This is a genomic window from Sulfitobacter sp. W027 (genome assembly GCF_025143985.1).
Classification (GTDB): Bacteria; Pseudomonadota; Alphaproteobacteria; order Rhodobacterales; family Rhodobacteraceae; genus Sulfitobacter.
Genome location: NZ_CP083564.1, coordinates 2,773,086 through 2,830,756, shown reverse-complemented (window position 1 = coordinate 2,830,756; position 57,671 = coordinate 2,773,086). Strand labels below are relative to the sequence as shown.

General features: G+C 57.9%; 49 protein-coding genes and 1 pseudogene (2 of these 50 cut by a window edge). 33 read left to right on the top strand and 17 right to left on the bottom strand.

The genetic code is table 11. The features are described 5' to 3' along the window. Positions 1 to 4, bottom strand: the start of a protein-coding gene (locus K3759_RS13930; RefSeq protein WP_259982676.1) for a hypothetical protein. The gene continues 404 nt to the left of window position 1, outside the view; only the first 4 of its 408 coding nucleotides appear in the window; the start codon lies at positions 2 to 4; the stop codon falls past the left edge of the window. Next, positions 1 to 1,167, bottom strand: a complete 1,167-nt coding sequence (locus K3759_RS13925; RefSeq protein WP_259982674.1) for a restriction endonuclease subunit S — start codon at positions 1,165 to 1,167, stop codon at positions 1 to 3. Before K3759_RS13925 ends, K3759_RS13930 begins: the two co-directional genes overlap by 4 nt. Continuing rightward, positions 1,164 to 3,182 carry a class I SAM-dependent DNA methyltransferase gene (locus tag K3759_RS13920; RefSeq protein WP_259982672.1) on the bottom strand — a complete coding sequence of 673 codons (2,019 nt, stop codon included), beginning with the start codon at positions 3,180 to 3,182 and terminating at the stop codon, positions 1,164 to 1,166. Before K3759_RS13920 ends, K3759_RS13925 begins: the two co-directional genes overlap by 4 nt. 112 nt (positions 3,183 to 3,294) lie before the next feature. Then, positions 3,295 to 5,016, bottom strand: coding sequence for an N-6 DNA methylase (locus tag K3759_RS13915; protein WP_259982670.1), 1,722 nt, complete (start codon positions 5,014 to 5,016; stop codon positions 3,295 to 3,297). A 20-nt stretch (positions 5,017 to 5,036) separates the two neighbouring features. Next, complete coding sequence (locus K3759_RS13910) at positions 5,037 to 5,312, bottom strand: hypothetical protein (protein ID WP_259982668.1); 276 nt, start codon at positions 5,310 to 5,312, stop codon at positions 5,037 to 5,039. 281 nt (positions 5,313 to 5,593) lie between these two features. Further along, positions 5,594 to 5,875: a hypothetical protein gene (locus K3759_RS13905; RefSeq protein WP_259982667.1), complete on the bottom strand. Its 282-nt coding sequence runs from the start codon at positions 5,873 to 5,875 to the stop codon at positions 5,594 to 5,596. On the opposite strand from K3759_RS13905, the gene K3759_RS13900 reads away from it, so the two are divergent. The 4 genes from K3759_RS13900 to K3759_RS13885 all read left to right on the top strand — a co-directional run bounded on the left by K3759_RS13900 (position 5,874) and on the right by K3759_RS13885 (position 11,833). Then, positions 5,874 to 6,578 carry a hypothetical protein gene (locus K3759_RS13900; protein WP_259982666.1) on the top strand — a complete coding sequence of 235 codons (705 nt, stop codon included), beginning with the start codon at positions 5,874 to 5,876 and terminating at the stop codon, positions 6,576 to 6,578. The genes K3759_RS13905 and K3759_RS13900 overlap by 2 nt on opposite strands. A gap of 104 nt (positions 6,579 to 6,682) precedes the next feature. After that, a complete protein-coding gene (locus K3759_RS13895) occupies positions 6,683 to 8,983 on the top strand; it encodes a DDE-type integrase/transposase/recombinase (protein ID WP_259982665.1) in 2,301 nt (766 codons plus the stop codon). A 19-nt stretch (positions 8,984 to 9,002) separates the two neighbouring features. Then, positions 9,003 to 9,992 (top strand): TniB family NTP-binding protein, encoded by a 990-nt coding sequence (locus tag K3759_RS13890; protein WP_259982664.1) that lies wholly within the window; start codon positions 9,003 to 9,005, stop codon positions 9,990 to 9,992. Between the two features lie 2 nt (positions 9,993 to 9,994). Beyond that, the gene (locus K3759_RS13885; protein WP_259982663.1) at positions 9,995 to 11,833 is read left to right on the top strand and encodes a TniQ family protein; all 1,839 of its coding nucleotides are present in this window, start codon (positions 9,995 to 9,997) and stop codon (positions 11,831 to 11,833) included. Positions 11,834 to 12,689: 856 nt separating this feature from the next. On the opposite strand, the gene K3759_RS13880 is transcribed toward K3759_RS13885, so the two are convergent. Beyond that, the gene (locus K3759_RS13880) at positions 12,690 to 13,379 is read right to left on the bottom strand and encodes a GntR family transcriptional regulator (protein ID WP_259982661.1); all 690 of its coding nucleotides are present in this window, start codon (positions 13,377 to 13,379) and stop codon (positions 12,690 to 12,692) included. 89 nt (positions 13,380 to 13,468) lie between these two features. On the opposite strand from K3759_RS13880, the gene K3759_RS13875 reads away from it, so the two are divergent. From K3759_RS13875 to K3759_RS13855, 5 genes are all read left to right on the top strand, one after another. Continuing rightward, complete coding sequence (locus tag K3759_RS13875; protein WP_311199009.1) at positions 13,469 to 14,542, top strand: TAXI family TRAP transporter solute-binding subunit; 1,074 nt, start codon at positions 13,469 to 13,471, stop codon at positions 14,540 to 14,542. A gap of 75 nt (positions 14,543 to 14,617) precedes the next feature. Next, a complete protein-coding gene (locus K3759_RS13870) occupies positions 14,618 to 15,547 on the top strand; it encodes a D-amino acid aminotransferase (protein WP_259982659.1) in 930 nt (309 codons plus the stop codon). A gap of 116 nt (positions 15,548 to 15,663) precedes the next feature. Next, on the top strand, positions 15,664 to 16,605 hold the full coding sequence (rarD, locus tag K3759_RS13865) for an EamA family transporter RarD (protein WP_259982658.1): 942 nt from the start codon (positions 15,664 to 15,666) through the stop codon (positions 16,603 to 16,605). Between the two features lie 358 nt (positions 16,606 to 16,963). Then, positions 16,964 to 17,854, top strand: coding sequence for a metallophosphoesterase (locus K3759_RS13860; RefSeq protein ID WP_259982656.1), 891 nt, complete (start codon positions 16,964 to 16,966; stop codon positions 17,852 to 17,854). 104 nt (positions 17,855 to 17,958) lie between these two features. Then, the gene (locus K3759_RS13855) at positions 17,959 to 18,519 is read left to right on the top strand and encodes a hypothetical protein (protein WP_259982654.1); all 561 of its coding nucleotides are present in this window, start codon (positions 17,959 to 17,961) and stop codon (positions 18,517 to 18,519) included. 126 nt (positions 18,520 to 18,645) lie between these two features. On the opposite strand, the pseudogene K3759_RS13850 reads toward K3759_RS13855, so the two are convergent. Beyond that, positions 18,646 to 19,071, bottom strand: a pseudogene (locus tag K3759_RS13850) (transposase); the annotation flags it as partial. Positions 19,072 to 19,268: 197 nt separating this feature from the next. On the opposite strand from K3759_RS13850, the gene K3759_RS13845 reads away from it, so the two are divergent. The 9 genes from K3759_RS13845 to K3759_RS13805 all read left to right on the top strand — a co-directional run bounded on the left by K3759_RS13845 (position 19,269) and on the right by K3759_RS13805 (position 26,412). After that, complete coding sequence (locus K3759_RS13845; protein WP_259982652.1) at positions 19,269 to 20,024, top strand: IclR family transcriptional regulator; 756 nt, start codon at positions 19,269 to 19,271, stop codon at positions 20,022 to 20,024. Next, positions 20,021 to 20,557 (top strand): TRAP transporter small permease subunit, encoded by a 537-nt coding sequence (locus K3759_RS13840; protein ID WP_259982651.1) that lies wholly within the window; start codon positions 20,021 to 20,023, stop codon positions 20,555 to 20,557. The genes K3759_RS13845 and K3759_RS13840 overlap by 4 nt, the downstream gene beginning before the upstream one ends. Beyond that, positions 20,554 to 21,843: a TRAP transporter large permease gene (locus K3759_RS13835; protein ID WP_093928067.1), complete on the top strand. Its 1,290-nt coding sequence runs from the start codon at positions 20,554 to 20,556 to the stop codon at positions 21,841 to 21,843. The genes K3759_RS13840 and K3759_RS13835 overlap by 4 nt, the downstream gene beginning before the upstream one ends. A 14-nt stretch (positions 21,844 to 21,857) precedes the next feature. Further along, positions 21,858 to 22,256, top strand: coding sequence for a cupin domain-containing protein (locus K3759_RS13830; RefSeq protein ID WP_259982648.1), 399 nt, complete (start codon positions 21,858 to 21,860; stop codon positions 22,254 to 22,256). A 42-nt stretch (positions 22,257 to 22,298) separates the two neighbouring features. Beyond that, positions 22,299 to 23,333 carry a TRAP transporter substrate-binding protein DctP gene (dctP, locus tag K3759_RS13825; RefSeq protein ID WP_259982646.1) on the top strand — a complete coding sequence of 345 codons (1,035 nt, stop codon included), beginning with the start codon at positions 22,299 to 22,301 and terminating at the stop codon, positions 23,331 to 23,333. Positions 23,334 to 23,422: 89 nt separating this feature from the next. Next, the gene (locus K3759_RS13820; protein ID WP_259982644.1) at positions 23,423 to 24,628 is read left to right on the top strand and encodes a CaiB/BaiF CoA-transferase family protein; all 1,206 of its coding nucleotides are present in this window, start codon (positions 23,423 to 23,425) and stop codon (positions 24,626 to 24,628) included. Position 24,629: 1 nt separating this feature from the next. Continuing rightward, positions 24,630 to 25,094, top strand: coding sequence for a MaoC family dehydratase (locus K3759_RS13815; protein WP_259982642.1), 465 nt, complete (start codon positions 24,630 to 24,632; stop codon positions 25,092 to 25,094). Positions 25,095 to 25,153: 59 nt separating this feature from the next. Continuing rightward, a complete protein-coding gene (locus K3759_RS13810; RefSeq protein ID WP_259982640.1) occupies positions 25,154 to 25,942 on the top strand; it encodes a CoA ester lyase in 789 nt (262 codons plus the stop codon). Beyond that, on the top strand, positions 25,939 to 26,412 hold the full coding sequence (locus K3759_RS13805) for a MaoC family dehydratase N-terminal domain-containing protein (protein WP_259982639.1): 474 nt from the start codon (positions 25,939 to 25,941) through the stop codon (positions 26,410 to 26,412). The genes K3759_RS13810 and K3759_RS13805 overlap by 4 nt, the downstream gene beginning before the upstream one ends. A 705-nt stretch (positions 26,413 to 27,117) precedes the next feature. Here the strand turns inward: K3759_RS13805 and K3759_RS13800 are convergent. Together K3759_RS13800 and K3759_RS13795 are read right to left on the bottom strand one after the other, a co-directional pair. Continuing rightward, on the bottom strand, positions 27,118 to 27,936 hold the full coding sequence (locus K3759_RS13800) for a M55 family metallopeptidase (protein WP_259982637.1): 819 nt from the start codon (positions 27,934 to 27,936) through the stop codon (positions 27,118 to 27,120). After that, positions 27,933 to 28,874 (bottom strand): LysR family transcriptional regulator, encoded by a 942-nt coding sequence (locus tag K3759_RS13795; RefSeq protein WP_259982636.1) that lies wholly within the window; start codon positions 28,872 to 28,874, stop codon positions 27,933 to 27,935. The genes K3759_RS13800 and K3759_RS13795 overlap by 4 nt, the downstream gene beginning before the upstream one ends. 146 nt (positions 28,875 to 29,020) lie before the next feature. Between K3759_RS13795 and K3759_RS13790 the strand changes: the two genes are divergently transcribed. From K3759_RS13790 to K3759_RS13770, 5 genes are all read left to right on the top strand, one after another. Next, entirely contained in the window at positions 29,021 to 30,868 is a 1,848-nt protein-coding gene (locus K3759_RS13790; RefSeq protein WP_259982634.1) for a dipeptide ABC transporter ATP-binding protein, read from the top strand. Between the two features lie 45 nt (positions 30,869 to 30,913). After that, complete coding sequence (locus K3759_RS13785) at positions 30,914 to 32,449, top strand: glutathione ABC transporter substrate-binding protein (RefSeq protein WP_259982633.1); 1,536 nt, start codon at positions 30,914 to 30,916, stop codon at positions 32,447 to 32,449. A gap of 62 nt (positions 32,450 to 32,511) precedes the next feature. Next, complete coding sequence (locus tag K3759_RS13780) at positions 32,512 to 33,432, top strand: ABC transporter permease subunit (RefSeq protein ID WP_209217263.1); 921 nt, start codon at positions 32,512 to 32,514, stop codon at positions 33,430 to 33,432. Positions 33,433 to 33,441: 9 nt separating this feature from the next. Further along, the gene (locus K3759_RS13775; protein ID WP_259982631.1) at positions 33,442 to 34,344 is read left to right on the top strand and encodes an ABC transporter permease subunit; all 903 of its coding nucleotides are present in this window, start codon (positions 33,442 to 33,444) and stop codon (positions 34,342 to 34,344) included. 12 nt (positions 34,345 to 34,356) lie between these two features. After that, entirely contained in the window at positions 34,357 to 35,391 is a 1,035-nt protein-coding gene (locus K3759_RS13770) for a P1 family peptidase (RefSeq protein WP_259982630.1), read from the top strand. A 274-nt stretch (positions 35,392 to 35,665) separates the two neighbouring features. Here the strand turns inward: K3759_RS13770 and K3759_RS13765 are convergent, their stop codons facing one another. The 7 genes from K3759_RS13765 to K3759_RS13735 form a co-directional block, all read right to left on the bottom strand. Beyond that, positions 35,666 to 37,093, bottom strand: a complete 1,428-nt coding sequence (locus tag K3759_RS13765) for an NAD(P)/FAD-dependent oxidoreductase (protein WP_174861228.1) — start codon at positions 37,091 to 37,093, stop codon at positions 35,666 to 35,668. Then, a complete protein-coding gene (locus K3759_RS13760; RefSeq protein ID WP_174861227.1) occupies positions 37,090 to 37,374 on the bottom strand; it encodes a (2Fe-2S)-binding protein in 285 nt (94 codons plus the stop codon). Before K3759_RS13760 ends, K3759_RS13765 begins: the two co-directional genes overlap by 4 nt. A 3-nt stretch (positions 37,375 to 37,377) precedes the next feature. Further along, positions 37,378 to 38,556 carry an FAD-binding oxidoreductase gene (locus tag K3759_RS13755; protein WP_174861226.1) on the bottom strand — a complete coding sequence of 393 codons (1,179 nt, stop codon included), beginning with the start codon at positions 38,554 to 38,556 and terminating at the stop codon, positions 37,378 to 37,380. A 6-nt stretch (positions 38,557 to 38,562) separates the two neighbouring features. Beyond that, a complete protein-coding gene (locus K3759_RS13750) occupies positions 38,563 to 39,495 on the bottom strand; it encodes a dihydrodipicolinate synthase family protein (RefSeq protein WP_259982627.1) in 933 nt (310 codons plus the stop codon). Between the two features lie 34 nt (positions 39,496 to 39,529). Continuing rightward, entirely contained in the window at positions 39,530 to 40,954 is a 1,425-nt protein-coding gene (locus K3759_RS13745) for a Na+/H+ antiporter NhaC family protein (RefSeq protein WP_174861224.1), read from the bottom strand. An 84-nt stretch (positions 40,955 to 41,038) separates the two neighbouring features. Further along, a complete protein-coding gene (locus K3759_RS13740) occupies positions 41,039 to 41,515 on the bottom strand; it encodes a VOC family protein (protein WP_174861223.1) in 477 nt (158 codons plus the stop codon). Positions 41,516 to 41,527: 12 nt separating this feature from the next. Continuing rightward, the gene (locus tag K3759_RS13735; protein ID WP_174861222.1) at positions 41,528 to 41,923 is read right to left on the bottom strand and encodes a RidA family protein; all 396 of its coding nucleotides are present in this window, start codon (positions 41,921 to 41,923) and stop codon (positions 41,528 to 41,530) included. Between the two features lie 228 nt (positions 41,924 to 42,151). Between K3759_RS13735 and K3759_RS13730 the strand changes: the two genes are divergently transcribed. The 10 genes from K3759_RS13730 to K3759_RS13685 form a co-directional block, all read left to right on the top strand. Next, positions 42,152 to 43,072 carry a LysR family transcriptional regulator gene (locus tag K3759_RS13730; protein WP_259982623.1) on the top strand — a complete coding sequence of 307 codons (921 nt, stop codon included), beginning with the start codon at positions 42,152 to 42,154 and terminating at the stop codon, positions 43,070 to 43,072. Positions 43,073 to 43,706: 634 nt separating this feature from the next. Then, a complete protein-coding gene (locus tag K3759_RS13725; RefSeq protein ID WP_259982621.1) occupies positions 43,707 to 45,986 on the top strand; it encodes an AAA family ATPase in 2,280 nt (759 codons plus the stop codon). Between the two features lie 608 nt (positions 45,987 to 46,594). Beyond that, positions 46,595 to 47,239, top strand: a complete 645-nt coding sequence (locus tag K3759_RS13720; protein WP_259982619.1) for an AAA family ATPase — start codon at positions 46,595 to 46,597, stop codon at positions 47,237 to 47,239. A 1,635-nt stretch (positions 47,240 to 48,874) separates the two neighbouring features. Beyond that, a complete protein-coding gene (locus K3759_RS13715; protein ID WP_259982617.1) occupies positions 48,875 to 49,729 on the top strand; it encodes an AraC family transcriptional regulator in 855 nt (284 codons plus the stop codon). A gap of 115 nt (positions 49,730 to 49,844) precedes the next feature. After that, entirely contained in the window at positions 49,845 to 52,826 is a 2,982-nt protein-coding gene (locus K3759_RS13710) for a molybdopterin cofactor-binding domain-containing protein (protein ID WP_259982616.1), read from the top strand. Then, a complete protein-coding gene (locus K3759_RS13705) occupies positions 52,823 to 53,650 on the top strand; it encodes a xanthine dehydrogenase family protein subunit M (protein WP_259982613.1) in 828 nt (275 codons plus the stop codon). Before K3759_RS13710 ends, K3759_RS13705 begins: the two co-directional genes overlap by 4 nt. Beyond that, the gene (locus K3759_RS13700; protein ID WP_259982611.1) at positions 53,638 to 54,144 is read left to right on the top strand and encodes a (2Fe-2S)-binding protein; all 507 of its coding nucleotides are present in this window, start codon (positions 53,638 to 53,640) and stop codon (positions 54,142 to 54,144) included. Before K3759_RS13705 ends, K3759_RS13700 begins: the two co-directional genes overlap by 13 nt. After that, positions 54,137 to 55,666 (top strand): AMP-binding protein, encoded by a 1,530-nt coding sequence (locus K3759_RS13695; RefSeq protein ID WP_259982609.1) that lies wholly within the window; start codon positions 54,137 to 54,139, stop codon positions 55,664 to 55,666. Before K3759_RS13700 ends, K3759_RS13695 begins: the two co-directional genes overlap by 8 nt. 35 nt (positions 55,667 to 55,701) lie before the next feature. Beyond that, on the top strand, positions 55,702 to 56,508 hold the full coding sequence (locus tag K3759_RS13690) for an enoyl-CoA hydratase/isomerase family protein (protein WP_067940522.1): 807 nt from the start codon (positions 55,702 to 55,704) through the stop codon (positions 56,506 to 56,508). 37 nt (positions 56,509 to 56,545) lie between these two features. Continuing rightward, a protein-coding gene (locus tag K3759_RS13685) for a benzoate/H(+) symporter BenE family transporter (RefSeq protein ID WP_259982606.1) crosses the window boundary here: on the top strand, positions 56,546 to 57,671 show its 5' portion. The gene runs 134 nt beyond the window's last position; 1,126 of the gene's 1,260 nt are visible here — the first part of the coding sequence; it begins with the start codon at positions 56,546 to 56,548; its stop codon lies beyond the right edge, outside the window.

Sequence of the window (57,671 nt, the reverse complement as noted above, 5' to 3'; positions counted from 1 at the left end):
TCATGCCTGCATCTCCTCTTCGATCCGGTCGAGCGTGGAGGAAGTAGTGCCCTTAATACTGTAGGTGCCCACGTCGATCTGACCGGTCACGGCGGCGGTGATTAGGGCGGCGCGGTATTCGCGGAGGCGTTCGATTGAAATTCGGACCTTCTCTGTCAGGGTCTCGTTCCGCTTTTGCTCAGCGAAGAACTTTGTTGCAGCTTCATCTTGCACAGCCAAAGCGGGCGCCCATAGGCGATAAGAGCCGAGAGTTTCACGATTAATTTTCGGCATTGCGACACGCATAGATTCCAGCGTGGCCCAGTCGGTAAACTTGGCCGAAAGAAGCTGCATTAGGAGGAACTGTGGTCGAAGGCGGCGATCCGGAAGAACCGGATACATATCGGCACTGCACATACCCTCTACCGGAGAAACGCAGGCCTTCGCTAGGTTGGGGCGGATCTTGCTGTAGAGCACCGTGCCTGCCGGGAACGCGTACTTCCCACTGATTGCGCCTTGCTCTGCAGCACTCTCCATGCCAAGCATGCGTCCCGTTCTGGATTCGATATGGTTTGGAGCGATTAATGGCTTTTCAGCCCAATCCGAATGGGTCGGGTCCACTTGTCCTTCAGTGATGCGGCAAACCCAGCGAAACGGGATCAATTCTTCGTGGACGGGCTCTTCCGGAGTCACAAGGCGTTCCAGCCCTGAAAGAAGATTCTCCCTCAGCACCTCCACCAACCGCTCCTTCTTCGCGATCAGCTCATCAATCCGCGCAGTTTCGCGGTCAAGGAAGACGGCGATCCGTTTCTGGGTGGGGAGGTCGGGAACACGCACTGCTCTGTTGTGAGCTTCGTTCCGTTCCAGACCCGGCACACCGGTGTCTCTCGTATTTCGATCCAATTCGAGTGAAATCAGGAGAAAGTACGAAAACCGTAAATCGCCAGCGCATGTCCTCTGGTCCACGTAATATGCGGTGTCTATGCAAAACCCTGGGCTATTGGCCCAGACGACTTTTCCATGCGAACCTTTTCTCCCTACGATGATTGCAGGGCTGAGCGTATTTGCCCGCGAATGATTTCCGACAATACCATTCGAACCATATACAGGCACTTCGCCGGCTTTCCTTGCTTCGACGCTCAACGCATCACCATAAGTCATCCGCAGATGATGCTTCAGCCGCATCATGCCACCACCTCTTTCAGCAGCCCGGCGATCTCAGCCTCCAGCGCCTTCAACTCGCCGTCGATTTCCGTCAACGGCCGCGGCGGGGCGTATTGGTAGAAATACCGGTTGAAGTTGATCTCGTAGCCCACACGACCGACTTCACCATCGGACGCATCTCGACGCGAGGTATCAACCCAGGCGTCCGGCACAAAAGGCTCAACCTCGCGGGCGAAATAGACCTGCCAATCCTCCAGAAGAGGCACCAGCTCGTGATCACGCAGCTTCGGATCAGGCTCAGGATTGCCATTCTTATCGAAACAAATCTCAGCATCTTCATGGGTATCACCGAGAATATCGATGATCCCTTTCTTCAATGGGGCCGAGATGCTCTTGCCAAAAGGCCTGAGCGCTTTGTTGATAACCGGAAGGAATTCAGCCCGATCCATCCAAACGTGTCCTGCCAGAGCGCGTTTCAGCCCGTCAAGAAGCATGGGGCCAGCCTCTTTCAACTCAGCAAAGCGCCGATGTTCGGAAATGAGCTGCAGCTTTTCTTCCGTCAGTTCAAAGCGCAAACGCAACGGGCGCTCCACCCGGATCTCACGGTAGCCGAAATCGGTGGTTTCAAAGGTCTTCGACACATCGCCAAAGCCCGCTTCGCCGTTCAAGAATTCGCCATAGATGCGCACCGTTTCCGCCCGCGCATCATCACTGATTGCACGGCGCTTGGAGCCGAGCGATTTGCGCATAGACTGCCAGAAACGCTCTCCCGAGGCGTCGATTAGCTGCACCTTGCCACGACGTGCCTCGGGTTTGCGGTTCGACAGCAGCCAGATGTAGGTCTGGATACCGGTATTGTAGAAAATGTCAGTCGGCAGGGCGATGATTGCCTCAACCAGGTCGTTCTCCATCAGCCAGCGGCGGATCTCGCTCTCGCCTGAGCCTGCACCGCCGGTAAAGAGAGGCGAGCCATTCATGACGATCCCCATGCGCGATCCCTTTTCGTCGTCGCGCATTTTGGAAATCATATGTTGGACGAACAGGAGCTGCCCATCGGAAATTCGCGGGAGGCCCGCACCGAAACGCCCGTCGTAGCCGAGATCCTCGGCCTCTTCTTTGATTGGAGCTGCGTATTTTTTCCAGTCCACGCCGTATGGCGGATTGGAAAGCATGTAGTGGAAGGTCTCGCCGCGGTGAGCGTCTTGCGTCAGAGTGTTGCCAAAAGCGATGCGCGAGGCGTCGTGACCTTTCACGAGCATGTCAGACTTGCAGATCGCGAAGGATTCTCCGTTCAGTTCCTGGCCAAACAGGTCGACATTGAGCGCGGGGTTCATCGCCTTCATGGATTCTTCCGCCACCGACAGCATGCCACCGGTGCCGCAGGCCGGATCGTAGACGCGGCGGATGATGCCCTTCCCGGACAGAGCCTCTTCGTCATTGGCGAGCAGGAGATCGACCAGAAGGCGGACCACCTCGCGCGGGGTGAAATGCTCACCCGCGGTTTCATTCGAGATTTCCGAGAAGCGACGGATCAGCTCTTCGAAAAGATAGCCCATTTCGAGGTTGGTAATGGCATCAGGGTGGAAATCAATCTGGCAAAAACGATCAAAGACCATCCAGAGCGATTCCGCTTCGTCGAGCTTCTTGAGGACTTCGGTGAACTCAAACTTCTCGATGAAAATGTCACGGACGTTCGGGCTGAACCCCATCAGGTAGTCGATCAGGTTCTTGCGCAGCTGACCTGTATCCTGCTGCCGAAGCGTAGCAAAGGTGAAGGGGCTGGCATTGTAGACCTGCCCACCTGCATTGGCTGCGTTGCCAAGGACCATGGCGCGCACTTCGTCATCTGTGTCAGCGTCGAGGCCGGCCGCAAGCTCGACCACATCGGATTTGGTGGCTTCGAGAATGCAGTCGAGACGGCGGAGGATCGTGAACGGCAGGACAATCTTAGAATAGTCGGATTGCTTGAAGTCGCCGCGCAGCAATTCTGCGATGGACCAGATAAAAGAAGCGTTGTTGTTGATCGTTTCCGGGCTCAAGGCCGGTCTCCAATTCGGATGGGCAATTCTCGATTTCCCGCAAAGGTAGTCGGCTGAATCGCGGATTGATATAGGTGGGCTTCGGAATTCCTGTGGATGCCCGCACTTTTATTCACTCGGTTGGCCTCAGCTCTCGATGTGGCCAGCAAGCATCTCGATCATCCTCCAGTTGCTTTTGCAGGTCTTCGATCTGGGCGAGGATATCCTGGCGGCGCTGGAAGCCGCGGCGTAGCTCCGTCAAGGTGTCGGGGTCGGGCAGGGGGATCGGCAGAGCCTTGAGGTCTTTCATGCCGATCGACTGTATTACGGCACCGCCGGCAAGTGACTGTATGTGCTCCTGCACTGTCGGGTCAGAGAGGTACTCGTAGAGTGCCAGTGCCGCGATCCCGCCGCGCCGGGCCGCGCGTAAGATCATCATCGACTGCCCCGCAGTCCAGATCGTCTCGGCGTTTTCCGCAGGAATACCCTCGGGCACGAGTGCGACCGAACCAATAGTGCCCTTCACTGCGATGAGAACATCACCAGGGATCAGGCGCTGATTGCGGGCCTTGTTGTATTTGGCAGGGCTCACCCGAACTGCGCGTTTCGGCTTCCCGATGAACCCGTCTGGCCCAATATCCGCCGGCATGGCCTCCAAGAGCGTAAGTTCGCCATCCTCATCGTTGGAAATACTGAGCGGGCGGATGAACTCGACGAGATCCTCGAGCGGAGCAACATCGTGTTTCTCCAACAAAGTATCGATGCGTTCCCGCGCCCCGGTACTCAGGTAACGGTTTGGAGTGAGGACGAGGTTGTTCTCGCGAATTTCCTCGATGGAAACATCACGCGCCAGCGCGCGGTCCTCCACTTTGGCCCCGGAGGCTAGGTCGAGCCACGCGGCCTCAGGTAGAATCTCGAACCTGCCTCGGCGCCCCTTTGACGACACGAGGTCATGCCCAAGATCGACAAAACGCACAGTATCGCGCTTGGCGACAGTCGTTGACAGGGTGACGAGCAGCGTCGGAATTGCCGTCGCCGTGAACATCATGCCCGAAGGCATCCCCATGATAGCTTGAAGCCGATCACTGCGCATAAGGTTGTCGCGCGCCACGGTTTCGCTGCCGACCATACGGAACATGGCGCCGGTAGTCGTCAAGAGGATCACGCGGCCGAGTGTCATCGCGGTTGCGTCTGCAATCGCCAGCGTTTCAGACAGCATCCGGCCGATCTTTCCTCGTTCGAGGCCAAGGGTCGCTAGGGTGCGTTCAGGAATGGTGTCATCATCTTTCACAGTCATGCCGAAGGGAGGGAACATGACTTCGACAGCAGCACTGCTCACTTCACGCCGATCCCAGCCCCAGCCAGTTTCGATCGTCACGGCCCCGCCGAGATCGAGGATCGACAGAATATTCCCTAGGATCCGCGCTTGCTCTGCGTTGGGCGTTACGAAATTGATCTCTGGCGGGCGGTTACTCAAATCTGATGCCATGGTGTAATCAAGGCAGGGCCGCATGGACCATGGGTAGGAGAAGCGAACTGAGGCCGCATCACCGATCATTTCGACTATCTTTTTGCTGGCCTCGGGGCGAACCCAGCCATCCCCGTGGTGATCAGCGGCGGCGTCCATCAGTTCCGAAAGCGTGCGGTATCTTTCTTGCCGCGGTGTGCCGAGCAGAGCGCGCCCGACGCCTTCGAGGATCTGGGCGACTTCGCTGCGTACTGCGCTCGCACTGTTGAGCTCTTCCAGAGGGCGCTTGGCTTCCACTAGATTCGCCGTGATCTCAAGAAAGACGAAAAGACCTTCCGGGAGGTTGCGCGCGAAGCGGAGCTGGGTGAGGATTTCTTGCGTTTTCATTTGAACCTTGTAGGCAGGGGTTACTTATTTTTTGCCAGCTTATAGTTAAAGCTTTTGGTGTGGTAGGTGGTTATCAGCACATCATCATCGGTCACGACCACCACGCCACCCTTCTTGCGGGCGTCGTCTAGGAGTCTTTTCTTACGGCGCATCTGCTCGAGTTCTTGGTCGATGATCTTTGTAGTGAGAACGTAACGGTCACCTTCCACCTCGCCGAGGTCAAGGGCGAGATCGGTTAGACCTTTCCTGATGCCGCGTTGGTTCATCCTGCAGTCGAAATGGTTGGATACGTTCATAGGGTGCTCCGTGTTGATGTGGTCAAAATGCTCACGCTGCTATCATAAGTCAATACAAAAATAATAGTCAGCGCCTACTTTTTTGATATGGAACTAATTTCTTCCATATCGATCCCCTGCCAGACAACGGGATTCGTGCTTCTTTTACCACAGCGTCACTACTGGCAAAGGTTGCCGAGCCGCTAGTTAACTGATTGATTTAAGAATATTATTAATAATTATTCTTATTGTGGCTTCCAACGAGCGCACCGACCCGTGAGCCTTTCAACACAACGTGTCATTCATTGCCACCCTTGAGAAATGCGGTGCGATACCAAAAGTTGTTTCTCATGAAGTTTGAAGCAATCCACACCTTTTACGTACTCATACAGATAGCCTGACCCGGCTGCTGTGATCGGCTCTTTAGGCCTGTCCCACTGATGATTACCGAGAAGGTACCAATGCTTCATATCCTCACCCCACTCCTCGACGCTATACGCGCCTGATCCCGCCGGTCTCCGGCTGATCTCGCCGTTTCCTGTCTGGATGCCGATCCGGACGATCGCGTAGAGGGGTTTCCCCATGTTTGATATCTCAGGTGGCATTTTGCTGCCAAACTCATCCTTGGCCGAGCGCAATGTGCCCGCCGCGTCCAAGGGTCATTGCACCGCCCATACCGTCCTTGGTGAAGGCGAGGGCACTCGCACCCAAGCTGAAAGCTGGCTCGAACTCTGTCACCTGATGCTGCTGAACGCAGATGAAGAGGTGGCCGAACTGGCCGAGCAGCAGCGTTTCTTTTTCGGCGAAGATGAAGACGATCTGCAGCAGCACGTCTTTGACGTCGTGGCGACCTTGCTCGATGGCTACCGGATTGCCTACACCATCAAGCCCGAGATCCGCCTTCACTCCGGGGTCTTCCTCGAGGATATGGCCGAGGTCAGCTGGTGGGTCCGTAAATATGAATACGCGGACGATGTCCAACTCCTGACAGATGCGGATATCGACCAGACCGATTTGCGCAATGCCCAGATGTTCGCTTCCGTGCGTGAGGCTGACCCGGAGGCCGATGCTGCAGCCACGCGCGCCATCGAAGCGCTGCCTGATGGGGCCTGTCGCTCGCTGCGTGATCTCACCATCGACACCGGCATGAAGGCGCGTGGTTACTCGGCCTTGATCCGACTGCTGCGCCGCGGTTTCGCGGTGCAGGTCGAGCGCGGTCTCATCCGCCCGACGACCACGATCAAGCGCAGCTACAGCCTGCGGCCGACGATCTACCGCTCGGCCTGATCCCTCTGACCACCAAACGTCATCAAGACCCGCGCACACTCTGCGCGCGGGACCGATCCCTCCACGCCCGGCCACAGGCTGCGCGACACCATAAGGACATTCCCATGGCAAACGCTTCGAACTTCCCCATCTTTTCTCTGGACATGCACCATGAATACCGGATCACCGGCATCCGGTATCGGTTCATCTATCTGAGCGGCGACCAGGCAGCATTCTCCCAAATCGACAATCCGCTTATTGTTCAATCTTACGAGCTGGAGACGCTGAAGCGCCTAAACGGCCTCGGCAAGATCGAAGTCATTCCTTACGGCCTGATGCCCGAGCATCTGCGTCCGGTCGTGAACGACTTCGAGGATATTATCTTGGCCGGGATTCCGCCGGCGATGCGCAAGCGGCTCGAAATGCGCCATGCCATCGTCCAGGCGTTCCTGCTGCTGAAGGGTAATGGCGAGATCAAGGGCACCGACGAGGCGATCAAAGTGAACATGCAACGCATCGTCCTCGAGGCTGAAGACTACCTCGTCGAGGAAATGCCGGAGCCCGGCTACGCTGAAGCTCTGACGGCTTATCGCGCCGGCGAAGGCCGCAAGCCCAAAGCGCGCCATGGCGTTGTCATTCCCGATCATGTCTCTCCCCGGGCGCTGCGGACCTGGGTCGCCCTCTACAAACGCGGGGGCAAGAAAGCTCTGGTCGACAAGAGCGTGAAGCAGGGCAACCGGTTCAGCGCATTCACCGTCGACGAGCGCGCCCTTCTGGCGCGTCTGGTGAACGAGAATTACATGAATCTCCAGCGCAAGACGATCGCGATGACCGTCATCGACGTAAAGCGCGGCTTCGAGAAGGAGAACGACCGTCGCGCCCAAGATGATCTGGCGCCGCTTCGTGTCCCCGGCCGCGAGGCGATCCGCTTGTTCATCAAGCGCCTCGATAAGTTCCACGTCACTGTCGCACGCTTTGGGCAGAAGGAAGCCATGAAGAAGATGCGGGCGGTCAAAACCGGCCTTGAGACCCTTCGCCCCTTCGAGCGCGTGGAGATGGATGAATGGTGCATCGACCTCCTGTCGATCTTGGCTGAAAGCGGGCTTCTTGACATGTTCAGTGAAGAGGAGCTGACGGAAATCGGGCTGACAGATAACACCATGCGTTGGTGGCTGGTGGTGGCAATCGACGTTCGAACTCGCGTGATCGTCGGCATGACCCTGACCGCGAATCCGAAGACCTCGAGCGCGAAGAAATGTCTGAACATGGTGGTGAGCGACAAGGAGGCCTTTGCCGATGCAGTTGGCGCCATCGCGCCTTGGCCGGGCGCGAACGTCCCGGAGATCTTGGCGGTCGACAATGGCCCAGCCTTCAAAGCCGCCGCGTTCTCGACCACCTGTGCCGATCTCGGAATCACCAAGCTGCAAACTATTGCCGGCACGCCAAGCATGCGAGCCCATATCGAGCGGGTGTTCCGAACGCTCTCCACGACATTGTTGCCGCGCCTCTACGGTCGTACCTTCGGCAATGTGCTGGAGCGGTCCGGGCATCCGTCGGAAGAGCGGGCCTGCCTCTCGGCTGACGACATCGCGGAGATCCTGATCCGCTACGTTGTCGACATCTACCACAACACGCCGCACCTCGGGCTGAATGGACGGACTCCCTTGGAACAGTGGCAGGCCGATCATGAAGACGGGAACTTCCCGCTGAAATCGGCACCGACTATGCGCCGCAAGCGCTTGGCTCTTGGGCTGCCGTTGAAGCGCGTGACTCAGCAAGATGGCATCCGCGTGATGAACGTCCGGTACCACTCCGAGGAAGTCGCTCGTTGGTTTCTGAAGAACGCCAACCAACAGGTTGACGTGCGCTGGCTTGACGAGAATATCGGCAGCATCGAGGTGAAAATGGATGGCGTCTGGCAAGAGGTTGCAGCCGTCTCCTTGATCTTCCATGACGTTGATGCCTCGACTTGGGCTGCCGCTCGCCGGGCGCTGCGCGCCAAAGACGGCAAGCGCAAGGAATGGGAAGAAGGGGTGATCCGTCGCGCACTGGACGACATCGAAGCCATCAATGCCACCCGCGGCGCGGCCTACAGGATCATGGACCACGCCTGGTCTGAGAAGCGCCTTAAGGCGGTAGAACAGGAAGCCGTAGCGAACTTTACAGTGGTCGCTGATCGTGCGCAGCTGTCCCGGCCGGTCCGGGGTCGTGGCCAGTCCATCGAACCGATGGCGCCCGAAGGTGCGCAGGAACCGAAATCTTCGCAGGAACCGGAGGCCACCACCGCGGAGCCCGTCCAGGATGGCGCTGCGTCAAAGTCAAAAAGCAATGACAAACCCAAATCCGAGAAGACCGCCCCTGCTGCGGAAAAGCCTGTCTTGAAGATTGACAATGATGGCGATGACGATGTGTGGGAGTTCAACTGATATGACTGGAAAGGCCCCAATGACCAAAACACCCGCCGCCATCATGAAGGAGCTGCGCAAGGTTCACATTCGCACCCCACGCGAAGCCGCGCTTAAGGAAATGCTCGAACGCATGTTTGAAGAGGACGGGGGGGGTAACGTCACCCACGAGCCAGTGCGTTTCACCGACGACAGCGAAACCCATGGCATCGCCTTCATCGAGGGTTCGGGCGGCGGCAAGACCACAGCAATCCGAAAGACTCTGAAGGCGTTTGATCCCTTGTCGACAAACCCTGAGACTGGTCAGCCGCGCTGGCTCCAGGTCAAGGTCGAAAGCCCTGCCACTTTGCGCAGCCTGGGCGTGGACATGCTTAAGAAGCTCGAGATTGACCAAGTGTCTGATCGCGCCAAGGTCTACGAAATCTGGGAACTGGTCCGGCGGCGCCTGCGCATTCTTGGGGTTACGCTGGTCTGGATCGATGAGGCTCAGGACATGTTTAAGGAAACCATGGCTGCCGAAACGCAGTCTATGTTCAAGATGTTGAAGGGTCTGATGCAGGGGGATCACCCGGTCGTGGTGGTGTTGTCGGGCACGGAACGGTTGAAGGAAATCACCAGCCTTGATGCGCAGGTGAACCGGCGTTTCTCGAAGATCTGCCCACCGCAGCTCGAGTTCGCGGCTGACAACGACCTCGTTGAGGCGATCACCGTCGCTTTTGCCAAGAAGGCGGGTCTGAAGGTAGATTTTTCTGGGGAGACCAACAACCGGATCATCCGCGCAGGTCGGCACCGGTTCGGGCGCTGCATCTACCTGATCCTGAAGGCAATTGAGGCCGCGCTGCATGACAAGGCGACCACACTGACGCTCCAGCATTTCGAGTTGGCCTATGGCATGGAAGAAGGCTGCGAGATCTCCGCTAATATCTTTGCTGTGGCGGACTGGACCAGCATCGTGCAGCCGGACGATGAAGAACCTGCGGTCCCGAAGGCTGGGGCCAAGCGCGGCCGCAAGCGCAAGGCGCTTACCTGATCATGGCATTGCATCCGATCCTTCCCGTTATCGCTGGAGAAAGTTTGACCTCGTATCTGAATAGGGTTGCCCGGTTCCACTGCGAGATGGACCTCTTCGAATTTCTTTCATTCATCGAGCTGGCGCGGAGCGCGCTGATCACGCCGCAAGAGGAGACCATCGCCCGCCTAAAGGGACTGCTCGGCTTGTCTGAAGAGACACTTGGCCGTATGGCCTTCCAGTCTGCCGGTGGCCGCGTGCGAGTCATTGCTGCCGAGACTGTACATGCCGAGTTCACGGCAATGAAGACAACGAGCTTCTGCCCGAACTGTCTACTCGAAGATGGAAAGCCAGACAGCCCGTCGCAGGGCATGCGGGTCGGCCGTATCGCCTGGCAGATCGGACATCTGCGTACCTGTTTGAAACATGGTGTCGAGCTTGTCCGCCGCCCGGTGAGCAGTTATTCGGATGGCTTGCAGATCATGGCAAAGGTGGCGCCGGATGACGCGACGCTGAGGCAATTGGCGATGCTGGCACCGGAGCGGACGCCGACTGGCCTGGAACATTACATTGCGAACCGCCTGGCGGGAGAGAGAGGACCTGCCTGGCTTGATGGTCAGCCGATCGATCTGGCAGCCCGCGCCTGCGAGATGCTGGGCGTGATCCTTACCGCAGGCACACATGTAAATCTAAAAGCCTTGGATGCGTTCGGCTGGCACAAGGCTGGAGATGCCGGATTTCGGGCGGCGTCCCGGGGCGCCGAGGGAATCCGGCAGACGCTTGAGCTTCACGCGACACGTATTCCGGAGGAAAGTCGCCGCGGCGGGCCGCAGCATGTGCTCGGCCGACTTTACCAATGGCTGCAATTTAAGAAGAATACCAAAGCGGTCGGACCCATCCGAGAGGTCGTACGAGAGTTCATTCTGGACAGCTTCCCGATCGCAGCAGGAACAGATCTCTTTGGGGAAACTGTGGACTGCCAGCGTGTGCATTCCGTTTACAGCCTAGCAAAGGTTTCCACACTGCACCCGAAAACGATTTCCCGAGCCATGGTGTTGGCCGGGATCGCAGATGGCGATCCGAACCGGGTACAGGCTCATTTGGTATTTGATGCCGAGGAAGGCGAGGCGTTGGCCCGCCGGATCGAGACCTCACTGACCGTGAAAGCCCTGGAGGGGCATCTCAACTGCAATCGCGTTCAGGCGCAGCAGCTGGTTCGGAGTGGAGTGATCCCTCGGATCATCGAGGGGAAACAGGCCGTTGGAGCGCTGAAAGGCGTAGCCGAAACTGATGCCAATGCCTTCCTAGAGCGTTTTATGGCGCAAGCGAAGCAGGTAGATGTCGCTTCTCCGGGAGGGATGGACATCGTCGCCGCTGCAGAAGTGGCGCGCTGGCCGGTGTTGGATATCATCAACGGTGTGATTTCTGGGCTCTTCACCCGCGTCGAGGTCGTGGAGCCCGAGCTGAAGTTCAAGGGCGTGTTGGTTGACCCTGAAGAAGTGCGGACAATTTTATACCGGAATAAGGGGGCTGGACGCGTGGGGATCGAAGAGGCCGCGGCCTTGATTGGCATGCCCGTGCAAGGGGTAAACGCGCTTGTGAAACTACGGGACGGTGAGGGTGCGCCCTACCTGCGCGAATATTCCGAGGTGAACGCGAAGGGGGCGACTGTGCGTCTGTTCGATATGGTCGAGATTTTGGCGTTCCGGCGTGGGCACGTGTCCTTGAAGGAGATCGCTGAGGCAGCAAGCTTCTCGCCAAAGGTAATGAAAATGAAGATGGATGCGCGCGGTGCGGTGCCACTAACACCGAGATACGAACTCGGACGGGTATGGTACCGAAAGACGGACCTTTCTTCCTAAGCCCACTGATCTCCATCGACCAGAAACCAGCCAGATCACCTTTTTATGATTCGTCAGTTCAGATCTCTAAGAGGTTGTTAGTGCCTGGACAGTTCGCTCTCAGGCTGCATTCTCGTTTCCCGTTTGGAACCAGTAATCAGAATTGGGTTTTGCGAGATTGTTTGCGACTATTTTTTTCGCAAACTGGATTTTGTGAGTCCCTTCGTAGGGACAACAAGCCGCTGAATAACGCGACATGACTTTTCCACAAACCGCTGATCTTCAAGTTTGCGAAAAACTCGAAACAGATTAAGGTCCTGTAAACAATATAAAAATTAATTTGACCTTGCGATCTCGCCATACTCACTTTGAGTCTCGAGAGTTTGGCAGGAAGATAGATGGAAAAGCATACGACATCGATCCGACACAAAATCGTGCGCCGTTCCCGAAGAACGGGCTCGTCCCGTGTCAGGTGCCGATCAGACATCACTGCACGGTGGAGGGGGATACCTGCTCGCTCAAACCCCAATTTCAGGATCAGACTGATCTTCCCGTGCATTTTCGATCGCCATGCACTATCTTGATGGCATCATCAGCCCGTCATCGTGAAGCAGTCGGGAAGTTCCAGCTTCCGGTGCTCCAAGGTTGGGTAGCAGAGCAGCGACTAAGCAGACTCTACATCAGACTGAGAGATCTCGGGGGCAGGTTAGATTATCAGACGGAAGGACGCGCTTAGCCCACCATCGACGACTAATTCGAGGGCATCAATGCGGGCGATCCCTTCCAGTGTCCTTCTGGATCAAACGCAGCTTCAGAGGCATCAGTTGGGCAATGAGTGCCAAAAAATCTATTCAGCCGGTTCGCAGCAATCCCTAAATTATTTATCTAATTCCCCCGACAGAGCTTCGATTGTTGTTTCGAGGCCTTGGCGCATATGCTCTTTTAGATGGGCCAGCATTCGAGGAAGGCTATCCCCGCAGGCAAGATCGACGTATTTATCATGAGATCGGCGCAGCGGCCCCTGGCGGTGGTGAGCCTGCTGGTGCAGCCAAAAGTAGAAATATACGTTCACACGCATTGATTGCCAGCTTTTCATTAGTAGGCTGTGTTGGCTAAGTTCGAAGCACCAACTGTGAAGGCGCAACTCTTGTTCAATCGCCCGCCGACCGTCACTGTCGGCGTCGATCGTAGCTTTCAGCTCGTCGCTCCTTTGTCTTAAATCCAAAATGGCTTCTTCAGTCCGCTTCTCCCAACAGCGCTCGAACGCAAAGGATTCAAGAGCGGTGCGCAGAGAGTACAGTTCTTCGAGGTCCTTACGCGTGACTGAACGAACATAGAGCCCTTTGTAAGGCACACTAACCAGCAGACCAATTTCTGCCAGCTCTCGAATGGCTTCCCTCAGTGGTCCGCGGCTAACATTAAGAGCTTTTGCAAGCTTCTGTTCGGTGAGGCGCTCGCCCGGAGCGAAATTTCCCCTAACTATATGCTCGGTGAGCATCTGTGCTGCGCGACGGCGAATGGTGCCGTCGTCAAGAGGTCGCAGCTCCGTCTTTGACGCAAATCCCACTTCCTGCTCCCATTAGAGTTTCACGGAACACTGCCAAAAAATCTAGGCGAGTTCAATAGATTGTCGGATTGTTGACAATCGGACAATGCATGGCTATTCAGGTTTTGTTGTACCCGTGCGCAATGCAAAAAATGGCAAGAAGACCAATTTGGGGACCGACGTCGAAAGTTAGGATTTACCCACAGGAGAAAAACATGTCGCTCATCTCACGCTTAGCCGGTCTTGCCAGCTTCGGATTGATGGGGCTGACCGCCCCGACAGCTCAAGCGCAGGAATTTATCACTATCGGCACAGCCGGTCAGACCGGTGTTTATTACGTTGTCGGCCAGTCTCTTTGCCAGTTGGTGAACCGTGCAAGCGCCGAGAATGGCCTTAAATGTACGGCTCCGGCCACGGGTGGCTCCATCGCCAACCTCAATGGCATTCGCGCAGGAGACCTTGATTTCGGAGTTGTGCAATCTGATTGGCAGTTTCATGCGCTGAATGGAACGAGCGCCTTTGCTGACAGCGGGCCGAACGAAAATTTGCGTTCGGTTCTGTCGGCCCACGCCGACGTTGTAACAATTCTTGCGCGCACAGACGCGGATATTGCCACAATGGAAAATCTGCGCGGCAAGCGGGTGAACATCGGGAATCCTGGCTCAGGGTCACGGGCGACGGCAGAAGTTTTGCTCGGTGCTATTGGCATCGAAATCAGCGAGTTGGCCTTGGCGGCAGAGTTGAAATCTGCAGAGCAATCCGCGGCACTTTGTGACAACAAGGTTGACGCCATCATGTTTTCCGCCGGTCATCCGGTAGGCAATATCACCGAGGCGACCGTTTCCTGCGATACAACCTTCTTGCAGATCGATGGCCCCGCAGTGGATAAACTGGTCGATGAAACAATCTATTACTCCAAGGCGACCATCCCGGGTGGCCTTTACAAAGGCCAGCCCGACACTATTCAGAGCTACGGCCCACTGGCCACGTTGGTCACCTCCACCAACACGAGCGACGATGCAGTCTATGCCATCGTGAAAGCGCTTTTTGATAATTTTGACCGTTTCAAAGGACTTCACCCCGCTTTCGCGAACCTCAAGGAAGAGGATATGATCTCAAACGGCATCATCGCGCCACTGCACGAGGGCGCGATTCGCTACTACAAGGAGCGCGGCTGGATGTAATCCTTCCGGCTATACAACAGCCGCGCCAAGTTGCACGGCGCGGCTCTCCCCCCATGTCAGCTAAGGTCCAACCCCATGAACACTGAAGACACCAGCCACACAACCCATGACGCGGAGGAGGACGCTCGCAACCGGGATATCAAGATTTACGTCAACGGCGAGATCGTTCATCGCGACGAGGCCAAGGTTTCAGTCTATGATTCCGGCTTCATGCTCGGCGACGGCATGTGGGAAGGGCTACGGCTTTACAACGGTAAATGGGCGTTTTTCGACGAGCATATGGATCGGTTCTTCAACTCCTGCAAAAGCGTTTCTCTCGACGTCGGCCTGACTAAAGATGAGATGCTGGACGCGCTGAACCGCACTGCTGCTGCAAACGGAATGACTAATAACGTCCATTGCCGATTGATGCTAACTCGGGGGATCAAAGATAAGCCGTTCCAGCACCCCAGTCTTAGCCGGTCCGGTCCGACACTTGTTCTAATTATGGAGCATTCCAAACCGGTAGACAGTCTCAGCAGCCAAGGCATCCGTCTGGCAACCGTGCCACAGGTCCGCGGCTTGCCGATGAGCCAAGACGCAAAGCTTAACAGCCACTCAAAGCTTAACTGCATCATCGCCTGTCTTCAGGCGGAGGAGGCGGGGGCGGACGAGGCTCTGATGCTTGATCCGCACGGTTTCGTAAACACCACCAACGCGTGCAACTTTTTCATCGTTCGCCGCGGTGAAGTTTGGACCTCAACCGGAGACTACTGCATGAACGGCGTTACTCGGCAAAAGGTAATTGACCTTTGCCGGGAGAACGATATCCCGGTTTTTGAAAAGAATTATTCGCTCTATGAAGCCTATGGCGCAGACGAAGCTTTTCTCACCGGCACCTTTGGAGCGCAGACGCCAGTGGCAAGCATCGACGGCAAGAGTATTGGCACTGGCGATCGCCCGATAACACGACGTCTCCGCGAGCTTTACAAAGATTTGGTCAGCAGCAACACAGGTTTGGCGTAATGCCTCCTCATGAAGTCCAAGGCTTGGGGCTTGTGGGATACTTGTTTTAACCGCGGCTTAGTTTGGATATGGCAGGCAATCACGGAAGGGGCTAGGTCGGATGCGGAGGTCCATCTATGCGCAACCCTGACAGCCTTTCGACTAAGACAAACGAAGACACACCCAAAGGTCTCGCGTTTGCCATCACAGCCTATGTGCTCTGGGGGTTTTTGCCCCTCTATATGAAAGCACTGTCGCACATCCCGGCTGCCGAGATTGTTGCGCATCGGGTGGTCTGGTCTGTGCCCATTGCCGCGCTCGTACTGGTAGTGATGCGGCGGACCCAGGATTTAAAAGCAGCGCTACTTTCTCCCCGAACGCTCCTCATGGGCGCGGTGACGGCGACGCTGATTTCGGTCAACTGGGGCATTTATGTCTGGGCGATTGCCTCGGGCCATGCACTTGATGCGGCACTGGGATATTACATCAACCCGTTGTTTAGCATTCTGTTGGGCGCGCTCCTTTTGGGCGAACGCATGTCCAAACGGCAGTTAATTGCAGTTGGCCTTGCCTTCGGGGCAGTTCTGGTTCTGGCATTGGATACTGGATCAGTCCCTTGGGTTGCTTTGGGCCTGACGCTGAGCTGGGGGTTTTATGCACTGGCAAAGAAAGGTCTGGCGATCGGGCCCAATCAGGGCTTCTTACTTGAAGTGCTCATCCTGCTGGTCCCGGCCTTGGGCTACATTGCCTATCTAACAGCGACCGGTCAGGGAAACTTTCTCACGGCGCCGCCCCTTGATACCTGGCTCTTACTAGGCTGTGGCGCGGTCACGGCAGTGCCATTGTTGATTTATGCAAACGGCGCCAAACTCCTTCGGCTCTCGACCATCGGAATTTTACAGTACATCGCGCCGACCATGATTTTCGTCGTGGCGGTCTTTGTTTTTGACGAGGAATTCGGACGCGCGCGGATGATCGCCTTTCCGATGATATGGGCGGCCCTGATCCTCTATTCGTCCTCGATGCTCCAACAAATGCGTCAGACCTGCCGTGATAAGGGTCCCGTAAGACAGGGTTGAACGCTAGGTAGATGTCTGTGACCGGAAGGCTGCTCAGAGTCTGCACCCCGTTCTTTTCAGACTATGCTGCGCTTGGACACAAACATTCCAAGAGAGAGTTTGGTTTGCTTTCACCACAGCGATCTCTTGTGCGAATTTATTGACCACAACGTTATTCAGAAGCGCCTTTATTGCGAAAAACAGTGCAAAAAACCTCTGGATGCCCACATTAGGCTGCAAATACCGATCTTTGAAAACGTGCGAATAACAGGGTGGGAGAATTATTCGAAAACCGTTTAAAAACATGTGGTTGACTCGCATCTCGACCCGGTGTCACATGGGACAAAAAATCTCCTTCCCATGGTTCAGGGCGACCGGCATGACACTGACAATTCCATTCAACAGCGGCCGGATCGCAATCCTTTCGGATTTGCATGCCAATACGTACGACCACAGAGGGACTGATCCGATCGCCTCGCTGGGGCTTCATGGCATCGTGAACGACACGCTTGATGCGCTTATCATAGCCGGGGACCTTACGGATGGGCCAGCACCGAGATGGATCCGGGGGCTCGCTCAAATAACACCGCATGTCGCTCCGGAGCGCATCTATGTGATGCCCGGAAACCATGATTATTACGGCGGCACACTTGCGGACGACCATCTGCTTGCTGAGCACGCGCGGTCCGTGGGCGCACATTACGTGCAGAAAGAGGAATTACACCATGGCGACACCCGCATCCTATGTTGCACGATGTGGACGGACTTCGATCTCTTGGGGGATCCTGAAACGGCGATGAGGATCGCCGGAAGCGTCATGCGGGACTATTCTCGTATCTGGATTGATCTCTCCGTAGGTTCTGCTGAAGGGAGCGGAGTCACGCGGCAACCTTTAGCAAGGGAAATAGAGCCCGCGGACACGCTTGCCGTTCACCGCAACCATCGCAAATGGCTTGAGGACAAGTTGATGTCCCCCCACCCTTGCGGGGAGGCCGGCCGCACGGTTGTCGCAACCCATCATGGGCCGCATCTGTCGGTCGCAGGGTCAGTAGATGGCCTTACCCCCGCATTCCACTCTGACTTAACAGACCTGATTGACAGGTTTGCCCCCTCAGCTTGGTTTTTTGGCCATTCGCATCGCCGGCTGCGCGCCATGGTTGGGCAAACCGATGTCCGAAACATAAGCGTTGGATATTGTCGGGAGTTTCTCCGATCAGAGAGTGAGTATTTGATCGACGCAGGTATTTGGGAGGGCCTCGATGGGTCCTAAATCGGCTGACCTCATGCTTCTTGAGGCCACATGTCAAAGCGACCTAATTGTAATCACAGATACTGGTGGCGCTCCCTAAGAATATTGGTTCCTGGAAAATGACAATGAAATCAGATAGAAATAAGTTAGAAGGCCTCACATTCTTGAGCGATGGAACACCAATGTCGTTGCTCAGGCAGAATGCGAGGGCGCTAAAGAAAGCGAAAAACCTCAAGCTTCACGAGGCGCTGGATGAAATCGCAAAGCAGTATGGCTTCAACAGCTGGAGCGAAATGTCTGCTCATAAAGTCCATCCTATCGCTGAGAATGAAATTTTAGTGGGCTTTCGGCAGGAGATAAGCGGTCGTGATCATGAGGTCTATTACGATCATCTCTTTGTTGAGGCTATGGCGCAAGGGAAAGAGCAGGTTGGTTCGTCCGTATTCATCGCAACGGGTGTTGAGGAGGTCGACGGTGAAACCTTATATGTCACAAATATACATTTCATCTCCCCGGAACGGGGGGCAGATGAAGATATTCGGGAGGTCCGTGTGCAGGATGTGCAGGCCTTACGCGCGCTGTTGGATGGTGGCATGACAATCCGACAGACTTTAGCCATTCTGGATGGCCTAGGAGTTTTTGACCTCTACCAGAGAAATGGCACGGAACTATCAAGTGAGGCGTAGCCGGTACCATAGCTTGATCTTGGGTAGGAAATCTGAGTCCTGACAGGGCTTGCGAGGACCTTTTCCGGATATGAAATGAGAAGCCTAGCGGGATGGGCGGGATGCCCGCCCCCTGGATTGGCCCCGGTTCCAGCCGCGATCGTCGCGCAGTACCGCCCACAGGTAGCCAGTCTTGGTTTTGCCACGTCCGGGGTCCAAAGCGGGAGCCGTCGTCTTATCGATATACGGCCGGGTACTGCCTTGTTTCAGCGGTATCGCCATTCGATCCACCACCGCTGCGATCAGTGTACCGGTCCGACCCATCCAGTCGGCGAAGACCGATCGGTCGTTTAGCACGCCCTGCCGCGCCATGACAACGGCTTGATGGTTCAGCGGCATGTACTCTGAATGCTTGGACACGGCGATCTGCGCCAGCAGCGCCTCAGTGGGCCAGCTGCCCTCGAGAAGATGCGCGGGAGCTTTCGCCTGAAGTACGCCCGCGCGTCCTTTGGGGCGGGCGTACTTCGGGCGGACCGTGACAATCACTTGATACCGCGCCGGGATGTAGTCCAGCCCCCCCCCGCACCGTTGTTCCAATTGAGGCAAAACTCGGCGGCTTCTCGAGCTACCTGTGTCGTCGCTACCCTCTAAATCTTTGTTCTTGACAGATACCGTGTTTGGCGAAATTCTCTACACAAGAAATTTTTTTCACATATGTGAAAAGCTCCGCGTCTTTGAGGAAGGATGCACGGCTAAAATGGGGGGAGAGTATGTCTGTAAAGCAGGTCGAAAACGTGCTGCGTTTTTTCGAGTTTTTCTCGGACGAACGAGTGCCTGCAACATTGACGCGGCTGTCGGCGGCCCTGTCGCTACCGGTCTCTAGCACCAGCAATCTAATTAAGACGCTGCGTGAACAGGGATACCTATTCGAGGTGCGCCCAAGAGGTGGGTTCTATCCTACCCGGAGGCTATTCGACGTTAGCCAGAACATCATTGATGGCGATCCGGTTCTTGCAAGCGTGCGCGACCAAATGGCCAAACTACGCTCCGAAACCGGAGAAACGGTGCTGCTGGCAGCTCGCGACGGTAATGACCTAATCTACCTGGATACAATGGTTTCCGATCAGGGGGTGCGATACTCGGCTGAGCCCGGTGAACGGCGTCCCATCTATGCTGTGTCCTCTGGAAAGGCGTTGCTCGCCGCGCTCGATGACAAGGCATTAATGGCTGAACTCGAGGCGATGGACTACTCCGGTGCCAACGAGAATTCTGTGACCGATCCGGACAAGTTGTTCCAAATGATCGTTGAGGGCCGCCAGCGTGGCTGGTTCCTTAACGCGACCGAGTTCACTCCTGAGGTTTCGGGCGTGGGGGTTATGCTGGAGGTCGCAGGCCGCCAGCTTGGTTTGTCGGTAGCCGGGCCGAACTATCGCATGGAAGGCCAGCATGCCTCAATCGCCGAGGCGCTTACTCGATCAACAAAGGCGCTCCGCGACCAGATAAGCGGGTCGGGAGGCATCAAATGATTAATAAAACCATGCACATCATCGACACGGCATTCACCGCTGTTGCCGTTACTGCCATCGCAGCATTGACGCTTCTCGTCGTCGCGGATGTCTCCTTGCGCTACGGCATTGGCAAGCCAGTGTTCTTCGCACATGACGTCGTCGTCCTGTACCTGACACCCGCTCTTTTCTTCTTTGGTGTCGGTCCAACGTATTGGCGCGACGAGCACCTCGCTGTCGATCTTCTCGTGTTGCGTCTATCAGTTCGAAAACGTGCCGTGACAGATGCAGTCAGTGCTACCATCGGCCTGTTCATCTTCTCACTTCTTATCTGGGTGTCATGGGACAGAGCATGGACAAGCTTTGTTAACAGCGAGCGGATCGCCAGCATTGTGCCCTGGCCAGCATGGCTCAGTTACATCTTAGTGCCGGTCGGATCGGTAGCGATGGCCCTTGTCTGTTTGGCGCGCCTCTTTTTGGCCATCCGAGTCGTTCTCACCGGTGAAAAGCCTTCTAGGGCTCAACACACCGAACCCGGGGAAGAAACATTATGACCTCGCTGATTGTCGTTATCGGACTTCTCTTTCTTCTGTTCCTCGGGGTTCCGGTTGGTCTCGCGCTTGCCTTTTCAGGCATGGTGGGACTGGTCGCTATTGTCGGATTCAACTCAGCCTTGTCGGTTCTAGCAACCACTCCACTGTCCACGACCAACGGTTATGAGCTAATCGCCGTCCCGCTGTTCATCCTGATGGCCGAGTTTGTGATCGTAAGCGGCATCGCCGATCGGATGTTCAAGGCGATTACGATCTGGGTTGGCCGTTTGCCCGGTGGTCTGGCTGTTGCCACGGCCCTTGCCGGGGCTGGCTTTGGTGCAATCTCTGGATCTTCAACTGCGGCCGCTGCGGCTCTGTCGTCGACATCAATACCCGCCATGCAAAAAGCTGGCTATGAGGCCAAATTTTCAGCTGGCGTGGTGGCCGTCTCGGGCACTTTGGCCATGCTCATCCCGCCCTCGATTGCCTTGGTCTTGTACGGCATTATCGTCGAAGTGAATATCGCGTCGCTGCTGATTGGCGGCGTTATCCCCGGTGTTCTGGTGACCTTTGGTATCATCGTAACGATCTACGCCCTCATGGCGCGCGATCCATCCATTGCCCCAGCGGCAAAGCGTTGGTCACTGCGAGAAAAGCTTTTTGCCCTGCGCGAGATCGGCCCGATGCTCGCCTTACTCGCATGTGTAACAGGGTCGATCTATCTCGGGGTTGCAACACCCACGGAGGCCGCTGGCCTCGGGGCATTCGGAGCCTTCGTCATCGCTGCCGCTTTTCGTTCGCTGACCTGGGCAAGAACTTGGGGCGCCCTGTCTCGTGCAGTGCGCGCGACATGTATGATTTTCCTAATCATCATCGGTGCGCACATTTTTGGCTATGTCCTGACATTAGGGCAGATAACCCCACAGTTCGTGACGTGGATCACCACGCTGAACGTTTCGCCCTATGTCGTGATGGCCGGGATCATCCTGTTCTACTTGGTTCTTGGCTGTTTCATGGACCAGCTCGCCATTCTGATCCTGACTGTTCCCGTCATGGTGCCAGCCATCGTCACCTTGGGTTTTGATCCGGTCTGGTTCGGCGTGATCGTCGTCGTCTCCGCTGAGGTAGGCATGATCACACCGCCTCTGGGCATGAACATCTTTGTGGTAGCCCGCTATGCCGGAAGACCGCTATCAGAGATCTTCCGTGGCGTCGCGCCGCATGTGGTAACCCATCTGATCATCATCGCATTGCTTATCGCGTTTCCACAGCTGGTTCTGTGGCTGCCCAGCACAATCAACAACTAAAAAGGACACTGAAAATGACGCAACCAAAGGCTGCAGATCTGGACCCATCCGTTTTTTTCATGACCGAAGACATGGCGCAGCCCTATTCGCCAAGCGGACACTCCGGAACTGTAAATCGTCGTCTCGTTTCTCCTGAAACCGGCGCAACCCAAATGGAAGTTTTGATCGGACGGATCGAGCCGGGCCAAGGCGCCAGCGCACATTTCCATCCGGGAATTGATCAGTTCTGCTGGATGCTCGAAGGCCGCGCGGACGTTACCATCGGGTCGCACAAACAAGAGATTGGGCCAGGAGAAAGCTGCTTTTTCGCCGCCGACATGCCGCACACCTTCACCGCCATTGGTGAGACGCCGGTGCGTGTGCTCATTTGTTACGCCCCCCCTTACGGAGAAGGCGCTCGCGTCGAGTGCTAAGGGCAATTTCTACCAAACATGATGAACTGGAGGAGTAAAATCATGAAAACGACCCTAACTGCGATCTCTTTGCTGGCGGTAAGCGCTATCAACCCGGCGTTTGCGCAAGAGGTTACACTGAAGATCGCCGACAGTCTGCCAGCGGACCACATCATCACCAAGAATACGACCGACGTGTTCATGGCGCGGGTGCAAGAAGAACTGGGCGACCGCGTTGCCTTCGAACACTATCCTGCTCAGCAGCTTGCTAAAGCAAAGGACATCCTTTCCATTACTCAGGCCGGGATCGCAGACATCGGCTATATCGTGCCATCCTATGTATCTGAGAAGATGCCTTTGGGTGGCGTCGTGGAGCTGCCCGGCGAAATCGCATCTTCTTGCGAAGGATCGCTGGCGTTCCGCAATCTCGTGCAACCCGGTGGGATGCTCGACGAACTCGAGTTTCAGCCTGCTGGCGTTCGCGTGCTCTACAACGTCGCACTCTCACCTTACCAGGCAATTTTCTCAGAACGGGCAGGCGTGGGCTCGCTGGATGAATTCGACGGTATGAAGCTGCGTTCGAATGCTGGCGCGATGGAATTGTCGCTACAGTCGGTCGAAGCCGTTCCTGTGCGCATGACGCCGCCAGAGATTTTTGATGCCATGACAAAAGGCACAATCGACGGTGCTCTTTTGCCCTTCACCTCTACCTTCTCTTATGGTCTCGATCAGATCGTCGGGTCGGCTACACGGAACGCGAATTTTGGCACCGTTGGGATTACCTATTCGATTTCGGAAAAGAAGTGGGACAGCCTTCCCCAGGATGTTCAGGAAGTCCTGACCCGCGTCGGGCAAGAGGTGACGGAAAGCGCTTGCTTGGCGTTTGACGAAGCAGAGGTTCAGTTCGCCGACGACCTCTCTGCTAAGGATGTTAATGTCTTCAGTCTCTCCAACGATGAGACAGCGCGGTTGAACGCATCCTTCGAAACCGTTGCCCAAGATTGGGCTAAAAACCTCGACAGCCGGGACAAGAAGGGCAGCGAAGCGCTCGCGGCCTTCCGCAGCGAAGTCGAAAAGCTACGGGTCGCCAACGATTAAATCCTCCAATCGCGGCGACGGAAACTTTCGTCGCCGCGTGTATCGCAAGCCGATTTCCCGAACCTCACCCTAACCCATCAGAGGCCATTGTGTTTGATCTTCTAAAAGGCGTTCGCGTGGTCGAACTGACCACAATTGTATTGGGCCCCATGGCGGGCCAGATACTTGCAGACTTCGGAGCCGACGTTGTTAAAATCGAGGCTCCCGACGGCGATTTAGCACGACATGTCGAGCCCCGTTCAGAAGCCGGCGAAAGCTCGATGTTTGTGAATTGCAATCGCAACAAACAGAGCATCGCGATAGACTTGAAGACACAAGAGGGCCGCGAGGTTTTGAAGCGCCTGATATCGCAGGCCGATGTCTTCCTGCATAACATGCGTATGAAGGCGGTGCGCAAACTAGGGTTCGATGCCGCGACTCTGCGCGCCATAAACCCCGGCCTCGTTTATTGTTCCGCCATCGGCTTTGGCAGCGATGGCCCCTATGCTGATCGTCCAGCCTATGATGACGTTATTCAGGCAGCATCAGGTATTGCGCACTTGCCGACATACACAGGTGCCGAGCCCGCATATGTGCCGGGCGTGATCGCGGATAAGGTGGCAGCGCTCTACGCGGCCAATGCGATTTCCTCAGCATTATACAACAAAGCCCAAACGGGACAGGGCGTCGAAATCGAGGTCCCAATGTTCGAGGTTATGACCTCTTTCGTGATGACCGAGCATCTTGCTGCGGCATCTTTCGAACAGGACGCTAAACCAGGATATCGCCGGCTGCTCAACCGCCATCGCCGGCCTTTCAAAAGCTCTGATGGTTGGGTCGCGGTTCTTCCTTATACCGAAGCTCACTGGCGCAGCACGCTTGAGGAGATCGGGCGCGCTGACGTGATTGATCAGGAGTGGTTTGAAAGCGCTTCAACTCGATCGAACCATGTAGCGGAGATGTATGAAATCCTCGCTCAAGTAATGCCCAAGCGTAGTACCGACGACTGGATCAACACCTTTGAGCGGCTGGATGTGCCGCATTCGCGGGTTAGTTCTTTGGGGGACCTGCTGAATGATCCACACCTCCAGGCTGTCGATTTCTTTGGTGTTACAGATGATACAACTGGCCGAGCGCGGTCGGTGCCCCAGCCGGTAAAGGTCAATGGAGCTCACACCACCGTAGACAGAGGTGCGCCGCTGCTTAGTGAGAATTCGATCAGTCTGCTTCAGGAACTCGGTTACGAACCTACCAAAGTTCACGACATGATAGAGCGCGGCGTCGTGCAGGCCCCCCCACCAAAGGAGGGGGAATAGGATGGCAGGTCTGTGGCTAGAAGAATTTAGGCCTGGCATGGTGATCTCGCATGCGATCACGCGCACGGTCACCGAAGCTGACAATATTGCTTTTTCAACCCAGACGATGAACCCCCAGCCGCTGCACATTGATCGGAACTTCGCCGCTCAAACAGAATGGGGTAAGCCGCTGGTTAACTCGCTTCTGACGTTGGGGATCATGATCGGTATTTCGGTTCATGAAACCACACTGGGCACTACTGTCGGCAATCTGGGAATGACTGATGTGATATTTCCGGCGCCGGTCTTTCATGGCGACAGCCTGCGGGTGGAGACTGAAGTAATCTCAGCACGGGCTTCAAAGTCGCGCGCCGGTCAGGGTATCGTGGAGCTCATCCATCGCGCCTACAAACAGGACGGAACTTTGGTTGCTTCCTGCCGTCGTTCTGCGCTTATGCGCGCACGTCTAGCGCAGGAGGCAAACTGATGCGATCGTGGCTTTTCGTCCCGGGCAACCGCCCCGACATGATGGCAAAGGCAGTGCGCGTGGGCGCCGATGCCATAATCCTAGATCTCGAAGATTCCGTTGCGCCTCAAAAAAAGGAAGAGGCACGCGAGGCAGTGGCAAACGCCCTCTCTACGCTTGATCGGAGCGCGCAGTTATGGGTGCGGGTAAACCCCATATCCAGCGCCTATTGCACACAAGATGTCGCGACAGCGATCAATGGACGCGCCGATGGGCTAGTCCTGCCAAAATCCGAAAACGGCGGCACGGTCCGCGACCTAATCGAGATGGCCGGCAACGCTTGCCCGCCAATCCTGGCTATCGCTACGGAAACCGCCGGCTCTTTGTTCGGCCTTGGCCAGTATGCCGGGCTGGAGACACACCTCCACGGCTTGGCCTGGGGGGCAGAAGATTTATCGGCAGACTTGGGAAGCACAGCGTCACGCGACGAGGCTGGAGCCTTGACTGGCCCGTTCGCGCTGGCCCGCAATCTAATGTTGGCCGGTGCGATGCACGCAAAGTGCCAGCCCATCGACACGGTTTGGACCGACATCCGGGATCTCGCCGGGCTGGAGGAGGAATGCAACGCCGCCCGGCGCGACGGGTTCACCGGCAAGATGGCAATCCACCCCGCGCAAGTGCCGATCATCAATCAGGCGTTCCTACCAACGGCTTCTGAAATTGCGCTGGCCCAACGGATCACGAAGGTGCTGGCGAGCAACCCTAATGTGGGTGCGGTCAGCATCGACGGACAAATGATTGATATGCCGCATCTCAAGCGTGCAAAGCGGGTTCTGGACCTCGTGGCAAAATACGGAGAAGATCAATGACGCCTACACCCATTCGCCTAGGCCGTGGCTTTTACTGGCAAGAACTGACAGTAGGCGATCGGTACTCAACATACGGCCGCACTATCACCTCGGCGGATATCAGCACCTTCGTCGGTCTGGCCGGTATGGTTGAAGTGCTTTTCACCAATGCGGAATACCGTAAAACCGAAAGCACCTTGAAGGGCGAACCGTCACCCGGTGCGTTAGTGCTTTCGGTAGCAGAGGCGCTGGCCCTCAATGCCACAGCTCAAGAAACGGGTTTAGCTTTCCTTGGGCTTTCCACACTAGACATTAAAGGGCCTGTCCAAGCTGGCGATACGATTGATGTCGAAATGGAAGTGCTCAGTGTACGCCAAGAAAGCAAAGGCGACCGTGGTCTAGTGCGAACACGCAATACGGTTCGCAATCAAGAAGGTAAAACTGTCATGGTGTACGAGCCGTTGCGCTTAATGATGGGAAGGCCCCAATAGGCGGGAATATAGTGCGCCTGTAAATATGTAAGAACTCTCGGGACACTATCCTGCGGTGATGAACAGGCGAACAGGACGGCCATTGGTATTGACCTGCCCCCGCTGGTCCCTTGTTCAAAAGGCTGAGGGCGTTCTGGAGAGAATACTGATACCTAAGTCGTCTGTTCATGCTCAAGTTATAACAACGTTGGCCACGCTTATGAGCCACTCCAGTCAAGCTTAGCTGCAAACGCTGCGCAATTGATTCCTAGGATGAGCCCTTCAGGAGGGGGGCTTAGACATTGCTTGAGATGTGCGTCAAAGGCAACTCTAGGCCGTTTGCGTTTGTGGCTTCCGCACGGGGTTCGGTGAGCTCAACGCCCCTGAGTTTACACCTGCCGTTCAATGCCGTGCAGGAACGTCTTACTTGTGCAACCGCCAATCTTTAAAGCATCGCTGTAAGTTGCTGGCCCGGCCCGGACGTTTTTCCGAACAGCTTCACAGGGTGATCGATACTGGCGGCGAGCAATGCCATCCGATACATCTCATTCGGCGGTTTCGGCCCAATAATGCAATTGACTGTATAATCGGGTAACAGGCCTTGGCGCAACCCGGACGGGAGGACGAACGCTGGTCTTATTCTGAAGCTAGCGGATTCACCTTAGATACAAGGTGAGATGCCCTATGAAATCACTATATAAGAATTTAGCCTAAACATTGCTGTTTTTATAACGCCGAAGTCATCAAGGCGAGCGCGGAAAGTGTGCCGATCGCTTCGGTATGATTGACCGCTGTGAATCGAATATGATTTGCGGACAAGCGCTCAATCTGCGGAAGAAGCGCGGCAGCGTCGGCATAAAGCTGGCGCATCATTCGGACTTCTACCGTCAATGGTGGCGTGCAGGGTTGTGATATATTAGTGCCTTCAGCAGTCTGTACCGCTTTGGTGACCGCTTCTTGAATACGCCTCCGCGACACGGCGGGAGAAAGGCTCTTACTGGCGTGTGCGCCGAGTGCCGTCTTCGTCGTGATTTGAATGGCATGGGGAAATTGATGCGCGATCTCTTTGCACAGGTGGTCGTCGCCACTTGCCGCAAGCAGCGGGACACCAATCTCGGCGGCGTAACCGGCAAAGAGGGTTGGCTCGCCGACAATCTCTCCGTTCATGCGGATTTCGGCAAAGGCCAGCCCAGAGATCGTATGGGCAAGCACGCCAAACTCTCCTGCCGCGCCGTGATATCCGATGAGCACGACGCCGCTGTAGGCTTCTGTAAGCCCCTGGATCATCGAAAGCGGTCGAGGTTTGCCTGAAACCAACTCGGCCCGATAATCAAGCTCCTCGGCGATCATATTGCGCATTGGCCCGTGCGAGTCCGCCACAGTGACCGATGTCGCACCGCCGTCAAAAGCACCTGCAATTGCAGCGTTTGCCTCTTTTGTCATCAGCCGCCGCGCTACTTCGTATTCGGGGTTGCCGCGCTGGCCTTGCAGTTGTTCGCTCACGCCTGCGATCCCTTCGATATCGACCGAGATGAAGATTTTCATGCTTTTTCTCCCATGGGGGTGTTGTTTTCTTCGATGGGGGTGGTGGCCTGCCATATCTTGCGAACCGCAGCGCGTCTGCTGCCGCGCAAACGATAGAGCCGCACTTCGAGCGCCGTCGTCCAATCCTCACCGCCGACCCGGACCAACTGCCCCTGATCAAGCGCATCCCGCGCGCAGCTTTCGGGGAGCAGAGCAAGGGCACCGTGGGATAAGGCCATACGCTTGAGCACTTCGGAGGTGGGGCTTTGGCCCAACCGTTCAAGCGTGGGGCCGGTTTTCAGGTGGCGTTTCAGAAGCAACGCTTCGATATCAGCGAAATATCCATCGCTTGAGTAGCCCATATAGGGCAGGGGCGGATGCTCGGGGCCAGCTTTGCTCGGATCAAAGAGCGGCGCCCCCGCGGCATCGACCGGGGACGTCATAATCAGCAGGTCATGCGCCAAGACACGGGAGTCGAAGCGCGATTGTTCAAACAGTAGCGCCGCATCGGCATGGGCGTATTGCATCACGAAATCCACCATGCCGTCGGCGAGTTGCTGCACCATATCGTGGAAGTTCTGCGTAGAAATATGGGTGGTCAAATGCCCCGTCTGCGGCTCAAGGCTTTTGAGCCATTCGGGTATGAAATTAAGGTTCAGCGTGGTTGCCGCCGCGATGCGCAGGTCGGGGCGAGAATGATGAACCTGCTGCAAGAACTCAGCGCGGTCCGTATGGAGGGAGGATAGGACCAGTTCCGCTGTCTCGCGGAAGGCTCGGCCTTGTTCCGTCAGGGTGATCGGATAGGTGCGGCGGTCAAACAGCGGGACGCCAAGCCATGTTTCAAGCGCCCGTATCCGACGGCTGAAGGCAGGTTGCGTGACGTTGCGCTCGTCAGACGCTCTGGAGAAGTTCCGGGCCCGAGCTAGAACCAGATAGTCCTCGATCCATTTGATATCCATATCATTACCTCTCCACGAATGCTGCCTTCCCGCAAGGGTAGAACTATGCCTAATATGCATAGTCAATGCCGTTTTGGCGTTGGTCTCTGCTCGGTTCGGCGGTTTCTATCGCGTCAATGCACAAGCGCCGTGGGAGAACATGTCTTATGCAATCGAACCGACTGCTCGAAATCGCGGACCTTGATGTCCGTTTTGGCAAGCCCGGTTCAGAGATGCGGGCTGTCAAAAACCTGAGCCTGCACGTCAATAAAGGCGAGACTGTCGCGATTGTCGGAGAATCCGGCTCTGGGAAATCAGTCAGCGCTCTGTCGGTTATGCGATTGGTCGAATTTGGCGGAGGGCGGATTGTGGGCGGAAATATTTCCTTTCGCAAACGCGACGACAGCGTGATTGATATCGGCAGTCTTGATACGGAGAACGCGCGTTTGATGCGCGGCGATGATATCGCGATGATTTTCCAAGAGCCCATGACCTCGCTCAACCCCGTCTTTACCATTGGGGATCAGATCGTCGAAGCTGTGGTAACCCACCAAAATAAAAGCCGAAGCGAGGCCCGTGCCATCGCGCTTGAGACCCTTAACAAGGTGCGCATTCCGGATGCCGCGCAGGTAATGAAGCGCCATCCGCATCAGCTTTCGGGCGGGATGCGTCAACGTGTGATGATTGCCATGGCCCTGTCCTGCCGCCCGCAATTGCTGATCGCGGATGAGCCCACCACCGCGCTGGACGTTACTATACAGGCGCAAATCTTGCGGCTGATCCGTGAATTGCAGGACGAAGAGAACATGTCAGTTCTTTTCATCACCCATGACATGGGCGTGGTGGCCGAGATCGCTGATCGCGTTATCGTCATGTATCGGGGCGAAAAGGTAGAAGAGGGCGACGTCGAGACCATCTTCAACGCCCCGCAGCACCCATATACCCAAGCCTTGCTCAAAGCCGTGCCGCGGCTGGGGTCGATGCGCGGCACCGATACACCGCAGCCCTTTGCTATTCCGGGTCAAGACGCGACAGATATCGCGCCAACGCCGACCGCCGCGATTGACTATAGCGCCCCGCCGCTATTGTCGGTGCGTGGGCTGACGACCCGTTTCGATATTGGTGAAGGCCTGTTTGGCCGGGTCAAAAAACGGGTCCATGCGGTGGAACAGCTTGATCTGGATATTTGGCCGGGCGAAACGCTGGGTCTGGTCGGTGAATCCGGTTGTGGGAAATCGACCACCGGTCGGTCGATCTTGCAACTGGTCGAGGCGTCGTCGACCCGGCTGACCTTTGCCGGCGAAGACCTTACGCAGCTTTCGACCTCTGAATTGCAAAGATTGCGCCGGGAGGTGCAGTTTATCTTTCAGGATCCCTACGCCTCGCTTAACCCGAGACTGACGGTGGGCTACTCCATCGCGGAGCCAATGTTGCTGCATGGTCTTGAGACCAAGCAAAACGCCTTTGATAAGGCGGTGTGGCTGCTTGAAGAGGTGGGGCTAAGCGCAGATCATGCCAGCCGCTATCCGCATGCTTTCTCGGGCGGACAGCGCCAGCGTATCGCCATTGCCCGCGCTTTGGGCACTGATCCTAAACTCATTATCGCGGATGAAGCGGTTTCGGCGCTTGATGTTTCGGTACAGGCGCAGGTGATCAACCTGATGATGGATCTGCAGAAACGCTTTGGTCTGGCCTATCTTTTCATCAGCCATGACATGGCGGTGGTCGAACGCATTAGCCAGCGTGTCGCTGTGATGTACCTGGGGCAAATCGTCGAAAGTGGACCCCGGCGTGAGGTTTTTGAGAACCCTCAGCACGCCTATACGCAGCGGCTCATGGCCGCAGCGCCCGTGCCGGACCCTTCGATCCGTCAGCGCAGCCGACCGCTTATTACCGGCGAAGTGCCCAGTCCGGTGCGGCCTATCGGCCAACCCCCTGCCATTCACCAGATGATCGAGGTGGCCCCCGGTCATCTGGTCGCCCGCGATCCTGCGGACGACACAGAAGCCGCCTGATTCATAAAAATTGACCGACTTGTCCACAACGAGAGGATTTCCGACATGACATCTTTTTTCAAACGCACCGCGCTGAGTGCCATGCTGCTGGCCAGTTCCGCGCTTGGCACGTCGCTGGCGTCGGCGGACCTGAATATCGCGATGGACCAGATTTTCCAGCGCATGGACCCGCATAACTCCAACTATAACGTCGACTATTCAGTCGCCAGTGGCGTGTTGGAGCGCCTGATAACCTTTGACAAGAATATGAAACTGGTCCCGCAGCTTGCCACCGAATGGGAAGGCAGCGCAGACGCGAAAACCTTTACCTTCAAGCTGCGCGAAGGGGTGAAATTTCATGATGGCACGCCGTTCAACGCAGCCGCCGTCAAGGCCAACTTTGACCGGCTCGCAGATCAGTCGCAGAACCTCGCCAAGAACAGCCTTTTCAAAGTGGTCGACACCGTCGAGACGCCCGATGACTACACTGTTGTGCTGAACCTTAAAGAGCCTTTCGGCGCGATGATCAACACAGTCGCCCACCCGTCGGTCGTGATCCACAGCCCCAAAGCTCTCGAAGAACTGGGCAAAGACGTGGATCGCAATCCGGTCGGCACCGGCCCCTTTGTCTTTAAGGAATGGGTTCCCGGCGAGCGGGTGGTCGTGGAAAAAAACGACGAGTATTGGGACAGCGATTGGCCCAAAGTGGACAAAGTCACGTTCTACCCGGTCACTGAAAGCGCTACGCGCGTTTCCATGATGCTTTCTGATGAGATTCAGTTCATCCATGTGCTACCTGCCGAACTGGCCAAGCGTGTGAACAATGCCGATAGCCATGAGGTTCTCGAAGTGCCGGGCATCACAGTCTGGACAGCCTCGATGAACACCAAAAAAGAGCACTTCCAAGACGTGCGCGTGCGCAAGGCCTTTAACCTTGCTATTGACCAGCAAGCTTTTGTCGATGTGGTCTACTCGGGCCATGGCATCGTGCCTGACAGCCCCATCGCGCCCGACACCCGGTTTTATGAGGCCCAGACACCGCTCGAAACCGATCTCAACAAGGCGCGCGCCCTGATGAAAGAAGCCGGCTATGAAGACGGTTTCGAGATCGAAATCTGGGGCATTAACAACTCCACCGGCGTGCGGATGCTTCAGTTCCTTCAGCAGCAGTTGTCGCAGATCAACGTCAAGGTGAAGATCGTGCCGATGGAAGGCGCTACTCGGTCAGAGAAGGTCTTTTCTTCCATGGATCCCGAGACCGCGACCTTTGATATGCTGATGGGCGGCTGGTCCCCTTCGACCGGGGATGCGGATTGGCATCTCCGTCCGGTCTATGCGACCGAAGGGTGGATTCCCAAAATCTATAACATGGCGTTCTATTCGAATGAGACTGTCGACAAAGCCATTCAGGACGCGCTGAATACGGGCGATGCTGAAGCGCGTGGAGACGCCTATGCCATAGCACAAAAGCAGATCTGGGAAGATTCCCCCGTCGTTTGGCTGGCCATTGAGAACAAGATGGCAGGGCGCAAGAAAGGTTTGACCGGCGTCTTCCAGATGCCTGATGGCACGATGCAATATGCCAAAGCCGCCTACGAATAAGAACTGATGCCCGAAACCGGCCCGGCGCTGCATGCGCCGGGCCAGAACTACGAGTCCGTCACATGCTAAACTACTTTCTCCGCAGGCTCGCCGCGATGGTGCCGGTGCTCTTCCTGATCTCGATCTTCGTTTTCCTTTTCGTACATGCGTTACCCGGTGATCCGGCGCGTTTGCTAGCCGGTGAAACGGCAACGCAGGCTGAGGTGGAATCTATCCGCCGGGCGCTGAACCTCGATGCACCGCTCTGGACGCAATACGTTAACTTCATCGGCAACCTTGTCACACTGGACCTTGGCACGTCGCTCCGCACCGGTGAGCCGGTCTCGCAGATGATCGGACGCGCTTTTATGCCAACTTTCTGGCTATCGGTTTCCGCGCTGACATGGTCGGTGCTCTTTGGCCTGATCGCCGGGGTGATCTCGGCGGTGCGCCGGGGCAGCGCGGGTGACCATGTGGGGATGTTCGCCGCTGTGTCGGGCATTTCCATGCCGAACTTCTGGCTCGGTCTGCTGTTGATGCAGCTGTTCTCGGTCAATCTGGGATGGCTGGGGACCAGCGGTTTTGATGAGCCATCCGATCTCATTCTGCCGTCGCTGACTTTGGGGGCAGGTGTGGCAGCCGTCATGGCCCGCTTTACCCGCTCTGCCGTGATTGACGTCGCACGGGAGGACTTCATTCGAACCGCCCGCGCCAAGGGGCTGAAAGAGCGTATCGTCGTGTGGAAGCATGCCTTGCGCAATGCTTTGATCCCCGTTGTGACCATGGCCGGCTTGCAGTTCGGCTTTTTGCTTGGCGGCTCCATCGTGGTTGAAAAAGTGTTCCGCTGGCCGGGGCTCGGCTCGCTGCTGCTGGATGCAATCAACTTTCGTGACTACGCGGTCGTGCAATCCGAGATCATGCTGTTTTCGCTGCAATTCCTCTTAATCAATCTGGCGGTGGACATGCTGTACGGCTTCATCAACCCCGCTATTCGCTACAAATAGGAGCGCGCCATGACTGATGTCGCAGACCCGATGAGCGGCGCGCCGGCCCGTGCAGAAAAGACCGCGCGCTCACCACTCGTTGAATTCCGTCGCCGTTTCTCAACCCGCTATGGCGCGATGATCGCCGGGGCTTTCCTGCTGCTAATGCTGCTCGGCGGTGTGCTGGCGCCGTGGATTTTGCCCTTTGGGCCAGACCAGTTTGACTATAAGAATACGCTTGAAGGCCCGTCGCTGCTGCATTGGGCTGGAACTGATGAATTCGGACGCGATATCTTTGCGCGGATTTTAAATGGTGCGAAACTGTCGATGTACATCGGCTTTGTCTCGGTGACCATCGGGGCGGTGATCGGCATCGTCGCCGGTCTTTTCGCGGGTTACTACGGCGGGTGGCTCGATTCTGTGGTTATGAGGATCTCCGATGTTCTATTCGCTTTCCCCGGTATCCTGCTGGCGATTGGAATCGTGGCCATTCTGGGTGCGGGGCTGACCAATGTCATCATCGCCGTGGCGGTGTTTAGTGTGCCTGCTTTCGCGCGGATCGTGCGCTCAGGCACCCTGAGCTTAAAGGAATCGACCTATGTCGAAGCGGCGCGTGCTGCGGGTGCATCGAACTGGATCATCATGTTCAGACATATTCTGCCGGGCGTGCTCGGCGCGGTCATCGTCTATTTTACTATGCGGATTGGCACATCTATCCTGACCGCCACCAGCCTGTCTTTCATCGGCCTGGGTGTGGAGCCTTCGATTGCCGAGTGGGGTGCCATGCTCGCAACCGGGCGGGAATATATGCTTGCTGGTGAATGGCATCTGACCTTCTTCCCGGGGCTGGCGATCTTCCTCACTGTCCTGTGTTTTAACATCCTTGGGGATGGCCTGCGCGATGCGTTGGACCCCAAACTTGATGACAGCTAAGCGGAGAAGATCATGCGACATTCATTTGATTGCGCGACGTGGTGGACTCTGCCCACGGGCACGGACAACACGATCTGCGACGTTCCCGGCGTTCAAGTTGGAAATACCGATGTGCGGGGGGAGGGCCGATGTACCGGCGTGACTGCGGTCTTGCCGCATGGGGGGGATATGTTCCGGCAACCTGTTACGGCGGGGCTATCGGTTATCAATGGTTTTGGCAAAAGCGTTGGTCTGATACAACTGGCTGAACTGGGGGAGATCGAAACGCCGATCCTGTTGACCAATACTTTTGGCGTCGGCCCCTGTAGCACAGCACTCATCCGGCGGGCCGTCGCATCAAATCCCGAAATTGGGCGCAGCTTATGCACGGTTAACCCGCTGTCGTTGGAGTGCAACGATGGCAAGGTTAACGACATTCAGGCGCTGGCCATAGGTGAGGCGCAGGCAGAGGCCGCACTGAACGCCTGTGGAACCCGCTTTGCGCAGGGCACTGTAGGCGCGGGCAGCGGGATGAAGACGTTTGGCTACGCCGGCGGGCTGGGCTCGGCATCGCGGCAAGTAAGGCTTGCAAGCGGCGCCGGGTTCTCCCTTGGCGCGCTGGTCCTGTCAAACTTCGGCCAACAATCTGCGCTGCGGGTTTTAGGGCGTCAGTTGCCGTCCCCGGCCGAGCAGTGCAATGACGATCCCGACCGTGGGTCAATCATCATTATTCTTGCAACTGACGCACCGATGGAGTCGCGACAATTGACGCGGGTGGCGCGTCGAAGTTCCGCAGCGCTTGGCCGTTTGGGCAGCCACATTGGCCATCAGAGCGGCGACATTGCTCTCGCATTCACAACCGCCAACAGCGTTAGCCGCGACAGTGCTGATATCCATGAAGCCAAACGATTGGATGAGCGCTGTATGGACGCGTTTTTCGTCGCCACGGTGGAAGCTGTCGAGGAGGCTATTTTGAGTGCGCTATGGCATGGGGTGCCTCAACAAGGCTATGACGGTACGACGCTACCTTCTTTCCGGGATCATGCATGTCTGAGCTGTGGTTTTTGATAGAGAGCTCTATGAGCGAGTAGTTTCACCGCTTCGCATCGGCTGCGAACGGCATAACACGTTTGAAACCATGTGATTATCTGCACGTCAAGAACTTTGCAATTTCTTAATCGGTGAAAAAATTTTCTACAGATTGGGCGGGGAGCGGACCTTCGCTGCGCCTCGGCCGAACAGCGGTAATGCGCAGCATCGTGATGCTATTGGTCTGCACGAAAGGACGTCTGCGGCGGTAAGTATCGGTCGCTCCGTGTCTTCCCGCACCAAAACTTGAAGCCTATTCATCTCCGATATCTCGGTAGTCCTGAAGCGGCACAGGTTTCACCGGTAGATGGGCATTGAAATACCCCGAAGCCTCAATCGACGTCTCGTGGATGGCGGCGATGCGCGCCGCTACAGTTTCTTCGCAATAGCGCCCCTGACAGGGGCCCATGCCGCTGCGGCATTCCAGTTTCACGGCGCTTGCCGATTGCATAAAAGGGTTGTTTTGCAGCGCATCCTCGATTGTCCCGTTGCGGATTTCTTCGCATCGGCAGATCACCGTCTCCTCTTGCCGAGACAATTCGGCCAATGCGGCGCGACGCGGTTCGAACATCGTATGCATCACGCCGGCAAATCGCGCAGCACCGGCGAGACGTCGTCTGGCCCGCGCAAGCGTGGCAGGCTGGATCGCCGCGCCGAGCGAAGCTGCAATGGTTAGCCCCGCCATATGCCCCTCGGCCCAGGCGCGTTCTGCACCGGCCACGCCCGTCGGCTCACCAGCAACGAAAACATCCGGTGCAGAGCTTTGAAAGCCCGCATCATGCGAGACGGTCCAGCCGCCCCCTGCCGAATTCCAGCTGAGATCGCAGCCGACTTGCCGGGCCAGTTCTGTTGACGGCGTAAACCCATAACCGAGGGCCAGGACATCGGCCTCAACCCGGTGATCTGCGCCGGTTTTCTTCCAATCCGAATCGACTTGGGAAAGGCGCAACTCCAACGTATTATCCGTGCGCACTACTTCGCTTACCACCGTCCGGCGCGAGATCGGAACGCGATGGCGCAGAATTTTTGCCAATGCACGCATTCCCTCGGCGAAGATGGACACATGGCCTGGAATGGCCGGCAGGCTTTGTGCCATCTCGACCAATCCCGGCAGATCGCGCGCAAATGCGATCTCGGAAATCTCGGCCCCCGCATCCAGCAGCTGAGCGGCAAGAATGAGCTGGATTGGATGCGATCCCGCGACAACGACCCGCTGTCCCGCCAAAAGCTTCTGGCTTTTCAGAAGTGACTGCACCGCGCCGGCGGTCATCACTCCGGGCAGGGTCCAGCCGGGAAAGGCGACCGGCATGTCATAGGCGCCGGTGGCCAACAAGAGACGCCGCGACGTGAGCTTGCGCCCCCCCGTGGGGGTGCTGACGGCCAGCTCCAGAGCGGTTGACGCCAACCCGTCCCGGTCGCGCAACACGCCAAAAGCGGTCGATCGGAAATGGGTCTCGATCCCCGGATGGTCTTCGAAACGCTCAATCAGCTCGCGCGCCCAAGGGTACGGACGGTAGCTGCCGTGCCGCTCGCCCAAAGCCTCCGGGGGGCGACGGAAAATCTGCCCCCCGGCTCGCGCCTGTTCATCAACGACGGCCACCGAAAACCCAGCTTCTGCCACGGCAAGAGCCGCGGCCATTCCGGCGGGTCCCGCACCCACAATTGCCAAATCCTGTGTCATTTGACCTCCTGCCGTCTCACCTGCATGCCCTCACGCACGTCGGTCAGGCACGCGCGTACAAGCTCCCGATCATCGACCCGTACGGCACAGTCGAAACAGGTGCCCATGTTGCAAAATGGCAGTCGGGGTTCGCCCGTCCGCGTCAGACTGAAGGCGGCAACGCCCGCGGCCAACAGGGCCGAAGCCAGTGTCTCCCCCTCAAAAGCCGTGATGGTTTCGCCTTCGAAGGTAATCCGCAAGTCACCGCCGCGTTTCGTTGCCAGTCGCCGTGCCTTGACCATGTCTTATTGCCTCCCGTAGCGTGCCGGATCGAACGCCTGCAAATCCGTTTCCGGCAGTCGACACTCGATCAGAGCAGCCAGCGCCTGGGCGAAGCTTGGCCCAAGGGTAAAAGCTGATCCCCCGGTTGCTACGAAGGCCCCGGGTTGCCCCGGGACGGGCCCGACCAGCGGCAATTGATCCGGTGTCACCGTCGTGGTGCCGACCCAGCTGCGGATCGCCGGGATTCGCGACAGATCGGGCAGCACCCGGATCGCCATATCGGCATTGCCGGACAGGGACGTCGTCAACAGCTCTGGCTTGGCGTCGAAGTTCGGTTCGCCGTCCCGGTGACGGATCAGCCGTGCCGGCCAGCCGCCACCGATCAGAATATTGCCGTCCAGCGCCTGTTTCAGCGACAACCGCCCGCCGGCATGTTGCACGAGATGCGGGATCAGTTTCGGCACGCGCTGCGTGACCGTCATCATCAGCGCCAGCGGGATTGTCGGCAGATGCGCTCCCATCATCTGTCCCATTCGCGTCGTCCAAACACCCGCCGCGATCACCACACTCTCGGCAATGGCCCTCTGTGCGCTTTCCGCCGTTGCCACGGACACATGCCAGCGCCCTCCCTGACGGACGAGCCCTGTCACCTCGGTCCGGGTCTTGATCTCTGCCCCGGCCTGTAAAGCGGCGCGGGCCAAGGCGGGACCAGCGGTGCGCGCATCGGCCTTGCCCTCGGTCGGGCAAAGGGCCGCCGCCACCACGCGGTCCGACAGATAGGGGGCAATCCGGTCGATTTCCGCCCGGTCGATCATCCGGTTGTCGAGCCCCCAGCTACGCTCGATCTCGGTTTTTCGCTCCAGCAATTCCACTTGCTGGGCATTTTCTGCAATCATCAGCCCGCCGGTCTGCTTGACCTCTATGTCCTGTCCGCAGAGGCCCGGCAGGTCGGACCAGAGCTGGGCCGCCTGCAGGTGCAAAGGCATCGCTTCCGCGGCTTTGCGTGCCGCTTCGACCCCGCGTTCGATCATCCGGTATTCGAGTTGGAAATGAAGGCTTCCGGCATTGCTGCCGGAAGCGTGTTGATTGATCTGGTCGCGTTCAACCAGGAGGACCCGTCCACCGTCCCGGGCAATCATCCAGGCGGTGGCGCAGCCGAGCAGGCCGCCGCCGATGACAATTGTATCGTAACCACGGGTCATGGGCGATCAGGCCAGAGCTTGGGTTTTAATTCCCAGCTTGTGCAGCGTCGCTTCGATCCGCGCCACCTCGCTGGTGGAAAGCTCCATCAGCGGATCACGCACGAAGCCGGCCGGAACGCCGCGCAGACGCAGGGCGGTTTTCATGATCGCCTGTTGATTGCCGAACTGGACGCCGTAATCGGGCCGGAACCATTCCGTCATAATCACCCTGTCTCTTTCGCCCAACTCGATCGCACGGGTCCGGTCACCAGCGGTAATCGCGCGCCAGAAGTCCGGATGATCCGCCCCCAAGACACCGCCCGATCCCATCAGACCGTCACCATGCCCGAGAAGCGCCAGATCGGCCCCCAGTTCACTGGTCGGCAGGCCGAAGTAGCGCACCCGGTCCTCCAAGCGATACATGCCGGTCAGGAAGCCTGCAAAATTGCCGGTCGAGTTCTTGATCGCCACAACATTGTTAATATCCGCCAACTCGTCCAGCAGATCCGTGTCCATGTCGACAATACACCCGCGCGGCCAGTTGTAGACTGTCATCGGAATGTCGGTCGCATCCGACACCGCGCTGTAAAAATTAACGATCTCGCGTCGGTTCGGCACGACATAGGGCGGAGGGGTGATCAGGATACCGTCGAGCCCCGCCTCTTCCGCCGCACGCGCATGGGTGATCGCCTCGGCAGACGTGTAGGAATTGCAGGCACCGATGACCCAGAGCCCATCTTTGCGGTAGCGCGCCCCGGCCTCGAAGAGAGCCGCGCGTTCCTTTGAGCTCATGCTGAACCACTCGCCGCTTGTGCCAGCAAGAATGACACCGTGCATACGTTCAGCACTTAGCCATTCCATCTGCCCGTCGAAGGCATCAAGATCGAGACGTCCCTTGCGGTCAAAGGGGGTGGTGATGGCCGGGATATATCCGGTCCAGTCGACAGAATTACGGTCCATGGGAAATCCTTTCGGTGCCTGCGTTGTCAGGTCGTTATTGAGTCTTGCTGGTGGCCCCGTCTGCTCCTTCGAAGCGACGGCCCCAGCCGGTCATCACTGCGATGAACATCACCACGGTCAGCACCAGCGGGTAAATGGTCATCGGGAACAGCGCAAAAGTGGATTGCGCCGGCGTACCCTCGTACCCCGAGGTCAGCAACGCTCCGATGAACAGATAGGCGCTGAGCACCGGCACGACGGAGGCCAGACCAAGGGCGAAACAATCCATGACATTGGCGCGCCGGTAAGGGTGCAGGCCGACGCGGGCGCCAAGCTCGTCGGCAATCGGGCCGAAAGTCAGCATCGAGGCGGAGTTCACGCCCCCGAAGAGCAGGGTGGTCGCGGAAACGCCAAGACCGATGGCGATTTCGACACCACGCGGGGTCGAGGCCAGTCGGCCGGTTGTCAGCTTGCTGACGACCATTTCCATGATCCCGGCACCACGCAGCACCCCCATGATCCCGAAGACGGAAATCACCAGAGCAACTGTGCCCAGCATCCCGGACACACCGGAATACAGAAAACCAGAAGGCGCCCCGTCTGAAACACCGACAATGTCCCTCACATGCAGGAGACCGGACGCAAGCCCTGTCAGAGAACCAAGAACCAAGCCGACCGTGACGGCGAGAAAAATGTCGCGGGAGATCATCGCAACGATCAGCATGATCGCAACCGGGATCAGCATCAGCAACGGCCAAGGCGAGGCGGTTGCGGAGAATTCGGCAACCCCAGTGTCCTGCGCCGTCGCCATGCCCACCACCAGGAAGAAGACAGCGGAGATCACTGCTGAGAGCAGCGCATAGCGCGCCCGGTGTTTGACCACGCCGCCAACATCGGCCACCGCATCTTTCGAACGGAACCTCTGGCTCGACGAGGAAATAATGGTGGTGTCCGAAATCGGCGCGAGGTTGTCGCCGAGAATGGCCGCCGACAGGATCGCCCCTGCGAGCGGGCCGGGGGCTGCGCCAATGGCGAGACCCGCCGCGTAGAAAATCGGGAAGGCGGTGAACATCGTACCGATTGAGGACCCGGTCGCCATCGAAATCAGGCTGACCGCGACAAACACGAAGACCGTATAATAGCCGGTGTTCAGCCCGACTTCCTGTGCCAGCCAAACAAAGCCGGTGGCCACGCCCGTCGCCTTGATCAGCGCCGAAATCATGCCGACCATGAACAGAATAACGACGATGGCAACCGCGCTTTCGCCACTGATGCCTTTCATGACCTGCGCCCAGTATTCCTTGTAGTTCTTCGCGAAAACTGCGCCGATTAACAGGGACACGAAGCCCCCCATTGCCAATGCAGTCATATCGAAGGCCTTGAATACGACGAAATATACGAAACAGGAGATGAGGAACAGGACGGGCGGCAGAAACGCCATACCCAGTCCCCCTCGGAACTGAAGAGTGGGTTGGTTCATAACGAACCTCCTTGTTGGTTATGTCTTTTTACGCCGGTCTTTGTTTTTGTGCAGCGCCTTCCGGCGAAAGGCGAAAGATGTTGTTCAGGCTTCGTATCCCGGGAGGCACAAGCCGCTTTGCGGATCTGTGATCTGCTGCAATTCGACAAAATTCCCATCGGGGTCCTGACAGTAGCAAACGCGCATTGGGCCGACGTCGATAGGTTCCGATTTGAAGGTGACCCCGGAGGCGCTGAGTCGAGCGTGATCGGCCTTCACGTCGTCACTGTCGAAACAGATATGGGCGATGCCTTTGTTCGACAGCGCGGGCGTGTCGCTGCGCGCCGATAGAGGCTGCGTGTATTCGAAGATTTCCAGATAGGCGTTGCCGGCTTTCAACAGCGCCGAGCGCGCGGTGGACCCGGTCACGCCGGTGATGTTGCCTGCCAGTTCGGACAGGTCGCTTCCTGTTTCCCAGCCGAATGACGAGATAACCTCAAACCCCAGCAAGTCGCTATAGAAGGACAATAAAGCGTCGAGGTCGTCGGTGGTGAGGCTCGGGTGATGGATTCCACGGATCATATCAGGTCCTCCTCAAGCACACGCAGTGGCTTCGATCTCGACCATTAGATCGGGCGAGAACAGACGAGTTGTACCGACCAGCGTGCTGGCCGGGCGATGACCCAGGGCCACGAACGGGCCGATCAGCGATCCCCAATTCTCCAGTGTGGCGTCCATGTCGGTTGTGAAAATGCGGATTCCCTGCACGTTGGCATAGGTCATTCCGGCTCGTTTCAGCACTTCGCCCAGATTGGCGACAGCAAGGGACAATTGCCCAGCCATATCGCCGGGATGCTGAGGAACGCCGGAAGCATTCGTAGCGCATTGGCCAGACAACGTTAGAATACGGCCTGCCTGGGTTACTTCGCGGCCATGGGCAAACCCGAAGGCATCTTGCCAGCTCCAAGGGTTGATTTCGCGGGTTTCCATTAGGTGTCCTCTCTGTGGTTTTGTATGTGGTATGTCTGCCTGTCTGACGCCGGCTTGCCGCACTGTTCGCCCCGATTTTCAGGAACGAGGCGACGGCAATAACCATTACATCCGAGAGAAATGTTGCAATCAATAACGGAATTTCTTGATAGTAGTTGCGCTTTTTGCAACACATTTATAATTACTTTAACATACTAACATAAGCCACCTCTCGACCGACCGGATGAAATGAAAGTCAACGATCACCGAATCCATTTCCTATACGAAGCCTGGCGCAGCGGTTCGATGCGTGCTGCAGCGGATTTCCTGGAGATTGCCCCGTCTTCGGTCAGCCGACAGATCGCCCAGCTCGAAACGGAAATCGGAACCGCTTTGATCGAACATGGCCGTCGCGAGATCAGCCTGACCGACGCGGGCCACGCAGTCATTGACTACTACCGTGCCCGTCAAACTGGCTTGGAACTGTTAGAGGGGCAGCTTCTCGAAATTTCGACGGCGCGAACCGGTCATGTCGAGATCGCCATTGGCGAAGGGTTCCTCGGACCTGCGCTTTACGACACGCTGGATCACTTCATGGACGACTATTCCGGGATCAATCTGACAGTCAGTGTCACAGACACCACGAGCATGATGCGCCTTCTACTTGAGGATGAGGTGCATTTCGGCGTCGGTTTTCATCCCGTCTCGCATCCGCAGATCGTCTCGCGCTATCGCGCAACGGTTCCGTTGATGGCAATCATGAACACGGAGAACAGCTTGGCGCAGCGCCGTAGCATGACAATGCAAGAGCTTTGCGCCGAACCGCTCGCGCTGATGGGGTCGAATTTCCGTATACGCCAGATGATTGACGAGGCAGCGATCAACAACGGCCTCTTGATCTCACCGGTCGTCACGAGCAATTCGATCGCTCTGCTCGCACGCATGGCACTTGCAGACCGCGCGATCACTGTCTTGCCAGCCTTCAGCGTTAGCGCGGAACTTGCCTGCGGACAACTCTCTGCAGTTTCTATTCAGGCGCCTCAACTCCAATCCGTATACGTCCACCTCCTTGCTCGCCGTAATAGGCGCTTCCCCGCGCATCTCAGCGAACTGGCCGACCAAATTCGCAAACGTTTGCTTCCTTCAGCGCTGTCGTCTTCCTACGAATGACTTGCACAGTTAATTCATGGGCAAGGTCACAGACGAAGCGCGTTGAGGTTAAGGTCAGTGCCACAACCTCTGGAAGATCGACGGGTATCGGGCTACCTTAAGGCTTTTGCTGCGGCTGATACGAATGTCGCGTATGGGTTGGGACCGGCCATCTGCCACGCCTTACACGAATGTCGGCTAAGGGCCGGCCGCACTAAGCGCGCCATGCTGCCACTGCGAAGCCTCCAACGGCTTACGCGGTCAGTTTGGGGCTCCTTCCTGCCATTCATTGCTGTTGGAAATGGCACCGGCGTTGAGGTGGCAGGTGAAGGACGGCAATGCGGACTTTCCTGCCGTTCGCTGCCGCTGCTCAGTTTGCGCTGCGATTGCGAGGGCCTTTGGAATGAAAGGCGGAAACCGGACTTTCGCTGCAGCTGACGCCAATGGCGGCTTCGCGCAAGAACTGGCTCGGCGGGCTTAGTGAATGGTGGGACTCTGAACCGCCTGCCTTAACCAAACACTCCAAAACGCGGTGCTTAGCAACGACCATACAGGATCACCTCGCAACTTTTAGTTGCGCCAAGGCAAAGGCGGTCGCATATTTTGACTGATAGCCGAACATCGCCAAGAATTTTTTCGAGTAGAGCATATTAACTTGATCATTAGCAGAGTTTCCGAACTGAAAAACGCAGGAGTGTGGAAGGATTTTTCCGCCCCTGCAGATATTCAACTCAAACCTCGCACCCTAATTTACGGGTTCAATGGGTCTGGAAAAACAACCCTTTCGCGGGTGTTTTCGTCGATTGAGCGGGGACGTCTTGAGGAGCGATTACCCACAGAAACAGCTTTCAAAATAGAAGTGTCTGACGGCACGGCTGTCACGCAAAATCCTATCTCAAACCCCTTCGGGAGTAACTTGCTGGTTTTCAATACAGACTTTGTGTCCAGGAACTTCGAATGGGATGCCAGCAGCACGAAGGGAATTGCCTATCTGAGCGAAAAGAAGGTCGATGCTCGAAAAGAGTTTGACGAGATAGCTCCAAAACTTTCCGCGGCAAAGCAACAGACCAAGGCCAAAGAGAAGGCGAAGACCAAGGCTGATAAGGACCTATCGGACTTCAAAACGCGAGTGGCGCGCAACGTCCGAGAAGTCGCTGCGTCGAGCACTTACACGCAGTCCTACGACGCTCGAAAAATTCAAGGACATTACTCGAAAGCATCCTTCGGCGCGGAGAAGAAGCTGTCCGAAGCTGAGCTCAAGAAAAACCAAGGAATGCTTGCTCAGCGGGAACCCCTGCCAACGCTTTCGTTCTCCCCAAGCCTTCCGGCCGGTCTGATTGACTGGTTCAAGGTTGGTCAAGCCCTGCTGACCGAGAGCGTTTCCGGCATCGCTTCGAAGGAGTTCGAAGCCCACTCGGATGCTCTTCGCTGGGTCGAGAAAGGACTCCACTATCACGACGAACATAGTGTGATCGACTGCTTGCTCTGTGGAAACCCATTCTCTGAAGAGCGCCGAGCACAGCTTCGGGTAATGTTCGACAGATCGTGGGCTGAGGCTCTTCGCGTTCTGGAAGACGCCGTGAAGCACGGGCATGAACACCAGCAAGCTCTTAGGGAGCTCTATCGGTCTGTCCCCAAGGAAGCTGAAGTTACCGCCGAAGAACGGGAAGCAATCGCCCTGAACCGAATGCTTTTCGAAACCGCTATCAAGCAGCTTGGCGCGTGTGTCGGGGAGCTTCTCAAAGGTCTCGAGGTAAAGGCAACAAACCCGACCAAAGAAGTCGAGGCAACCGCAGAGCTGGCCGATTTCGACCTTGAAAGGTGGCTCGCAGAATATGAGAAAATAGAGACCGCCCTGACTTCTGCCGTGAATAGGCACAACGAAGCCTTCACGAGTTTTGCCGCAATGCAAAAGGACGCCTTCACGAAAATCGAAGCACATGTTTTGGCGACCAACCAAGGTGATTGGGACCGCCTTCAAAAGGCTGTGCAGGATGCCGGAACAGAGCTTAAGACAGCGCAAACGGACGAGAAGGGCCTTGCAGACCGCCAGTTAGAACTTCGCAACGACCTACAAGACCACGGTGTTGGCGCGGACAAGATGAATGAGCTCATTTGGGCCTACCTAGGGCACAAAGAACTTCGTCTTGTTGCCGAAGCCGGTGGCTACAGCATCCTTCGGCCGAGCGGAAAACCTGCAACCGAGCTTAGTGAAGGAGAACGGACAGCGGTTTCTTTTTGCTACTTCCTGACGCAACTGGCCGCCGAGGGGCGCAAGGTCGAAGACCTTGTGCTGATCATTGATGACCCTATTTCGAGCCTCGATACCGCCGCTCGAACCTATGCCTACAGCCTGATGACGCGCATGACCAAGAAGTGCGCTCAGGTCATTGTCCTCACGCACAACACGAGCTTCATGAATATGGTGAAACGCGAGTTTCAAAATTTGCACCGCAGGGACGAGAGCAAGTGGGGGAAGGCCTTACTTTCACTTGACTGTCGGGATTCGGGTGTTGGAGACGAACGGGTAACTTCGCTTATCCAAATGCACAAATTGCTGGTGAACTACGACAGCGAATATCACTACCTCTTCCACCTTGTTCGTAGCGCCGTGAAGACTGGGGAAACCGACAAACTATTCTTGCTGCCAAATGCGACGCGTAAGTTGCTGGAGATGTTCGCAACCTTCTGTTCGCCGGGCAGACCTAAATTCGCAGACGCTCTTGGGGAGTACCATGACAAAGTGAAAGACAAGCTTGATGTTCGCGCTCTCGAACGGCTTGTCCAAATCGAGTCGCACGGCACAATTGACGGCCTTGGAACGTTGCCAGACCTCACGCTGGAAGAAGCCATCCGCGCGGCCAAAGCTGGTATCAACTTCATCAAGGAAGTTGGCGGGGATCACTACAAAAAGATGTGTGCAGCTTGTAAGTAATTCAGCCGCCAGAATAACATGATATCCCGCCATGGATTGGAAGAGGCCGTTTGCTGCGCTTGGCTTGAATGTCTGCAGAGGGCCGGAAGCGTCGGTCCTCGCCGCGCGCGACGGCCATGATAATTGACTGATGGCATCGCTAATCACCTATAGCTTCAACGCTGACCAAGACGGTTGTAGATGCGGAAAGTTTTAGTGGCAAAAAATGACCCGCCGTGGTGGCAGGCCAACCGGCGCCAATGATTTCCGACATCAACTAAACCAGTGCTTTAGATGTAGGTCGGTGGCAGATCGCGCCTGGCCGTTTCAATAGGTGAAACGGCGGGCAATTCAGCGCCATTTCGGCTGATTTGTCTTCCACTTTCTAGGTCTATTTCTTCCACTGTGCGTTAAGTGATTGAAATTAATTACTTTGTAAAATGCCGATCCGAGAGGGTCGGCATCTTTCGTTTTTGGCCTGGGAGCGAGGCAAGGTGGTTGACGAAGGCTGCCAGATGTTCCCATAACGTTCTCAAGGATCCGGATCCCCTCGATTAACCCCAGGCAGCCCCTCGCTGTCGAATGCTGGTCGCCAAGATACTGGTGAACCGGCTATGAGAGGACATCAAATGCCCCGCATCAAATTTTCCGATGTCAGATTCCCTAATCCCGATGCTCCGTCAGCGTTTGACATCGAAGCCCGCCTGAAACGTCACCTTATCAATTTTCGGAAGAAGAGAGGCAAACTCGAAGGAGGCAATCATATTTCTGATCGAGATCGGCTCAATATTCGACGGAAGGTAGTCGCCTACAAAGATGCGGTTTCTCGTAGATCAGGCATGGATCATCTGGCCGACAAAGACCGCCAGAAGTTGGAAGTATTCCGCCACGGCGTAGAGCTTATTTCAGTCGAAACCGAACACCGTGCAGACGAAATTGCCTCTGCTATTCATTCTGAGATGCCCTGGATGGCAGCAGCGACAGAAATGATCTGGCAGGACATGCGCGCGTCGGTACGCAGAGGTGATCTGGCGCCGCTTTTGCGACCCCTGCTCCTAGTTGGACCGCCCGGCATTGGAAAAACCTACTGGGCACGCACCTTGGCGCGGCATTTAACGGTGCCGACCGCAGTGGTAGAGGCCACCAGCGAGCCTGCTTCCTTCTCGGTCACTGGGTCTCAACGTGGTTGGGGATCCGCCGGGCCAGGAAAGCCTTTGGAAACCATCATGGCCACCGGGGTGGCAAACCCTGTCATCGTAGTCGATGAGGTTTAGAAAGCAGGTACGGTCGAATCGCTACGGGGGCAGCGGTTCGCTCTATCCGAGGGGCTCCTACCATTTTTGGAGCGCTCTACCGCCGTTCGATGGTCGTGCCCATATTTCCGCGTCTCCTTTGATATGTCCTGGATTACATGGATCATGACCGCAAATAGCGTGCAGGGACTGCCCGCCCCGTTTCTCAGCCGCTGCCCACCCTTAAAGCTCTCACCGCTTTCAATTGAGCATCTGCTTGGATTCGCGGATCAGCTAAGCACCAAGCGAAACCTCCCACCCGGAGCTGTTGATGCAGTGAAGGAGGTTATCGAGGCGATCAGGGCTCCACAATTAATAAGTCTACGCTCAGTTACAAGAATGATGGATTCTGTCGAACTGGCAATCAATCGGCCACCATTGCACTGAGTGAGGAGAGTCGAGCGAAGGTAAAGAGAACTCCTCCGCTACAACACCCTGCATGTTTCTATCTATTTAGAGGAAGTGCGTTATGCCCTTGAACGTTCGCCGTGGATCGCATTCGCGAACCCAAGCTTCACCCTTCAATCCAACTGGAACTGAACCATTTCCATATAAGGCCGGTAAGGCATCGTCGCGCTCCTTTGCAAGAGCTACTAAAGGTATTTTGGCTGACTTTGGGCAACACCAAGATTCCTACTTGTTGGCGGGTGCCCGATCAGCACCTCACCGGAGTCTGAGCGTCGGATCGGGAAGGTTCAAAGGCACTTCAGAATCAACGGGTAGCAGTCCGAAAGATCTTGGACCAATGAAGAACGAACACGATGTCCGGAGCCGAGTTGATGGCGGGCCGCCTGCGCGGCTGAAGCTCCACGCCAAGCACTCGGTTCTGCGAAAGATATCAACTTCCCTACGGGTCCGAATTGATCCAAGCATGGATGAATTTGGACCGTACATTGTCATCGACGATGTGACATCAGCAGAAATTCTGATCATTGCGCAGATATTTGAGGATTAAGTATGAACTTTGCTGGCGTGAAAGGGCGAAGAGCGGAAGTTCGCCGCAAGCGCGATCCGGCCCTGCCTGAACATTGAAAGCTGACATTCAGGCGATCCTGAAACTGGGTTTCACTCTGCATTGCCGTATGGCTGCAAGGAGCCCAAATTGTCCGCGTGAGGGGCAGACTTTTTCGCAGGTGCGGCATCAGCAGGACCAGCAAGAACGGCCCGGAGCTGACGTTCGTTGCCAGCGCAGCCAACGACCAGTGCTCAGCCTTCTCTTTCTATTCAATCATTCGGTATTTGACAGTTTCATCTGTGACTACGCTTGTCGATGTAAGGCTCTGCTCCGCTCACACGACTGAGATTTGGAAGAAGCTCAAATTTCCATGCGACTGAAAGGAAATGGCTTCTGTGTCGCCGAAGGGGTTTTGCGCATACCGAAGTGCGTTTGCGCTAAGCGGAGCGATTTCCGCACCAACGAAATAGATTTATTAAGCCGACCAGATTGCGACCACGTTGATCAAGCGGGGTATTCGGCATCCGCGAACGAGTGAAGTTACAGACTGAACAAGTGCCTTCGAGGATGGCCTGAAACGTCCAACCGTCATGATACCTGCACCCGAGATGCTTGCAGCCGAGCGAGATTGACAGGTTCGCGAAAACTGGTAACGATTCCAGATGTCGTCTGCTCTGAGGATCGCTATCGGGACGTTCGGGCGGGTCGCTCTCCTTGATATGGACCGGCCCCTTGTCAAGCATGCCCATGCACAATGCCACGTGCTGCTGAAGGTCGAGGGTGCCGATACCGAGTTTGACGTGGGTGGTCGGCGCGTGGCGCTGACCGACGAAAGCGCCGTGCTCATCAACGCTTGGGAACACCACAGCTACGTGCACCGCGCGGGCCAACCGCCGACGATCATCCTCGCGCTTTACATTGAGCCGATCTGGCTGAGCGCGTTTCGCGGCAATTGGCAAGCGAGCGCGGGACCGGGTTTTTTCCCGCATCCGGGCGGTGCCATCACCCCGCAGATTCGCCGCCAGGTCGGCGAGACCGCCGAGGCGATGGTGCAGGCTCCGGGCGACGCCGCAACACATGAGCGGCTGATCGGGCGGCTGATGGTCTCGATCATCGAGCGGCTGGCGCTTTGGCGCGAGGCGCAGCCGTCGCTCCGGGCACGGGCCACAGCAATGCGCGCGCCCGACCGGCGGATCGCGCGGGCCCAGGCATTGATGTGCGCGGACCCGGCTCGAATTCCCTCGATGGAGTGGCTGGCGCGCGAAAGCGGCGTGTCCCGCGCGCATTTCTTCCGGTTGTTTGAGGCCGAGACCGGCATTTCTCCGCGTGTCTATCTGAACACCCAGCGAGTGGAGCGCGCGGTGCAGGCAGTCGCAAACGACACCCGCAGCTTCACCGACATCTCCGACGATTTGGGCTTCTCAGTGCCGGCGCATTTCTCGCGCTTCTTTCACGACCATGCCGGCTCCTCGCCGAGCATCTTCCGTGATGTCTCGGCGCTTCGCGACAGCGGCTGACCCCGGTTTTTGAGACTCCTCGGTAAGGTCCGAGACCTGGCGGGATCGCGGGACCTCCGGATGCGCGCCTAACGTCCCTTCCCAAGGGCTTGCCTATGCCAAGCCGGGAGGAGACATGAAAGATACCGTTACAGAGACACTCGTCGGCCGCTCGGTCGCACGCGTCGAGGATCCGGCACTCCTGTCGGGGCACGGGCGTTACATCGACGATCTGCCGGTGGCACCAGGAACGCTGGCGTTGGCCTTCTTGCGGTCGCCGCACGGACACGCCGACATCCGGTCGATCGACACCGCCGAGGCGGCCCGCGCGCCCGGCGTCGTCGCCGTCATCACCGGACAGGACGTCGCCGCGCGCACCCGGTCGATGACCGTAGGCGTGAAGGCCGATGTCGAATGCTGGCCGATGGCGGTGGATCGCGTGCGCTATGTCGGCGAACCGCTGGTCATGGTCGTGGCAACCGACCGCTACCTGGCCGAGGATGCCGCAGATCTGGTCGCGGTTGACTATGGCCCGCTCGGCTCAGTGGTCGATCCCGTCGCGGCGCTCTCGGACGATGCGCCGGTGCTTCATCCCAGCCTCGGCGGAAACCTCATTAACGAAAGGCGCTTCCGCTACGGCGATCCCGAAGCGGCGTTCGAGGCTGCCTCGAGCCGGATTGGCATCGACGTTACCTATCCGCGCAGCGCCTGCACCCCCATCGAAACCTACGGCGTGATCGCCAACTACGAGCCGGGCGAGGATGCCTATGACGTCACCGCGAATTTCCAGGGCCCTTTCTCGATCCACGCGGTGGTGGCCCGGTCACTGAACGTGCCGGGCAATCGGCTGCGGCTGCGCACACCCCCCGATTCCGGTGGCTCGTTCGGGATCAAGCAGGGCGTCTTTCCCTACATGATCCTCGCGGGCATCGCCGCGCGCATCGCGGGCGCGCCAGTCAAGTGGATCGAGGACCGGCTGGAGCATCTGTCTGCCAGCGTTTCTGCGACCAATCGGCAGACTCGGATTGAAGCAGCGGTTGAGGCGGATGGCCGGATCACCGCACTTGATTGGGATCAGATCGAGGATTGCGGTGCCCATCTGCGCGCGCCGGAGCCTGCTACGCTCTACCGGATGCACGGCAACATGACCGGTGCCTACGACATCCAGAATCTGGCGATCCGCAATCGTGTCGTTCTTACGAACAAGACGCCAACGGGCCTTAACCGCGGCTTTGGCGGCCCACAAATCTATTTCGCACTGGAGCGACTGATGGATGCCATCGCCCGGCAGCTTGGGCTGGACCGGCTGGAGGTCATCCGCCGCAACCTCATCCCTGCCGGGGCGTTTCCCTACCGCACGGCAAGCGGTGCGCTCTACGACTCGGGCGATTACGCCACGGCGCTGAACCGCGCGGTCGCCGAAGGCGGTCTCGCCGAGCTTTACGCCCGCCGCGAAAAGGCCCGCGCCGAAGGCCGACGCTATGGCATCGGCTTTGCCTGCGTTGTTGAGCCTTCGGTATCGAATATGGGCTACATCACCACCGTGCTGACCCCTGAAGAGCGTGCCAAGGCGGGGCCCAAGAACGGCGCGCAGGCAACCGCAACCATCGCAATCGACCCGCTCGGCTCGGTTACGGTCAAGGTCGCCTCGGTCCCGCAGGGTCAAGGCCACCGGACCGTCCTGGCGCAAGTCGTGGCCGACAAGTTCGCCCTGCCGATGGAGGCGGTGCGCGTTCTGGCTGATGTGGACACGATGCGCGATGCCTGGTCCATCGCCTCGGGCAACTACGCCTCGCGCTTTGCCCCGGCGGTCGCTGGTGCGACCGAGATCGCAGCAACGCGGCTGCGCGAAAAGCTGGCCAAGGTCGCGGCTACGCAGCTGAACATTGCGCTCGAGGACGTGTCCTTCGAGGGGGGCCGCATACGCGCCAAGGGCAATCCCGACAACAGTCTGTCCTTCGCGCGGGTTGCCGCCACGGCGCATTGGTCGCCGGGCACCCTGCCGGACTGCGTGGATCAGACCTTGCGCGAGACGGTCTATTGGAGTCCGCCCGAACTGGAGGCCCCGACAGCCGAGGACGGGATCAATTCCTCGCTCTGTCACGGGTTCATCTTCGATTTCTGCGGGGTCGAGATCGACCCCGAGACCGCCGAGCCCAAGATCGACCGCTACGTGACCATGCACGATTGTGGGCGGATCTTGCATCCCGCGATGGTCGACGGACAGGTGCGTGGCGGCTTTGCCCAGGCGGTGGGCGCGGCGTTCCTTGAGGAATATGCCTACGGTGCGGACGGATCATTCCAGTCCGGCACGCTGGCCGATTACCTCTTGCCCACGGTGATTGAGGTGCCCGAACCGGTCATCCTGCATCACGAGACGCCGTCGCCCTTCACGCCGCTCGGGGCCAAGGGCGTGGGCGAAGGCAATTGCATGTCGACGCCCGTCTGCATCGCCAATGCCGTGGCCGACGCGCTGGCCCCCGAAGGCGATTCACCTGATATCGTCCTGCCGGTGACCGCGGCCAAGCTTGCGCCGCATATCTTCGGCGACGAGCCCGCCCCGAAAGACCCGGTGCCCGAGACCAAGGCCGAGGCCACGACGGGTGGGCGCAAGCTCACGGGGAATGGCCGCGCCGTGGTGCAGGCCAGCCGCGCCGATGTCTGGCAGATGCTGCTCGATCCAGCGACGCTCGATGCGATCATACCCGGCTCGCACGGCGTGCAGAAGGTCGGCGAGACACGCTTCAAGGCGGATGTGACGCTGGGCGTCGGGCCGGTCCGGGGCCGCTACAAGGCCGATATTGAATTGTCGGACCTCGACCCGCCCAACGCCGTGACGCTGTCGGGCCAAGCTGTCGGCGCGCTTGGCACCGGCGGCGGACATGGCCGCATCACACTGACCGACACCGACGACGGCACCGAGATCGCCTACCGCTACGAGGCTGAGATCGGCGGCAAGGTTGCCTCGGTCGGCGGGCGGCTTCTGGACGGCGCGGCCAAGGTCGTGATCGGCGAGTTCTTCCGCGCGCTGGCCCGCCATTGCGGCGGCGCGGGCACCGGGCCTTTGGCGCGGCTCAAGGGCCTTTTCCACCGCATAACGAAAGGAGGCCGGTCATGAAGCCCGCCCCATTCGACTATGTCGCCGCCAGGGAGATGGGCGAAGCGCTGGAAGCACTGCATCAAGGTGGCACCGAGGCCCGGGTCATCGCGGGCGGCCAGTCGCTGATGCCGATGCTGAACATGCGCCTCGCGCGCCCTGCCACACTCGTTGACATCACTCGCATCCCGGAGCTGTCTCGGATCGAGGCCAAGGGCGATAACGTCACCATCGGGGCCGCCGTGCGCCAGAGCACGCTTGAACGCTGGCCGGATCTGGCGGACCGCTTGCCGCTGGTGCGCGCCGCGCTGCCATGGGTCGGACACACGCAACTGCGCAATCGCGGCACGGTTTGCGGTTCTGTCGCCCATGCCGATCCCAGCGCCGAGCTGCCGCTTTGCCTAATTGCCCTCGGCGGCACCGTGACCCTGCGCCGCCGTCGCAAGACACGAGCCGTCGCGGCGCGCGATTTCTTCCAGGGCATGATGTCCACTGACCTCGCCCCCGGCGAGATGATCACCTCGGTCACTTTCCCGGCCCACCAAACAGGCACCGGATACGCGTTCCGCGAAGTGGCCCGCCGCCATGGTGATTTCGCCATCGTCGCCTGCGCCGCCATCGCCCGACCCGACGGCACCGCCACGCTGAGCGTGGGCGGCGTCGCCGACACGCCCCGCACGCTCGATCTGCCCGCAGACGCGCAAGGACTCGATGACCGGTTGAACGAGTTCGCCTGGCATTTGCAGGCCCGCGACGACCTGCATGCGACCGCCCGCTACCGCCGCGATCTGGTCCGGCAGCTCGGCCGCGCAACCTTGAAGGAGGCACTGTCATGCCGCGACTGACCCAAGACGAGACGCACCCGGTGCGCTTCACCCTGAACGGACGTCCCGTTTCGGCGCGTGTGTCGCCACGCACATTGCTGACGGATGTCCTCCGCCAAGAGATCGGCGCGACCGGCACCCATGTGGGCTGCGAGCACGGCGTCTGCGGTGCGTGCACGGTCCAAATCGAAGGGGAGCCCGCGCGCGCCTGCTTGATGCTCGCTCATCAGGCCGAGGGCTGCGAGCTCCGCACAGTGGAGGGGCTTGCGACAGACGATGCGCTGAGCTCCCTGCAAGAAGCCTTTCGCGAACATTTTGCGCTGCAATGTGGCTTCTGCACCGCGGGCATCCTGATGACGCTCGACGCGCTGTTTTTGCGCCAACCGGACGCGGATGAAGGGGCGATCCGCGAGGCGCTCTCGGGACATCTGTGCCGCTGCACGGGTTACGCGCCCATCGTTCAGGCGGCGCTTGCCGCCCGCAACCGCATCAAGGGAGGACCAATCGATGCTTGACCTCGGAACCAGCTTTCTCGCGTCCGTGGAACGCGACCCCGACGCGATGGCCATCGCCGAAGGGGAACAGCCAATCACTTATGGTGACTGGTATCGCCGGATCAGCGCGTTGGTGGATGGGCTTGGCCAGATCGGCCTGCGGAAGGGCGATACACTCGTCACGGCAATGCAGAACCGGTGGGAGAATGCGTCGCTGCATTGGGCCTGCCAACTTGCCGGGATCGTCATAACGCCCGTGAACTGGCGTGTCACCGCCGATGAGTTGGACCACGCTCTGCGCGACAGCGCGACCCGCGTGCTGGTGCATGATGATGCCGCGTCCGACGCGGTAGCCGGATCGGTGCTGGCGCACGGCCTGACAGTCATACCGCTGGGCGGCGATCAGGGCCTCGCGGCGCTGCTGGCGGGACACGCGCCCGACGCCGTGCCACAAGCGGGGCCCGAGGATCTGTCGGTCATGCTCTATACATCCGGCACGACCTCGAAGCCAAAGGGCGTGCCGCGTCGCCACCGTGCCGAGCGCGCCGCCGCCATCGCCCATGTGGCTCAGAACATGTATCATCACGGCGAGCGAACGCTGGGCGTCATGCCGCTTTATCACACGATGGGCATCCGGTCGCTTCTGTCAGCCAGCGTGATCGGCGGTGCCTTCATCTGCCTGCCGCGCTTTGACGTGCCGGGTGCGCTGGACGCCATCGAGACTCATCGGGTCACCAACCTCTATCTGGTGCCGACGCTCTATCACGACATTGTCCACCACACCGCATTCACGCCGGACCGGGTTGCATGCGTGCGCAAGCTGGGCTTTGCAGGCGCGTCGATGACCGATGGCCTGTTGCAGAAACTCGCGGAGGCTTTTCAGCCCGATCTTTTCGTGAACCATTATGGCTCGTCCGAGATCTACACCTTCTCCATCTGCCAGGACGCTGCGGCCAAACCCGGATCGGCGGGCCGCGCAGCGATCAACCAGCGTTTGCGCGTCGTGCCGTTCGGCGCGGCGGATGCCAGCGAGACCTGCGCGCCAGGAGAGGAAGGTGAAATCGTTGCCTGCATGCAGGGCGACGAGGCCTTCGAGGGTTACTGGAAACGCCCCGAGGCGGACCGCAAGGCGATCCGCGACGGCTGGTATTTCACCGGCGACTGCGGCCATTTCGACGACGACGGTGATCTATTCGTCACGGGCCGCGCCGACGACATGATCATCACTGGAGGCGAGAACGTCTCACCCGTCGAGGTGGAAAGCTGCCTCTCGCTGCACCCCGCTGTGGCCGAGGTTGCGGTGGTTGGCCTGCCGGATGCGCGTTGGGGCAAGGTCGTGACTGCCTTCGTCAAGCGCGCCGGCGCTGTTACCGAAGACGATCTCGACGCCCATTGTCGCAACTCGGACCTGTCCAATTTCCGCCGTCCGCGCCGCTACGTTTTCGTTCGCGAAATCCCGAAATCCCCGGTCGGAAAGCTCCTCCGCCGTCTGCTCGTCGCAGGCGAATACGAGGCCGAGCCGACCGAGACCACACCCGCATGAATCCAAGGAAAGAAACTGACATGAAAGACGCTAACATGACCGAAACCCTTACCTTCACCGATCCGCGCCTCGCTGAACTCGACGGCTTCCACGTGCAGCTCAATGCGAGCAATGAACGCGCCGACATCATCCTCGCGCGACCGCCCTACAACGTCATCTCGATGGGCGCACGCGATCAGCTGCGCCTTGTCTTCGAGGCTCTCGATGCCGATGATCGCGTGCGCATCATCGTGATCTCGGGCGAAGGCGAGCATTTCTCGTCGGGTGGCAATATCAAAGGCTTCCTTGAGGCAAGCCCCGAGCATGTCTCGCATCTGGCTTGGAACATTGCCGCGCCTTCGCGCTGCACCAAGCCGGTGATCGCGGCCAATCGTGGCTACACGTTCGGCGTCGGCTTCGAGCTGTCGCTGGCCTGCGATTTCCGAATCGTGTCCGAGACCTGTCGCTACGCGCTGCCCGAACAGAAGCTGGGTCAGATCCCCGGCTCGGGCGGTTCTGCCCGGCTGCAGAAAATCGTCGGCGTCACCCGCACTAAGGACATCGTCATGCGATCCAAGCGCATCCCGGGTCAACAAGCACTCGATTGGGGTATCGCCACCGAATGCGTGCCCGACGGCGATCTCGAACAGGCGGTGACCGACCTGGTCACCGAGCTGCGCGAATTTTCACCGATGGCGCAGCGCACCGCGAAGAAGCTGCTGAACGACACCGACGATGCGCTTCTCAGCACCGCGATCGAGATGGAGGGGCTGAACTACAGTCGCCTGCGCCAATCTGAGGATTTCCGCGAGGGCGTCGAGGCCTTCCACGCCAAGCGCAAGCCCGCGTTCACCGGCCGCTGAGACGGCCAAGCAACCACATTTAAGGGAGGAGACCCAAGTGGAACAGACAGAACAATCGAACTGGATCGAAAAGGGTCCGGGCTTCGGCGCTGGCCTATCGGGCCTACGCGAGGCGCTGGGCATCAAGACAGCGAGCGCGGGACTGGTCGCGGCGATCTTCGGATGCTCGGGCCCGGCGCTGATCGTGATCGGGGCGGCCAACAATGGCGGGCTGACCGAGGGACAGACAGTAGCCTGGCTGTTGGCGATCTATGGCCTTGGCGGGCTAATTAGCCTGATCATGGCGCTTTACTACAAGCTGCCGGTAACCGGGGCCTATTCGATCCCGGGCGCAGCGCTGGTCGCGGGCGCGCTTGGCACGTTTCCCTTCGAACAGGCGGTCGGAGCGTTCCTGATGGCGGGCGCGATGGTGTTCGTCCTCGGCATCACCGGGCTCATTGGCAAGGTGATGCGCTGGCTGCCGATGCCCATCGTAATGGCGATGATCGCAGGCGCACTCATCCGTTTCGGTATCGGAGCGGTCACATCGATCGAAAAGCTGCCCATCGTGGTCGGGGCCGCGACCGTGGCCTTCTTTCTGTCGATGCGGTTCCTGCGCGCAGTGCCGCCGGTGCTGACGGCACTGGTCGTCGGCCTCGTGGCCGTGACCCTGACTGGAGGCTTTCAGGGCGGCGAGGCGGCGATCAGCTTTGTCGCACCGGAGTTTACCACGCCCGTGTTCACCGTCGACGCCTTCCTGGCCATTGCCGTGCCGTTGGCCGTGCTGGTCATTGGCGCCGAGAATGCTCAAGCTATCGGGGTCCTCTACGCCGAGGGTTACCGCCCGCCGATCAACGCGATGACCGTTATCTCGGGCATCGGCGGCATGCTGGCGGGACTGATCGGCGGCCATAACGCCAATATCGCAGGGCCGATGACGGCGATTTGTTCGTCCGATCAGGCCGGCGAGAACCCCGAGGGGCGCTATGCGGCCACGGTCCTGAACGGCGTGCTGTTCGCGGCCTTCGGGGTCTTCGCCGGGGTCGCGGTGCCGTTGATCATGGCGCTGCCCGGACCGCTGATCGGGGCCGTGGCCGGTCTGGCGATGATTACCGTCCTTCTCAGCGCGTTCCAGTCCGCCTTCGACCGCAAGGCGGGCCACCAGATCGGTGCCTTTGTCGCGC

Coding starts and splice junctions, on each gene's coding strand:
- K3759_RS13925 (WP_259982674.1), bottom strand. CDS start 1,167: ATGATGCGGCTGAAGCATCATCTGCGGATGACTTATGGTGATGCGTTG.
- K3759_RS13915 (WP_259982670.1), bottom strand. CDS start 5,016: ATGAAAACGCAAGAAATCCTCACCCAGCTCCGCTTCGCGCGCAACCTC.
- K3759_RS13910 (WP_259982668.1), bottom strand. CDS start 5,312: ATGAACGTATCCAACCATTTCGACTGCAGGATGAACCAACGCGGCATC.
- K3759_RS13900 (WP_259982666.1), top strand. CDS start 5,874: ATGTTTGATATCTCAGGTGGCATTTTGCTGCCAAACTCATCCTTGGCC.
- K3759_RS13905 (WP_259982667.1), bottom strand. CDS start 5,875: ATGGGGAAACCCCTCTACGCGATCGTCCGGATCGGCATCCAGACAGGA.
- K3759_RS13895 (WP_259982665.1), top strand. CDS start 6,683: ATGGCAAACGCTTCGAACTTCCCCATCTTTTCTCTGGACATGCACCAT.
- K3759_RS13890 (WP_259982664.1), top strand. CDS start 9,003: ATGACCAAAACACCCGCCGCCATCATGAAGGAGCTGCGCAAGGTTCAC.
- K3759_RS13885 (WP_259982663.1), top strand. CDS start 9,995: ATGGCATTGCATCCGATCCTTCCCGTTATCGCTGGAGAAAGTTTGACC.
- K3759_RS13875 (WP_311199009.1), top strand. CDS start 13,469: ATGGCTATTCAGGTTTTGTTGTACCCGTGCGCAATGCAAAAAATGGCA.
- K3759_RS13870 (WP_259982659.1), top strand. CDS start 14,618: ATGAACACTGAAGACACCAGCCACACAACCCATGACGCGGAGGAGGAC.
- rarD (WP_259982658.1), top strand. CDS start 15,664: ATGCGCAACCCTGACAGCCTTTCGACTAAGACAAACGAAGACACACCC.
- K3759_RS13860 (WP_259982656.1), top strand. CDS start 16,964: ATGACACTGACAATTCCATTCAACAGCGGCCGGATCGCAATCCTTTCG.
- K3759_RS13855 (WP_259982654.1), top strand. CDS start 17,959: ATGAAATCAGATAGAAATAAGTTAGAAGGCCTCACATTCTTGAGCGAT.
- K3759_RS13845 (WP_259982652.1), top strand. CDS start 19,269: ATGTCTGTAAAGCAGGTCGAAAACGTGCTGCGTTTTTTCGAGTTTTTC.
- K3759_RS13840 (WP_259982651.1), top strand. CDS start 20,021: ATGATTAATAAAACCATGCACATCATCGACACGGCATTCACCGCTGTT.
- K3759_RS13835 (WP_093928067.1), top strand. CDS start 20,554: ATGACCTCGCTGATTGTCGTTATCGGACTTCTCTTTCTTCTGTTCCTC.
- K3759_RS13830 (WP_259982648.1), top strand. CDS start 21,858: ATGACGCAACCAAAGGCTGCAGATCTGGACCCATCCGTTTTTTTCATG.
- dctP (WP_259982646.1), top strand. CDS start 22,299: ATGAAAACGACCCTAACTGCGATCTCTTTGCTGGCGGTAAGCGCTATC.
- K3759_RS13815 (WP_259982642.1), top strand. CDS start 24,630: ATGGCAGGTCTGTGGCTAGAAGAATTTAGGCCTGGCATGGTGATCTCG.
- K3759_RS13805 (WP_259982639.1), top strand. CDS start 25,939: ATGACGCCTACACCCATTCGCCTAGGCCGTGGCTTTTACTGGCAAGAA.
- K3759_RS13800 (WP_259982637.1), bottom strand. CDS start 27,936: ATGAAAATCTTCATCTCGGTCGATATCGAAGGGATCGCAGGCGTGAGC.
- K3759_RS13795 (WP_259982636.1), bottom strand. CDS start 28,874: ATGGATATCAAATGGATCGAGGACTATCTGGTTCTAGCTCGGGCCCGG.
- K3759_RS13790 (WP_259982634.1), top strand. CDS start 29,021: ATGCAATCGAACCGACTGCTCGAAATCGCGGACCTTGATGTCCGTTTT.
- K3759_RS13785 (WP_259982633.1), top strand. CDS start 30,914: ATGACATCTTTTTTCAAACGCACCGCGCTGAGTGCCATGCTGCTGGCC.
- K3759_RS13780 (WP_209217263.1), top strand. CDS start 32,512: ATGCTAAACTACTTTCTCCGCAGGCTCGCCGCGATGGTGCCGGTGCTC.
- K3759_RS13775 (WP_259982631.1), top strand. CDS start 33,442: ATGACTGATGTCGCAGACCCGATGAGCGGCGCGCCGGCCCGTGCAGAA.
- K3759_RS13770 (WP_259982630.1), top strand. CDS start 34,357: ATGCGACATTCATTTGATTGCGCGACGTGGTGGACTCTGCCCACGGGC.
- K3759_RS13765 (WP_174861228.1), bottom strand. CDS start 37,093: ATGACACAGGATTTGGCAATTGTGGGTGCGGGACCCGCCGGAATGGCC.
- K3759_RS13760 (WP_174861227.1), bottom strand. CDS start 37,374: ATGGTCAAGGCACGGCGACTGGCAACGAAACGCGGCGGTGACTTGCGG.
- K3759_RS13755 (WP_174861226.1), bottom strand. CDS start 38,556: ATGACCCGTGGTTACGATACAATTGTCATCGGCGGCGGCCTGCTCGGC.
- K3759_RS13750 (WP_259982627.1), bottom strand. CDS start 39,495: ATGGACCGTAATTCTGTCGACTGGACCGGATATATCCCGGCCATCACC.
- K3759_RS13745 (WP_174861224.1), bottom strand. CDS start 40,954: ATGAACCAACCCACTCTTCAGTTCCGAGGGGGACTGGGTATGGCGTTT.
- K3759_RS13740 (WP_174861223.1), bottom strand. CDS start 41,515: ATGATCCGTGGAATCCATCACCCGAGCCTCACCACCGACGACCTCGAC.
- K3759_RS13735 (WP_174861222.1), bottom strand. CDS start 41,923: ATGGAAACCCGCGAAATCAACCCTTGGAGCTGGCAAGATGCCTTCGGG.
- K3759_RS13730 (WP_259982623.1), top strand. CDS start 42,152: ATGAAAGTCAACGATCACCGAATCCATTTCCTATACGAAGCCTGGCGC.
- K3759_RS13720 (WP_259982619.1), top strand. CDS start 46,595: ATGCCCCGCATCAAATTTTCCGATGTCAGATTCCCTAATCCCGATGCT.
- K3759_RS13715 (WP_259982617.1), top strand. CDS start 48,875: ATGTCGTCTGCTCTGAGGATCGCTATCGGGACGTTCGGGCGGGTCGCT.
- K3759_RS13710 (WP_259982616.1), top strand. CDS start 49,845: ATGAAAGATACCGTTACAGAGACACTCGTCGGCCGCTCGGTCGCACGC.
- K3759_RS13705 (WP_259982613.1), top strand. CDS start 52,823: ATGAAGCCCGCCCCATTCGACTATGTCGCCGCCAGGGAGATGGGCGAA.
- K3759_RS13700 (WP_259982611.1), top strand. CDS start 53,638: ATGCCGCGACTGACCCAAGACGAGACGCACCCGGTGCGCTTCACCCTG.
- K3759_RS13695 (WP_259982609.1), top strand. CDS start 54,137: ATGCTTGACCTCGGAACCAGCTTTCTCGCGTCCGTGGAACGCGACCCC.
- K3759_RS13690 (WP_067940522.1), top strand. CDS start 55,702: ATGACCGAAACCCTTACCTTCACCGATCCGCGCCTCGCTGAACTCGAC.